The organism is Streptosporangium sp. NBC_01810, from assembly GCF_035917355.1.
Classification (GTDB): Bacteria; Actinomycetota; Actinomycetes; order Streptosporangiales; family Streptosporangiaceae; genus Streptosporangium.
On the sequence record NZ_CP109070.1, the window covers coordinates 6,000,277 to 6,057,094 of the forward strand.

A 56,818-nucleotide genomic window follows, 5' to 3' on the forward strand; every position below is an offset into this window, starting at 1 on the left:
TGACCTTGGCCGAGTTGAGAGGAACACCGCAGTCGAGCAGTTCGGCCTCGTTTCCGGTTCCCGTGCCGGGGTCCAGGTACAGGGTGAACGGGCCCGGCTGGAAGGCCACCACGCCGGTCGCGCTGGGGGTCACCGTGACGAGCAGGGGAGGCGCGGTGATCGGCTGCCCGGCGGCCGGGGGAGCGGCGGTGGCCGCGACCGAGCGGAGTTCGGAGGGAAGCGCCAGGACCGGCGAGGGAGTGGCGCCGATCTGCACCTCCGCGTCGATGACGACACGCGCACCCGCCGGGGCGGGCGCGGTCGGGGTGACGGTGGGCCCCGTGGCGGGCTGGGCGATCTTCCAGGTCGCCACCAGGGGTGAGTTCGTCGCCGCCGCCGTCGGGCCGGTGAGGTCCATCTGGAAGGTGTACGTCGCCGACGGTGACGACACGCCGGCGAGCGTGCAGGCGTAGCTGACCGGGTTGGGGTCGGCGTACATGGAGGCGACCGCAGGGACCGCGCCGAAAAAAACGCCCGCGCCCGCTGCGGCGATCGCGGCTGTCTTGACCGCGACGCGCCGCCGCGTCTTGGACTTCAGCACAGTCTCTCCCCATTCCAGATCTATCGACCGGCTCGCACCGGCTGTTAAGGCTTACACGCCTTGGTCAAGGTTCGGCATAGATCCTACGAAGAGAGACCGGGACGCGCGAGCAAGTCGGCGAAACGGACACAAATTCCCATCTATCCCACAGCAAACGACACCGTACATCGGTGAAGTTTCGAACAACAGACGGGATGCGGCACGCGGTGCTCACGGTGAGTAGCCGGGCCTCGTCGGGATCGGCACGGCGCCCGCACGCCCGCGGGACAGTACCCGCGAAGGCTTCCGGCAGCTCGACCGGTTCCCGTTCGAGGAGGAGCAGCTCGACCGGTTCCCGTTCGGGGAGGAGCCGATGGAAGCCGCGCGAGCGGGTATACGGCTCTTGACACCCTCCCACGCTGGAGGTTTGTGATGAACACGCCGGTTACGACGCACACGCACGGCGGGCAGCTGCCCCGCCGGCGGATCCCGGTGAGATGGGTGGCCGTCGCCCTGGCGGCGGTCCTTCTGGCCGCCATCGGGTTCAGCACCCACTACCGCTCCGTGGAGTCGGTCGCGGCGTCGGGCAACCGGTTCGACCCGGCCGCGTTCGGGGCGCGGGCGTACCAGAGCGAGGTGGTGCCCGCGATCAAGAGGAAGGCCGTCGAACTGCCCGTGCTGGTGAAGGCCATGACCGCCGACAAGAGGGCGGCCGACAGACGCTACGGCATCCGGCACGGCAACGGCCCTTACGGCTTCGCGGTCAAGGGCACCGGCAGGGCCGGAATGGCGAAGTCCGGGCTGATGCCCGTGACCGTGCCGGGCCTGCCACCGGGCACCCGGGTCTCGTTGCAGGTAGGCCCGGCCGTCAACGGCACGGCGCTGCGGGACGTGGCCGGTATCGGATTCAGACGGTTCCGCAACCAGGCGGAGTACGCCGCCGCCGCCACCGCGCTGAACAACCAGCTGTGGGAGAAACTGCTCAGGAACCTGTACCCGGCGCGCCTGAACGGCAGGAGGATCTCCTTCATCGGGGCCTTCAACTTCCTCACCCCCTCCGTCGTGACCATCACCCCGGTCTCGATCAAGGAGGTGTCGTGAAGGCCGCGGCGGCCAAGGTCCTGAGCGCCCACGACGTCACCAAGGTGTACGGGGGCACGCACGCGCTCAGGGGTGTCGACTTCGATATCACCGCCGGTCGGGTGACCGCGCTGTTCGGCAAGAACGGGGCCGGCACGTCGACCCTGCTGAAGATCCTCTCCGGGGTCGAGCAACCCACCACCGGCCATGTCGAGCTCGACGGGGAACCCGTCAAGCTCCTGTCGCCGCGCGACGCCGCCGACCGGGGCATCTCGATCATTCCCCAGGAGCTCCTCCTCTGTCCCAACCTGAGCATCCAGGACAACCTGTTCCTGGCCCGCGAGAACTGCGGGGGCCTCTGGATGATCGACCGCTCCTCCCAGCGGGCCACCAGCGCGGCGATCCTGCACAGCCTGGGAGAAGATCTTGATCCCGATCGGCTGGTCGGTGACCTGAGCCCGGCCCGGCAGCAGATCGTCGAGATCGCGCGGGCGCTCGTCCAGGAGGCCCGGGTGCTGATCATGGACGAGCCCACCTCGGCGCTCACCCCCCCGGAGTTCGAGGTCCTGTTCCGGGTCATCGGAGGGCTGGCCGCGAGCGGGGTCGCGGTGGTCTACGCCTCCCACCACCCGGACAGGACGCTGAAGATCGCCGATGACGTCGCCGTCCTGCGCGACGGGCGGCTGGTCACCACGGCGGACGCCAGGACCGTCGACATCCGGCGGATCGCGGAGCAGATGACCGGCCGCGACCGGGACTCCCTGTTCCCGCGCCGCGTTCCTCTCATCGAGGGAGAGCCGCCGCCGCGTGAGGAGAACTCGCTGGCCCTGCGCGGCCTCTCGGTGGCCGACCCGGCCAACCCCGGCCGCCTCGCGATCGACGACCTCTCCCTGACCGTCGGGGAGTGCGAGATCGTGGGGATCTACGGCCTGATGGGCTCGGGCCTGACCGAACTGCTGGAGGCGCTCGCCGGCCGGATCCCCTCGCAGTCGGGTGACGTCCTGCTCTCGGGCACCCCGTTGGAGAGTGCGAGCATCCGCGAACGCATCGACCGGGGCCTGGTCCTGGTCCCCCGGGACCGTCGGCGCGACGGCCTCGTCCAGACGATGTCGGTCGGGGAGAACCTCTCCCTGGCCGGACTGGGCAGGTTCGTCCGGCGACTGTTCGTCTCCCGGGAGCTCGAACTGGACGCCGTCGACCGGATGATCTCCGACATCTCCATCGGGACCAACGATGCCGGAGCGCCCATCGAGTCGTTGAGCGGCGGCGACCAGCAGAAGGTGGTCATCGGCAGGGCACTGCTGACCGACCCTCGGGTACTGCTGCTGGACGAGCCCTCGCGCGGCGTCGACATCGGCGCCCAGGCCGACATCTTCGAGCTCATGGCGGCACGGGCACGACGCGGCCTGGCCATTCTCTTCACCACGTCGGACGCCGAGGAAGCGCTGCACATCCCCGACCGGCTGCTGGTGCTCGCCCGCGGGGTCGTCACCGGCGACTTCCGGCGTGGCGCGATAACCCGGGAGGAACTGATGAGCGTGCTGGACGGCACCACCATCGGCCACGCCGAGGACGGTGCGAATTGACACCTCGGGGAACAACCTCCGCACCGGCGCCGCCGGACCGCCCCCCGCCGGAGAGGACGGTGGCCCAGGCGCGCCGCCTGTCCCTGCTGGCCGGCCTGTTCGAGCTGCGGGCGCTCATCGCGCTCGCGGCCCTGATCGCGGTTCTCGGCCTGCTGTCGGATTCGTTCCTCACGGTGCCGAACCTCATCACGATGGCCGGGCACATCGCGGTCAACGGGGTGATCGCGCTCGGCATGCTGCTGGTCATCCTCAAGGGAGGCATCGACCTGTCGGTCGGCTCGGTCGCCGGGCTCTCCGGGGTCGTCGCCGGCGAGTTGCTCGAAGGTCTCGACCTCCGGTTCGTCGACGTGATCGCCTACCCGCCGGTGTGGGGCGTGATCGTGCTCTGCGTCGCCGTCGGCATGCTCGTCGGCCTGGTGAACGGCGTCCTCGTCACCCGCTTCGAGGTGGCGCCGTTCATCGCGACACTCGGCATGCTGTACGTGGCGCGAGGGCTCGCATTGCTGATCTCCGGCGGCTCGACCTACACCGATCTGGACGGCAGCCCCGAACTCGGCAACACCGGCTTCGGCCTCCTCGGCGACGAACGCCCGCTCGGCCTCCCGACGTCGATCTGGATCATGATCGCTCTGGCCGTCGTCGTCATGCTGGTGCTCACCAGGACACCGTTCGGGCGGTGGTTGTACGCCGCGGGCGGCAACGAGCGGGCCGCGGAACTCTCGGGTGTCCCGATCAGGCGGGTCAAGACGGTCGTCTACGTGATCTCCGGTGCCTGCGCCGCGCTCGCGGGTCTCATCATCGCCTCGGGACTGACCGTGGCGGTACCGCAGGCCGGTGAGACGTACGAGCTCAACGCGATCGCCGCGGTGATCCTCGGCGGCGCCGCGCTGAGCGGGGGGCGCGGCACCGTACCGGGTACCCTCGTCGGGGCCGTCGTCATCGGTCTCCTCGCCTACGGCCTGACGATCCTGTACGTGTCGGTGTTCTGGCAGATCCTCATCAAAGGGGCCGTGGTCATCCTCGTGGTGATGCTGGACCAGGGCCGGCAACGGCTCCGGCGGCACAGGGCCGCCGTCTCGGCGATGGTCGCCGACGTGCGAGCGGGCTGAGGGGCTCCGGCGGCCGCCTCTCGCCCCCGTCCGCGACAGGCCGCTTTTCGGGCCTGATCGTTTCCGATCTTGGCGCCTCTCCGACCCGCCCGTGATTTTCACGGCAGTACGGTTGCCGCTTCTTTTAGATTTTCAGATTAATAGGTGATCCAACCCTAATTAGGGAATTGGCAGGATAAACGGCATGGCAGTCGAAGCGTTCAGCAGCGATATCACGCTGCGCATCAACGGTGCCGACCACTCCGTCTCCCTGGACAACCGGGTGACCCTGCTGGACGCGCTGCGAGAGCATCTCGGCCTGACCGGGGCTAAGAAAGGGTGCGACCACGGGCAGTGCGGGACATGCACGGTCCTGCTGGACGGCCGGCGGGTGAACAGCTGCCTGACGCTCGCGGTCACCGCCACCGGACAGGAGATCGTCACCATCGAGGGGATCGCCGGCCTGGCTCACCCGAACGACCTGCACCCCGTTCAGCAGGCGTTCCTCGACCACGAGGGCCTCCAGTGCGGCTACTGCACGCCGGGCCAGATCTGCTCGGCGATCGGCGCGCTCGCCGAGGCGGAGGCGGGCTGGCCCAGCCATGTCACCGAGGACGTCGCGGCCGGTGTCGCCTCCTGTCGCGCCCTGGACGCCGAAGAGGTCCGCGAACGGATGAGCGGCAACCTCTGCCGCTGCGGAGCGTACGCCGGAATCGTCGAAGCGGTCCTCGAAGTCGCCGGGGCGAGTCCCGGGGGCACGCGATGAGGCCCTTCGCCTACGAGCGCGCCACCGACCCCGACGCGGCCGCCACCGCCGTCCTGGACGGCACCGACGTGATGTTCCTGGCCGGCGGGACCAACCTGGTGGACCTGATGAAACTCGGCGTGGCCCGGCCGGCGGCGCTGGTGGACGTCACCCGGCTGCCGTACGACCGGATCGAGCACCGGGCCGACGGAAGCGCGCTCATCGGCGCGACGGTGCGCAACAGCGACCTGGCCGGCGACCGGGGCATCCGGGAACGCTTCCCGATGCTCGCCCAGGCCGTGCTGGCCGGAGCCTCCGGGCAGCTCAGGTCGATGGCCACCACCGGCGGCAACCTGCTGCAGCGCACGCGCTGCCCGTACTTCCAGGACGTCACCAAACCGTGCAACAAGCGCACCCCGGGCACAGGCTGTTCCGCGATCGGCGGCAGTCACCGCGACCTGGGTGTGATCGGCACCTCCGACAGCTGCGTGGCCACCCACCCGTCCGACATGGCGGTGGCGATGGCCGCCCTCGACGCCGTGGTGCACATCAGGCTCGCGGGCGGCGAGGAGCGGGCGGTGCCGCTCCGCGACCTCTACCTGCTGCCCGGCGACACCCCCGATCGCGAGACGGTGCTGGGGCCCGGCGACCTGATCACCGGTGTCGAGCTGCCGCCGCCCCCGGACGGTGCGGCCATGCGGTACCGCAAGGTCCGCGACCGCTGGTCCTACGCGTTCGCGGTGGTCTCGGTCGCGGCCCTGGTCACGACCGAGGGCGGCGGGTCACTGCGGGAGATCCGGCTGGCGCTGGGCGGAGTGGCCCCGCTGCCGTGGCGGGCACACCAGGCCGAGCGGATGCTGGCCGGTCACCGGCCGAACAGGGAACTGCTGCTGGCGGCGGCGGAGGCGGAGTTCGTGTCGGCACGCCCTCTGCCGGAGAACGAGTTCAAGATCGGGCTCGCCGCCGACCTGATCGCGGCGAGCGTACGCGATCTCACGGGGGATCTCGCGGGAGAGGGACGGCGATGACCACGCTCGACAAAGTGGTGGGCGGGGCACCGGCCAGGGTCGAGGGACGCGAGAAGGTCACCGGCGCGGCCCATTACGCGTACGAGTACCCCGTGCCGAACGCCGTCTACGTCTGGCCGGTGCAGTCCACGATCGCCCGCGGCCGGGTGCGCGCCGTCCACGGCGGGGCCGCGCTGGCCCTGCCGGGGGTGATCGCCGTGCTGGACAGCGGCAACGTCTCCCGGCTGCACCCCGTCGACGACGCCGAACTGGCCGTCCTGCAGTCGGCCGACGTCGCCTACCGCGGGCAGATCGTCGCGGCCGTGGTCGCGAGCACCCTGGAAGGTGCCCGAGAGGCGGCGTCGGCGGTGCGAGTGGACTACGACGAGCAGGAACACGACGTCGTGCTGAGTCCGGGCAGCCCGCGGATCTTCTCACCCCGGAAGGCCAACGCGGGCTTCACCGGGACCGTCGACTGGGGTGACGCCGAGAGCGCCCTGGCGGCGGCGCCGGTCGGCGTCGACGCCGCCTACACGACCCCGGCCGAGCACGCCAGCCCGATGGAGCCGCACGCCACGATCGCGTTCTGGGAGGGTGAGACCCTGACCCTTTACAACGCCGACCAGGCGCCCTGGATGTCGGCGACCGCGATCGCCGCACTGTTCGGCCTCGCCGACGGCGCGGTGAGCATCGTCGCCGACCACGTCGGCGGCGGTTTCGGGTCGAAGGCGGTACCGCGCCCGCCGACCGTGCTGGCGGCGCTGGCCGCCCGCGCCGTCGGGCGGCCGGTCAAGGTTGCGATGACCAGGCAGCAGATGTTCCCGCTCGTCAGCTACCGGACGCCCACCGTGCAACGTGTACGTCTGGGGGCCGATCGGGACGGCCGGCTGACCGCGGTGTGGCACGACGCGCTCCAGCAGAGCTCGAAGCGCGTCGAATACACCGAGCAGACGGTCGCGGCCAGCCGCATGATGTACGCGACGCCCAACAGCCACACCGCCCACCGGTTGCTACAGCTGGACGTGCCGACCCCGTCGTGGATGCGCGCGCCCGGCGAGGCTCCGGGGATGTTCGCGCTCGAATCGGCGATGGACGAGCTGGCGTACGCCCTCGGAATGGACCCCGTCGAGCTGCGGATCGTCAACGAGCCCGCGGTGGATCCCGAATCCGGCCTCCCGTTCAGCAGCCGCAACCTGCTCGCCTGCCTGCGGGAGGGGGCGGCGCGCTTCGGCTGGGCCGGACGCGACCCCACGCCGGGCGTCCGCAGAGACGGCCGGTGGCTCGTCGGGACCGGCGTCGCGTCCTCGACCTACCCGGTCTTCATCATGGCGTCCACCGCGACCGCCCGCGCCGAGCCCATGGGCAGGTTCGTGGTCGAGATCGCCGCGGCCGACATCGGCACCGGGGCTCGCACCGCGCTGGCCCAGGTGGCGGCCGACGAGCTCGGCGTGCCGATGGACCAGGTCACGATCCTGGTGGGCCGCAGCGTCTTCGGACCCGCGCCGTTCGCCGGCGGGTCCATGGGCACCGCCTCGTGGAGCTGGGCGGTGAGCAAGGTGTGCCGGGCACTGGCCAGGGAACTCGACGAGCGGTCCGGGGTGGTCCCCGCGGAAGGGCTGCAGGCGCGGGCGGACACCACCGCGGACCTCGCCGCCCGTGGGCGCTTCTCCCGCCACTCGTTCGGAGCGCAGTTCGCCGAGGTCAAGGTCGACGTCGACAGCGGGCAGGTCCGTATCGAACGGCTGCTGGGGGTCTTCGCGGCCGGCCGGATCGTCAATGCCAGGACGGCACGCTCGCAGTTCCTCGGCGGCATGACGATGGGGATCTCCATGGCCCTGCACGAGGCCCTGCGGATGGACCCCCGCTTCGGTGACTTCGCCAACCACGACCTGGCCACCTACCACATCGCATCGAACGCCGACGTCCGCGGGATCGAGGCCCACTGGATCGACGAGCACGACGACGAGCTCAACCCCGTCGGCGTCAAGGGCATCGGCGAGGTGGGGATCGTCGGCACCGCCGCCGCGATCGCCAATGCCGTCTTCCACGCGACCGGCTCCCGGCAGCGTGACCTGCCGATCACCCTCGACCGGGTACGGGCCGCCATGCACACCGGTTGACGGCGCCTTCCCGGTCGATCCCGGTCGATCCCGGTCGATTCCAGGAAGGTCGGTGCGCCAGGTGCCACCGCTCGGGACTTACGGTGAGCATGGGGCACAGCGGTCGAGCACGCCGGGGCTGACCCGGCCCCGGAGTACCCGTCCAGGAACGCTCGGCCGCAGAAGGGGTGACCATGAGGAAGAACGCGGGCCGGATCGCGGTGGCCGCCGGACTGATGGCCGTGCTGGCCGCCTGCGCCAACGACCCGGCCGCCGAGGGGTCGGCTCCCCCGAGGGCGGCGTCGGCGACCCCCGGGAGCGGAGCCGTCGGCGAGACCCCGAGCCCGGTTTCGAGCGAGGTGCCAGGCGGGGTGCCGGACGGGGTGCCGGACCTCCAGGCGGGCAGGGAAGTGGCCGGCGGGATCGAGGTGCCCTGGGGGCTGGCGTTTCTTCCGGATGGCGACGCGCTCGTCGCCGAGCGCGACAGCGGCCGGGTGCTCCAGGTCCCCGGACGCGGCGGGCGGCCGCGCGAGGTCTACCGGGTGCCCGGCGTGGCCGCGAGCGGCGAGGGCGGTCTGCTGGGGCTCGCCGTGTCACCCGGCTATGCCAGGAACCGTTACGTGTACGCCTACCTCACCACCTCCTCCGACAACCGGATCGTGCGCTTCCGCCTTGGCGACGCCACGCCCCAGGTGCTGTTCGACGGCATCGCCAGGGCCTCCTTCCACGACGGCGGCCGCATCGCGTTCGGACCGGACGGCATGCTGTACGCCGGCACCGGAGACGCGGGGCAGCGGGACTCGTCGCAGGATCCGCGCCTGCCGAACGGGAAGATCCTCCGGCTGACGCCGGATGGCAGGCCCGCCCCCGGCAACCCGGTGCCGGGCTCGCCGGTCTACAGCCTCGGCCATCGCAACGTCCAGGGGCTGGCGTGGGACGAACGAGGGCGGCTGTTCGCCACCGAGTTCGGACAGAACGCGCTGGACGAGGTCAACCTGATCGAGCCCGGCCACAACTACGGCTGGCCGGAGGTGGAGGGCAAGGGCGACACGCACGGCGGTAAGTTCACCAACCCGCTGGTCACGTGGCCCACGAGCGAGGCCTCCCCCTCCGGTGCCGCCATCGCCGGGAACACACTGTATGTGGCGGCGCTACGCGGGGAACGTCTGTGGACGGTGCCCCTGCGGGACGGGAGGACCGGCGAACCTCGGGCCGAACTACTCGGCCGGTACGGCCGCCTGCGCACGGTCGCCGTGGCACCGGACGGGGCGCTCTGGCTGACCACGTCCAACACCGACGGACGCGGTGACGTGCGCGAGGGCGACGACCGGATCCTGCGCTATCCGGCCAGGGCCGAGACGGAGTGACGTTCCCCCTGGCCGCGACCGCCGCGGAGCCGGGTGGCCTCGACGGGCACGGTCAGCCCCCGGCCTGCAGCCGGCCCCGTATGGACGGGCACGGTCAGCCCCCGGCCTGCAGCCGGCCCCGTACGGTACGCGCCATACCGGGGTCGTCGGCGATCACCCCGTCCAGGTTGAGCCGGTACAGGCGCCTCAGCCACTTCCGTACCTCCTCGTCGGCGCGCCCGCCGGAGCTGTCGCCCCTGAGGTCCGCCCGGAGCCGTACGGCGAGTTTGCGAACCGTCGTGGCGTGGACCAGGAGCCCTTCTCCCTGGGCGTTCCTGACGAGCGTGGCGGGTGACACCGGCCTGCTCTCGAAACCGCCGGGATCGCGGGGACCGATCCGCTTCGTGACCAGGCCGATGCCGTCGGCGTACCCGGCGATCTTCCGCAGGCCCTCCGTGGTGACCATGTCGTCGTAGGTATCCGGATCACCGGCCCGCACATGATCGTACGGGGCGCCGTTCGCTCCGATGAACTGGATGAGCCGGAGCCGCGTGAGGGGATGCAACCGCTTGAGGTTCCCGGTCTCGAAGGACTGAATGAAGGCCGGGTCCCGCTCGTCGTCCCAGCCGTACTTCTGCAAGGTCTCCAGCAGCGGCTCCTCCAGCGGCAGCCCGATCGAGGCGAAGTAGGTGGGGAACTTGGTCTCGGCGTAGACGCCCACACCGTGCTTCTGCGCGAGCTGGACCACCTCGTCGAATGTCGGGATTCTCTCCATTCCGTCGTAGGCGGTGTTGCCCCGCCGCTGCACGGGGAAGCGCTCCCTGGCACGGAGGGTGTGCAGTTCCGCAAGGGTGAAGTCCTCGGTGAACCAGCCCGTGTGCCGGATGCCGTTTATGACTTTGGAAGTCCTGCGGTCGGCGAACTCGGGATGCCTCGCGACGTCGGTGGTCGCCGAGAGCTCGTTTTCGTGCCGGGCGACCAGCACATGGTCCTTGGTCGAGACGAGGTCGGGCTCGATGTAGTCGGCGCCCATCGAGATGGCGACCGTGTAGGAGAGAAGCGTGTGCTCGGGCCGGAAGGCGCTGGCCCCGCGATGCGCGATGATGATCGGCTCGCCCTCGCGACGCGCGGACGGCTTGACCGCCGGGCTCGCCTGACGCTCGGCCACAGAGTCCACAGACCGTTCGGCCGTGGAATCCGTGAGCCGTTTGGGCACCGAGTCGCCGGACCGTTCAGCCGTGGGGCTCGCGGATCGCGTACCCGTCGAATCCTCGTGATGGAGGGTGCCGATCACGGCCATTCCTATGAGTACGGCCAGCACACCGGCCCGCGCCTTGCTCACCTGCGTACACCCCTCGCTCTAGGTCAGAGGGGGGACACATTCACATAAACGCCTATACCCGGACCGGACAGGTGATTAACGATCAGAAGCGATTCCCCATTGGGATCGCGTTGCGCGAATTTCTCCGGAAATAATCTGAAATTTCCCCCAGCGGCGTCGGCATCACGCCCCCTCGGCGCAGCCGACATCACCGCGACCGGCGTGACGACGGCCCCAGTGGGACGTGCTCAAGTGCGGTGCCCGCTGTGACGCGACCCAGCGCGTGCCGTATTCCACGGAGAAGGCGTGCGGTATTCCACGGAGAAAGAATGAGTGGCTGATCACTCGGTTCACGTCTCGACATCTCCCGGGACGTCATCACCGGCGCGTCGATTCAGCTCGCGGCCGCCCACCGCGTCGACCTCAGATCTCATGCAGGCCTCAGATCCAGCCTCGGACCCCATACGGGCCTCAGATCCAGCCTCGGACCCCATACGGGCCTCAGATCCAGCTCGGACCCCATACGGGCCTCAGATCCAGCTCGGACCCCATACGGGCCTCAGTCCGACCTCAGACCTCATGCAGGTCTCAGATCCGACTTCAGGCCCCATGCAAGCCTCAGGCTCCGGCACCTGCCTCAGGTCCCCTTGCCGATCTCATACGGCTCTCATACGGCCGACCGGCGTCACACCGAGCGCGATCGACGATCGGTATCACGCCGACTTCAAATGACAGGCCAGGCCGTTACCAGCCCGCCCGGCCCGGCGGCCCGTGCCTGTGTCTGTGTCTGTGTCTGTGGTGCCCACCGTGCCTCGCCCGCGCCTGCCGCTCGAACCACCGATCCCCGTGTCGCCGAGCCTCCTGACCCCGCCGCCCGAATCCACGCCCCCCGTGCCGCCCGGCTTCGGAACCCCGCCGCCCGAACCCACGGTCGCCATACCCTCCACCCTCTACACCCCGCCGCCCGAACCCACGGTCCTCATACCGCCCGGACCTCAGATCATCTGACCGTCCGAACCCACGGTCGCCATACCCTCCACCCTCAACACCCCGCCGCCCGAACCCACGCTCCTCATACCGCCCGGACCTCAGATCATCTGACCGTCCGAACCCCCAACCCTCACCGCGCTCCGCGTCTGAACCCGGCCGACTGAATCTGTAGTCCTCATATCGCCCGGGATCGGGGTCATCTGACCGCCCGAACCCCCGCCCCCCATCGCGTTCGCCGCCCCGCCCCCGCCACCCGGACCAGCGAGCCCCGTGACGCCCCGCCGCGTGACCCCGCCGCCCGAACTCCCGCGCCTTGTGGCGCCCGGTATCCCAACGCCTCGGTCGCCCGAACCCCCAGTTCCCCCCGCGTTCGATTCTCGACTCAGAGCGCGTGGCCGTTCGTCCGTTCCCCGAACGCAGCCGTTTGATCGTCCAACCTCCGGCGTGCTTCGCCCCCGAGTTCGCGGACCGGTGGGCACCCCAACTCGTGGACCGCTCGTGCGCCGGCTTCGAATGCTGGACGGCGCCGAGGGCGGCCACCCCTATGAGTACGGCCACGACACCGGCCCGCACGATGCTCATCTGGGCACACCCCCGCCTTCTGATCATTCGGGGGGGCCACTTCGTACAAACAACTCCCTACCCGGATTGCCGGGGAGGCTAACGATCGGAGGCGGGTACCGGAGAGGCCGCGATATGCCGGTTCAGCGAGTACGGCGGCCGGACACCGCATTCAGGCGCGACGGGTCTTCGACAGGGTCGCGTAGACGATGATGTTGTCGGTGTAGTGGCCGGTCTTCCTGTTGTAGACACCGCCGCAGGTGATCAGGCGCAGGGTCGCCTCGCCGGTGTTGCCGTAGACCCGCTTCGACGGGAAGGCCGCCTTGCTGACCTGTTCCACACCGTCGACCGTGAACTCCACGAGGGTCCCGTCCGTCCGGGAGACCTTGATCTTGTCCCCGCGCTTGATCTCCTTCAGCCGGCTGAAGACGGCTGCCCCGCTCCGGGTGTTCACGTGCCCGAGAACCACCGAAGGTCCCTGCTGCCCGGGGATCGGACCGTGCTTGTACCAGCCCGCCTGGTTGGGCTTGCTCAGCGGGGGCGTCTGGATCTCCCGCTTGGAGTCGACACCGAGCGCCATCAGCGGGGCCAGCACGCCGATCTTCGGGATGGCCAGCCGCCGGGGCTTCACACCGTTGCTCTTCAACGGCGCCGGAGGCTGGACCACCGGCAGCGGCGGCGGCGCCGTGGGCGCGGCGGCCGTCAGCGGGACGTCCAGTCCGCCCGGCCCCACCGATGACGGCAGCACTCCCGCGGGCTGCTGGTCGGCGACCTGCTCCCCGGTACCCGGCTGCGCGCCCGGCTGTGCCTGAAAGCTGCTGACCGCCGCCTGCGGCTCGGACAGCCCATAGCCCGGATCCTCCGGCGCCGGTGAGAGGTACGCGAGCAGCCCCGCCATGATCGCGGCCACTCCGCCGAGCGACCCGGCCACGAGAAGCCCGGCCATCAGCATGTTTCCCTTGGGCTTGGCCGCTGAGCCGCCGCCGTGGTAGGGGTCGGGACCGCCCTGCGCAGGTCCTTGGTACATCCGGCGTCTCCTTCAGCTATCCCTCTGGCCACGCGCGTGTGCCGCCCGCCGCCTCATCAAGGCCACACCGCCCAGCGCGCTACCGGTCACCATCACCGTTCCCGCGCCGAGAAGCCCCAGCCCGAAGCCTCCTGCCGGCGCCTCACCGGTCTGAGCCCCACCGCTGGGCGTGATGATCACCTGTGGCGCGACGGGCGTGGGCCGGGTGGGGGTGACGGTGGCGGTCACGGTCAGGGTCGGCTTCGGCGTCGAGGTGGTCGTGCTGTTGACCCCGTTCGCCGGAGGAGACGTCGTGCCGGTGTGGGTGGGGGTCGACGTACCGGTGTGGGTGGGGGTCGACGTGCCGGTGTGGGTGTTGGTGGGAGTGGCGGTCGGCGTCGTCGGCGTGACCGTGGGGTTCGGCGACCCGGTCCCCGTGCCCGTCGGGTTGGGCGACTGGGACCCGCCCACCGCGGAGATCGTGACGTCCACCGAGACCGGCGCGCTGACGAGCGAGCAGGTGGCCCGGTACTCGTTCGGCGGGTTCTGCAGCTCCCTGGTGATCACCCGGAAGGCGTCGAGCTGCGCCCACTTGCCGTTCTCCAGGTTCTTGACCTCGATGGTGTGCTCGCCGTACTTGAGGCCGTTGAACCTCCACAGCGTGAGCCCACCCTCGTGGGCGGCGTTCGTCTGCGTGCCGTCGGGATTCTTCGAGGCGTCGACGAAGGACGGTGTGGCGTCCTGGCCGTCGATCCTGAACCCGACCTTCCCCGCTTCATTGCTGCGCCGGGCGACGTACTCGATCCCGGTGCCGGTGAACGTGAAGGAGGCCCAGGAGTTCACCTTGTCTGTACGGTGGAGGTCGCGGCCGTAGTCGCCGATGCTCAGAAGCTCGCTGCCCAGGTACGTCCAGTCGGCCGCCGCATGGTAGCTCACCCGCGGGTCGTCGTCGTTGACCATGACCTCGCCGGCCGGCGGTATGAAGTCCACGAACAACTTCCTGGGGCTGACCTTGAGCGTCCCGACCCGGTCGATGTGGGCGGAATCAGAGATCCCCTCGGGAAGCCTCAGGATGCTGCCCGGCTGGAGCTGATTGGCCTGGTCCAGGCTGCCCTTCGGCTGCAGGACACCGACCCAGCTGCCGGAGAGCTGGGCGTTCCCGGTGACCAGGACCTTGCTCCCGGGGGCGAAGAAGTCGGGTGAACCGAACCGGGTCGGATCCTGCTTGTAGCCGAGCTTCCAGCCGATGTTGAGCGGCTCGCCGACCTTGATCGTGGTGGGGATCGACACCTTCGTCCGGAGGTTGACCGTGCTGTTGTTCAGCGCGACCCCTCCGGTGCACGCGTAGTCGACCACGAGTTCGGCGATGCCGGCATCGGCCGCTTCGGAGGGCAGCGCGACCAGCGCGCCGCCGACAAGGCACAGGGCCGAAACCGCGAGAGATCTACGGAGCCCAGATCGCCACCGAACCACCACACACTCCGATCACAAAGGCTGCCGTCAACGGGCATAGCCATAGCACACCAAGGGTAGATCGTACGGTTTCAACCATCTTCGGCGCAGCGAGATATCGGGTACGTACGGAGACCGTGGCGCACTTGTGATCTGGATGTACATCCACAAACCACCGCAAGCCGTACCGGCGGCGCCCAATCAGGTGTACCCCAAAGTAACAGAATTGTATTCTGTGTCACGGACCCCTAGGAGGCACACAATGCAGCGAGACCTCTTCGAAGAGGAGCACCGGCTCTTCCGCGAGACAGTACGCGAGTTCCTGGCCCGTGAGGTGGCGCCCCATCACGCCCAGTGGGAGAAGGACGGCATCGTCCCCCGCGAGGTGTGGAAGAAGGCCGGAGAGATCGGCATGTTCGGTTTCGGAGTGCCCGAGGAGTTCAGCGGGGCGGGGATCACCGACTTCCGCTACAACGCCGTGATCGTCGAGGAGATCATCGCGATAGGCGCGACCGGCCTGGGGTACTCGCTGCACAACGACGTCATGGCGCCGTACTTCGTGGACCTCACCAACGACGAGCAGAAGGCCCGCTGGCTGCCCGGGTTCACCAGTGGCGAGCTCATCACCGCGATCGCGATGAGCGAGCCCGGCGCAGGTAGCGACCTGCAGGGCATCCGGACGACCGCCGTCCGCGAGGACGACCACTACGTGGTCAACGGCCAGAAGACCTTCATCACCAACGGCATCAACTCCGACCTGGTCGTCGCGGTCACGAAGACCGACCCGGGGGCGGGCGCCCGCGGGATCTCGCTGCTGGTCGTCGAACGGGGCATGGAGGGCTTCAGCCGGGGCCGCAACCTGGAGAAGATCGGCATGCACGCCCAGGACACGGCGGAGCTGTTCTTCGACAACGTCCGGGTTCCCGCGGCCAACCTGCTGGGGCCACAGGAGGGACAGGGCTTCTTCCAGCTCATGGCCAACCTGCCGCAGGAGCGCCTGTCGATCGCGGTAATGGCGGTGGCGGCGGCGGAGACGGTCCTGCGGGCGACCATCGAGTACTGCAAGAGCCGCACGGCCTTCGGCCGCAACATCGGTGGTTTCCAGAACACCAGGTTCGTCCTGGCGGAGCTGGACACCGAGGTGGAGATCGCCCGTCACTACGTGGACAAGTGCATCCGAGCCCTCAACGCCGGGGAACTCACCGCTGTGGACGCCGCCAAGGCGAAGTGGTGGACCACGGAGCTGCAGACCAAGGCCATCGACCGCTGCCTGCAACTGCACGGCGGCTACGGCTACATGATGGAGTACCCCGTGGCCAAGGCCTGGGTCGACAGCCGTGTCCAGACCATCTACGGCGGCACCACCGAGATCATGAAAGAGATCATCGGCCGCTCATTCGGCTTCTGACGCGACATGGCCTGACCGCCAAACGGGAGAACCGCCAAACGGGAGAACCGCCGTCCTCGCGACGACGAGACAGCGGTCTCCCGTGATCGGCCGGCCGGTGCCGTCACCCCTGGGTGATCTCCTGGATCTGGACGGCCACCCCGTCCTTGATCGTCACTTTGGCAAGGAGGACGTCGCCCTTGCCGAGAGCCTTCCGTAGCTGCTCCACGGAGCAGGTGTGCGGAGCCTTCCCCTCCCTGCAGATCAGACCCTGTGCGTCGAGCACGACCGTGTAGGGCACGAGGAGGGCTTTCACCCCCTGGTCACTGCCGGAGGTCACCGTGATCGTGTCCGCTTCCCGCAGGGCGATCCGCCCCCGCGTCGTGTCATCGATGCCCCTGCCCCCCGGCACGTTCACTGACGGCGCCGCTGTGGGAGGTTCCTCCAGGGGCGCGGAAGCGGACGGAGAGGGGGAAGACGACGCAGGCGGGGGCGGGGAAACCTCAGCGGAAGGGGTCGCGGTAACGGTAACGGTCGCGGTCGCCGATGCGTCCGACCCGCCCCCTCCACTCGAACATGCGGAGAGGCCTACGGCCAGGGCTGCCATCAGCAGGGCACGCGTTACCTTCGATGTCCTTTTCACAAAACGTAACGATCTCACGGGTTCCGGATCGCGTTTACCCACCGCGAAAACGGCTCCGCCGCCGCATACTGGTCAGCGGAGACTTCTCCGAGGGGGTGACGATGGACAGCGGGCTGATTCTGCTGATCTTCCTGGCGTTCCTGTTCGCCTGGGGCCTGAATCGGGTACGGCGCGCCTTCCGGCTCGGCCCTGTCGCGTACGCCGGTGTCATGGTGGTGTTCGTCATCGCGATGCTGGCCATCTGGGGGCAGAGCTTCCGTTAGAGCGCGTGCCCCGGCGGGACACCGGGAAACCCCGCCCTACGCGGATGCCTCCAGCAGCACACGCGCGACCAACTCGGGATCGTCGGTCATCGGCACGTGCCCGCACCCCTTGAGCAGTTTCACCCGCTGCCCCGACCATCTGGCGGCCCTTACCGCCTGCCTGCGCGGGAGCAGCCGGTCGTGCTCGCCCCAGGCGATCGTGACCGGCACCTTCGGCGGCGCGGGAGGCATCAGTCCCGCGAACGAGGCGAGGGTCTCGTCGAACCCCGAGGCGTCCTTGAGCGCCTGGAGAGCGGCGAGCAGCGCCTCCGGGGAGAGCCGGGTGGGATGGGCGACCAGGAGGCCCGCGGAGAGAACGCGGCCCAGCGGGTCCTCCGCGAGAGCGAGCGCCCGTTCAGGGGAAAGTCCGCGGGCGAAGGTCCCGATGGCCCGTAGGACGACTCGCAGGTATGCGAGCTCACTGCGGTTCCAGAACCCGGCGGGAGAGAGCGCGGTGGCCGAGCGGACCACGGAACGCGCGGCCAGTTCGAGGGCGACGTAACCGCCCAGTGAGTTTCCCGCCACATGCGGGTCGCGCAGGCCGAGCACCCCGCAGAAGGACTCGATCGCGTCCGCCAGGCTTTCGGCCGTGTACGGCGTGCCGGACGGCAACGGTGGTGAGACGCCGAAGCCGGGAAAGTCAACGGCGATCACGTCTCGCTCGGCGGCGAGCCGGTCGAGCACCGGCAACCATGCCTGCCAGTGATGCCCGATGCCGTGCAGCAGGACCAGGGGCGAGCCCGTCCCACGCCGTTCGAACGCCAGCTCCATGCTCCGAGTCAACCACCGATCGGGCACCTGTTCCAGCTCTGCCGCGTGTCGCTCAGCGCGATCTGGTGGGGATCTCGAACCAGACGGCCTTGCCCTCCTTCGTAGGTCGGGAACCCCAGCGCTTGGCGAGCTGGTCGACGAGATAGAGGCCCCGTCCGCCCTCGTCGTTCTCCCCCGCGCTACGGATGCGCGGCAGCCGGAGGTCCTGGTCGAAGACCTCGACCCAGACGGACTCCCCGCCCCGGCGCAACCGGAGCGTGAACTCCTTCTCGTTGATGATCTCGTCCTCGAAGCCGGGGATGTCCCAGGACTCGTCGAACGACAGCGGAGGACCGTCCATCGTCAGCTCCCTGCGCGGGATGCTGGCGCTGGCGGCGTGCAGCACGACGTTGGTGACGACCTCGGAGACCAGCAGGCAGGCGAGCTCGGCGCGCTCCTCGGGGACGTTCCAGCCGACGAACGCCTCCGAGGCCATCCGGCGTGCCTCACCCACCATGATCGGCTGGGCCGGGAAGGTGCGCTCCTCGACGGCCAGGTCCTCGGGGGCGGACCTGAGCACGAGGATGGCCATGTCATCGTCGATCTCGCCGGGCACCGCGACGGTGGCGGCGTCGGCGATGCGCTCGACGGAGCTGTCACTGATCTCGATGAGTCTCTCGCAGAGCTTCCCCAGCGTCTCCTCGACGTTGGGCGGCCTGCCGTCGGCGTCGCGGATGGGGCGGCGGTCGACGAGCCCGTCGGTGTAGAGGAGCAGCGCCGCCCCCGGGGGCAGCTTCCGCGTCTCCTCCTTGTAGACCAGGTCCGCGTGCATGCCCTTGGCACGGACCCCCAGCGGCTGGCCGACCTCACGGATGTCGAGTTCGGTGCAGGTGTCGCCGATGAGCAGAAGTGGGGGGGCGTGACCGGCGTTGGCGAACGACAGCTGCCGCGACCAGGCGTCGTACACCAGGTACTGGCAGGTGACGATGGGCGGGACGCTGATGTCGGTGCCGCTCTCGTCCTGCTCCGGGGTGGCGATGATGCGCGTCCACTCGTCGAGCCTGGCGAGGATCTCCGCGGGCGGCTTGTCGTCCTGGGCGAAGGCCCGCAGGGCCGCCCGCAGCTGCCCCATGACCGCCGCGGCCTTGGCGCCCCGGCCCTCGACGTCGCCGATGACGATGCCGACCCGGCCCGCCGAGAGCGGGATGACGTCGTACCAGTCGCCGCCGACCTGGGTCTGGATGCCCTGCCCGTGGCTGGCCAGGGGGGCGGCGGGAAAGTAGCGGACCGCGATCTCCAGTCCGTCGAGCTGCGGCAGCGCGCGGGGAAGCAGGTGCTTCTGGAAGGACTCCGCGGTGTGCCGTTCCTCCTCGAACAGCAGCGCGTTGTCGACGGCGAGCGCGACCCTGGTGGCGATCGCCCCCACGAAGTCACGGTCGAAGGCGTCGTAGTGCGGGCTACGCCGGTCGGTCAGATTGGACAGCCCCAGGTACATCAGCCCGAGGATCTCACCTCGCACGCAGAGCGGCGCCACGATGGCCGAGGTCATGCCGATCTCGGCGGCCAGGCGGGTGTTGGCCTCACCGGGGCTGGGATAGTTGGTCTGGGAGAAGTCCTCGACGAGGATCGTCTCCTGGCGGCGCAGCGCGATGTCGGCGTAATGTCCCGCCGGGTAGCGGATCTCCGCCCCGATCGGCGCCCAGGTGTTGGGCGGCGGGCTCCAGCCCTGGACGTGTGTGGAGACCCTGCGGGTCAGCCGCCCCTCCTCCATCAGCTCGATGAAGCAGTGATCGGCGAACTGCGGGACGAGCATCTCGGCGACGCGCTTGAGCGTCTCCTCGACGTAGAGCGATCCGGCGAGGCGCTCGCCGATCCGCTCCAGCAGGCCGAAGCGGTCCTTCTCCCGCTCGTTGCTGCGCATCGCCTCGCGAGCGGTGATGACGATGCCCGTCACCGCTCCCGAGGGGTGCCGCAGCGGCACGGCCTGGGCCCGCACGTAGATGATCGTCCCGTCACCGCGCCTGACGTCGAACGTGCCCTCCCAGACGCCGCCCTTGAGGACGTGTTTGGAGAGCTCGACGGCCAGCGGATGATCCTTCTCCATGATGCCCAGGGAGAGGGACCGGTCACGGGGCCCCGATGTGCCCGGGCGCCCGAAAAGCCTTTCCGCGAAAGGGTTCCAGTAGAGCAGGTTGCTGAACCTGTCGGTGACCACCACCGCCATCTCAGCATGATCTAGGACGGAGCCAGCCGTAAGGTGATCAGCGGCATCCTGGGAAACATCCCCCCACCGCTTCATCCGGTGACCGCCCCTCGGGGGCGGGTGTGTGCAAAGCGAACCACGGTTGCTCCTGCAGTCTCGGCCTGGGAGCGGAGGGACTCCCGAACGGGATCCAACCGAGCTAAGGGGCCCCGGTCAGCGTATGGAGACGAAAACGTGCGCGGCAATCTCTCGCGGGAGATCCGCAAGAAAACTGCCCGCCTCGTCGTCACCTGTCACCCGCACACCGTCGTCACTCACCGCGAGCGTTACCTCGCGTCCGGGTTGTATCCCAACTTGCTTGAGTTTAAGCATCACAGCCGGATCGCTTTGCACTTGTTCGCTAATTCGCCGCACGACAACGGGTATATCTCTGGGTCCGGCCATCGCGGCCATCGACGGTAGCGACTCCAGCCGCCCGTCGGGAAGGCCCGCGACGCCGAGTTCCTCGAGGCCGGGGATCGGATTGCCGTGCGGATCCTCCGTGGGATTGTTGAGCAGGCGGACCAGCCGCGCCTCCACCGACTCGGACATGACGTGTTCCCAGCGGCACGCCTCGACGTGCACCTCTTCCCAGGGCAGGCCGATGACCTGGGTGAGCAGACACTCGGCGAGACGGTGCTTGCGCATGACACGGGTCGCGAGAGTGCGTCCCAGGTCGGTCATGGTCAGGTGCCGGTCGCCCTCGACGCGGACCAGGCCGTCGCGCTCCATCCTGGCGACCGTCTGGCTGACTGTGGGACCGCTCTGCTGGAGCCGCTCCGCGATTCGCGCGCGCAGGGGGACGATGCCCTCCTCCTCCAGCTCGAAGATCGTACGAAGGTACATCTCAGTTGTGTCGATCAGGCCGTGTGCGGTCAAGGTTCCTCCCGTCCTCTCTCGATGCTACGTCCATCGCGCGGTGTTCCCGGGAGGGCGGCGCGGGACCTTCGGAGTTCGAAGACACGACCCTATTGGGAGAACGGCTCTCGATGGCAAAGGACGGCAACACCGGGGGCCACCAAATCCTTCCCTAACTACTCAAACACTGCTCGCGAGCGGGCGATAATTTCTGAAGGCCGGGACGGCCAGCCCCACCGCGACCACGGCCACCGCGCAGACGATCCCGCCGCCCACCCAGGCCCCCGTGGCCCCGAACCACGAGGCGGTGGCCCCGGCCCGGAGGTCCCCCAGCCTGGGACCCCCGGCGACCACCACCATGAAGACGCCCTGCATCCTCCCTCGCATGTCGTCCGGCGCGTGGGTCTGCAGGATCGTCTGCCGCCACACCGCGGAGACCAGATCGGCGGCCCCGCCGAACGCGAGCAGCGCGACCATCAGCCACAACTGGTCGGCGAGTCCGGCCGCGGCGACGGTGAGTCCCCAGGCGGCGATCACGTACGTGAGCGCCACCCCCTGACGCCGGACCCGCCCCACCCAGCCCGACAGCACCCCGCCGAGCACCGAGCCGATGGCGATGCTGGCCGACAGCCAGCCGAACGCGACCAGTGATCCGCCGAACCTCTCGGCCACGACCTCGGGGAACAGTGCCCTGGGCAGCGCGAACGCCATGGCGATGAGATCGACGACGAACGACATCAGCACGACCGGGTGTCCGCAGACGTAGCGCAGGCCGTCCACGACCGACCGCAGGCCTGGGCGTGTCACCTCGCCGATCGGTTCGAGTCTCGGCAGTCTCACCGCGGCGTAGAAGCCCGCGCCGAACAGCAGCGCGTCGATCAGGTAGGCGGCGGCGAAGCCGCTCTGGGCGAGCACGACCCCGCCGATCAACGGCCCGACGACGGTGCCGAGGCCGCCCACCAGGAAGTTGAGGGTGTTGGCCGCCGGAACCAGATCGGCCGGGACCAGCCTGGGGATGATGGCGCCCCTGGTCGGGCCCGTGATGGCGAACCCTGTGGCGTGCAGGGCCACGGTGGCCAGCAACAGGCCGATGCTCGTCGACCCGAGGGCTGCCTGGACCAGGAGTGCGAGCGTCCCCGACCAGGCGATCAGCGCACCGATGATGAGGAGCCTGCGCCGGTCGACGGCATCGGCGATCGCGCCGCCCCAGAGCCCGAAGACGATCAGGGGGATCAGGTTGGCGGGGCCGAGCATGCCGACCCAGAAGGACGACTCCGTGATGTCGTAGATCTGGGCGCTGACGGCCACCGAGGTGAGCTGGAAGCCGATGAACGACACACCCTGACCGGCCCAGAGTCGCCGGTAGGCGGGGATGCCGAGCGGGCGTGTGTCGGCCGCGTGCCTACGGACGAAATTTCCGAACCTCACACCGCTCCCTCGCTACCGGACATACGTGGATATATCAGCAAAGAGCGGGCAGGGTGTCATGGAGCCAGGCGTTCGACGATCCAGCCGGCGCCGGAGCGCCGGTAACGGAGGCGGTCATGCATGCGGTCGGTACGGCCCTGCCAGAACTCCACCTCGGCCGGCACCACGCGCAGCCCACCCCAGAAGTCCGGAACCGGCGGATCCTCCGGCCAGCGCTCCGACAGCTCCTCGTAGCGGGCGTCCAACTCGTCCCTGGAGTGCACGACCGCGGACTGCCGCGATGCCCAGGCGCCGATCCTCGACCCGTAGGGCCGGGATCTGAAGTAGACGGCCGACTCCTCGCGCGGCAGCCGTACCACCGCCCCCTCCACCCGCACCTGGCGGCGGATGGAGTGCCAGGGGAACAGCAGGGCGGCCCTCGGGTTCTCCGCCATGTCACGGCCCTTGCGCGACTCGTAGTTGGTGTAGAAGACGAACCCGTTCTCGTCGTAGCCCTTGAGCAGCACGGTTCTGGCAGTCGGCCGGCCACCCGCCGAGGCGGTCGCCAGCACTGTCGCGTTCGGCTCTGGAAGCCCGGCGTCCACGGCGTCGCCGAACCAGGCGGCGAACTGCGACACGGGGTCGGGGGCGAGGTCCGCCTCAAGGAGAGGCAGCCCCTGGTACGTGCGGCGAAGTCCCTCCATCGAGGGCGGTCGCGATGCGGCATCCACGGGAAGGTATTCTCGCGTGCCGAGCTGGAAGCCCGCGCAGCGCCCCCCACCTGCGGCGATCGCGCTTTGGCGGGTCCGGCGGCACACCGCCTCAGCTCAGGGGGTTGAATATGACCCGCCGGTATCTCGACATCAAGGCTTTGACTTCAAGAAAGGGAGGCAGCCGAAAATGTCCGACTTCAAACCCGGGCTCGAAGGCGTAGTAGCTTTCGAGACGGAGATCGCGGAACCGGACAAAGAAGGGGGCGCCCTCCGCTACCGGGGCGTTGACATCGAAGAGCTGGTCGGCCGTGTCTCCTTCGGACACGTGTGGGGCCTGCTTGTCGACAACAAGTTCCAGCCGGGTCTGTCCCCGGCCGAGCCTTTCCCCATTCCTGTCCACTCAGGTGACATCCGCGTCGACGTGCAGAGTGCGCTGGCCATGCTGGCCCCCGCGTACGGTTTCAAGCCGCTGCTCGACATCGACGACGATGAGGCCCGCGCCAACCTGGCGCAGGCCAGCGTCACGGCCCTGAGCTTCGTCGCCCAGTCCTCGCGCGGCCTGGGAAGGCCGATGGTCCCCCAGAGCGAGGTCGACAAGGGCGAGAGCATCGTCGAGCGGTTCATGATCCGCTGGCAGGGCGAACCCGACCCCAGGCACGTCAAGGCCATCGACGCCTACTGGACGTCCGCCGCCGAGCACGGCATGAACGCCTCCACCTTCACCGCCCGGGTCATCGCCTCCACCGGAGCCGATGTCGCCGCGGCGCTGAGCGGTGCGGTCGGCGCCATGTCCGGGCCGCTTCACGGCGGTGCGCCCGCGCGCGTGCTGCACATGATCGAGGGCGTCGAGCAGGTCGGCGACGCAAAGAAGTACGTGCAGTCGGAACTCGACAAGGGCCAGCGCCTCATGGGCTTCGGTCATCGCGTCTACCGTGCCGAGGACCCCAGGGCACGGGTGCTCCGCCGCACCGCCAAGGAACTCGACGCACCGCGTTACGAGGTCGCCGCGGCGCTGGAGAAGGCCGCGCTGGAGGAGCTGCACGCCCGCAAGCCCGACCGGGTGCTCGCCACCAACGTCGAGTACTGGGCCGCGGTCATCCTGGACTTCGCCCAGGTTCCCTCATCCATGTTCACCTCGATGTTCACCTGCGCCCGCACCGCGGGCTGGGCCGCCCACATCCTGGAGCAGAAGCGCACGGGCAGGCTTGTCCGCCCCAGCGCCGACTATGTAGGTCCCCCTCAGCGCTCGGTCCACGACGTCCCAGGCGCCACCGAGGCCGTCCACTCCTTCTGACCCTTCCGAGTTCCCGTCTCATACGGCTGTCGCGTGGGTGTCTCGCGCGACAGCCGTTCCCGGCCCTTCGAGGCCCTCTGCCCCGCTCTCCTTCCGGGTTCCCGCCCCGTGATCACCCCACTAGGCCCAAAACCATCCCACGTCTCGTCTCAAAATCCGGACCTCGTCCTGGATCGATCTGCGGGCTCAGTAGGCTGGTCATGTGGCTGACATCGTGATTCCCTCTGACATCAAGCCCGCCGACGGCCGTTTCGGCTGCGGGCCCTCGAAGGTGCGCCCCGAGCAGCTCTCGGCTCTCGCGGCCTCCGGTTCCAGCCTCCTGGGCACCTCGCACCGCCAGAAGCCGGTCAAGTCGCTCGTCGGGCGCGTCCGCGCGGGGCTGTCCGAGCTGTTCTCCCTCCCTGAGGGGTACGAGGTCGTCCTGGGCAACGGCGGCACCACCGCGTTCTGGGACATCGCCGCCTTCGGGCTGATCCGTGACAGGTCGCAGCACCTGAACTTCGGCGAGTTCTCCTCCAAGTTCGCCTCCGTGGCGGCCAAGGCCCCGTGGCTGGGCGACCCGACCGTGATCAAGTCGGAGGTCGGCAGCCACCCCGAGGCCAGGCTGGAGGAGGGCGTCGACGTCTACGCGCTCACCCACAACGAGACCTCGACCGGCGTCGCGATGCCGATCAGGCGCGTGGGCGAGGAGGGCTCGCTCGTGCTCGTCGACGCCACCTCCGGCGCCGGCGGCCTGCCGGTCGAGGCGAGCGAGTTCGACGTCTACTACTTCGCCCCGCAGAAGAGCTTCGCCTCCGACGGCGGCCTCTGGATCGCCCTGATGTCCCCGGCCGCGCTGGCCAGGGTCGATGAGGTCGCCTCAAGCGGGCGCTACGTCCCCGATTTCTTCAGCCTGCCGGTGGCCGTCGACAACTCCTCCAAGGACCAGACGTACAACACCCCGTCGGTCGCCACGCTCTTCCTGCTCGCCGAGCAGATCGAGTGGATGAACGGCAACGGCGGCCTGGCCTGGACGACCGCCCGCACCGCCGAGTCGGCCCGGCGCCTCTACACCTGGGCGGAGAAGACCTCCTACACCACCCCGTTCGCAGGTCCGGAGTTCCGCTCCAACGTGGTCGGCACGATCGACTTCTCCGATGACGTCGACGCCGCCGCGATCGCCAAGATCCTGCGCGCCAACGGCATCGTCGACACCGAGCCCTACCGCAAGCTCGGCCGCAACCAGCTGCGCGTGGCGATGTTCCCGGCCGTCGACCCCGACGACGTCGAGGCCCTGACCACCTGCGTCGACTACGTGGTCGAGCGTCTGTAGTCCCGCTCCTGCGGCGGTTCCGGGCTTGGTACCCGGCACCGCCGGGCCTCATCCGGTGAGATCCCCACTCCCGCGCGGGAGCGGGGATCCAGGTCAGGGAACTCGGGGCCGGAGATCCAGGGCAGAGATCCAGGTCAGGGAACTCGGGGTCGGAGATCTAGGTCAGGGAACTCGGGGGCACGTCCGCGCCCGGGGTGTGCGCCTGCTCCCCCGCGCGCCGGGCCAGTTCGTGCAGCAGGCGCAGGGCGTCGTCCGGATCCACTCCCTCCGCGAACCGCGAGAGCACGGGAGCCCGGTCGGGGCTACCCGCCAGGGCCGCGAGCATCAGCCCCGCCACATGCTCGTCCCGGGAACGGCTGGCGGTGTAGCGGAAGGCGTTACGCACGGGTGCCCTCTCCAGCAGGCCCTTCCTGACGAGACGCTCGGCGACGGTCTGCACCGTGGTGTAGGCCAGGCTCCGTTCCGCGTCCTGGTTCAGCATGTCCTGCACCTGGCGGACCAGCAGTGGTTGCTTGCAGCCCCACAGCACGTCCATGATCGCGCGTTCCAGGGATCCCAGGTTCACCCGCGGCCACCTTTCGAGGGTCGCGCCCGGCTACGAATGGCCCTGGAGAACATGTACGGGCACGCGGCCAGGCAGGGTCACACATGAAATTTGGTCATATTGTTACTTAAATCCATCGATGCGGCCATAGCTGGTAAATATCGACCCTCTTAATAGATCGTGCTCCAGTTAATAGATCGTGCTCCAGATCGCCCCCATTCGATCCTGAAGGTCGCACACGACCCAATCCAGCCTCGGACATTCCAGTAGCACCACAAAGCCTTACAGAGCCCTTACAGCCCCGCACAGCAACCATCTCGGGGCGAACCACCTAAGAGCCGGCCTGGAAGGCCGCCGCGAGAGCGGTGAGCCCACGTGGCGCGGAGGGCGAAGCCCGGTCGGCGGGCAGGACGGCGGCGAAAAGGCGCGGAGCCTCAGTAGGCAGAGAAGAGGCCCGGAGCCTCAGTAGGCGGGGGAGAGGCCCCGGTGACGCCTACGGCGCACCACCCAGGCCGCGATGACGCCGCCGATCAGGCCGAACAGGTGCCCCTGCCAGGAGATGCCCGCCTCGCCGGGGAGCACTCCCCAGATGATCGAGTAGTAGGTGATCGCCACTCCGACGCCGATCACGATGTCGAGGACGCGGCGGTCGAACAGGCCCCGGGCGACGACGAAGCCGAAGTAACCGAAGACCAGGCCGCTGGCACCGACCGTGAGGACCCTCGGCTCGTTGACGAACCAGATGCCCAGGCCGCTGACCAGGACGATGATCAGGCTGGCGGCCAGGAAGCGGCCGATCCCGCGCAGCGCGGCGAGGAAGCCGAGGATCAGCAGGGGCAGCGAGTTGGCCATCAGGTGGCCGAAGCCGCCGTGCAGGAAGGGGGCGAGCAGGATGCCGCCCAGACTTTCCGGGACCCAGGACCAGATGCCGTAGGCGTCGAGCGTTCCCTCTCCCGGCAGCACGTAGTCGACGATCTCGACCACCCACATGACGCCGACCAGGAGGACGTTGACGATCGCGGCGCCCAGCGCGCCCGCCGCCAGGTTTCCCGCCCTGCGCTTCAGGAGGTCGCCGGAGGATCGGCCGGTGGGGGTCATCCCGGTCGCGTGGTCGTTCATTCACTCTCCTGGCCTTGGAGCGGTGTCGTGGGCGTCAAGTGCCCCCGCCGCACCTGCCCACACCTTTACCGTACGCACTCCCGGCCATGAACGCGCCGGGTGTGATCCATCGATCACACCCGGCCGGCGAATCCCCTCCGGAATCCGAAGGGGGTCTACTCACCCTTCCACTGGGGGGCGCGCTTCTCGGCGAAGGCCGCCGCGCCCTCCATGGCGTCCTTGGAACCGAACACCGGGCTGATGATCTCGCCCTGCTTCTCGAACATCTCGTCGAGGCTCCAGTCCGCGGACTCGACGATCACACGCTTGGTCGCGGCGAGCGCCATCGGGGCGTTGGCGGCGATCTTCCTCGCGAGCTCGACGGCCTTGGCCAGCGCCTCACCCACGGGCGTGATGTGGTTGACCAGGCCGACCTCGTACAGCCGGGAGGCCGGGAAGTGGTCGCCGGTCAGGGCGATCTCCATGGCGATGTGGTACGGGATACGCCGCGGCAGCCGCATCACGCCGCCGGCCCCCGCGATCAGGCCTCGCTTTGGCTCGGGCAGCCCGAACTTGGCCCCCTCAGAGGCGATGATGATGTCGCAGGCCAGCGCCAGCTCGCAGCCTCCGGCCAGGGCGTAGCCCTCGACGGCGGCGATGAGCGGCTTCTTCGGCGGCACCTCGGCCATGCCGCCGAATCCCCTGCCCTCCACGACCGGGATGTCCCCGGCCAGGAAGCCCTTCAGATCCATGCCCGAGCAGAACGTGCCACCGGCGCCGGTGAGGACGTAGGCGGCCACGTCCTTGCGCTCCTCCAACTCGTCCAGCGCGGCGGCGACGCCCCGGGCGACCGCGCCGTTGATGGCGTTCCTGGCCTTGGGCCGGTTGATCGTGATGACGGCCACGCCGCCGTCCACTTCGACCAGAACCTCGTCAGACACCGGATGACTCCTACTTGGGCTGGAAGCGGATACCGCCGTCGAAACGGATCGTCTCGGCGTTCATGTAGTCGTTCTCGATCAGCGAGCGGACCAGCTGCGCGAACTCCGAGGCCAGTCCCATCCGCTTGGGGAAGACCACCGGGGCCACGAGCTTGGCCTTGAACTCCTCGGCGTTGGCCGCGAAGCCGTAGATCGGGGTGTCGATGATGCCCGGGCAGACGGTGTTGACCCGGATGCCGACGGCGGCGAGGTCGCGCGCGGCCGGGACGGTCATGCCGACGATGCCACCCTTGGACGCCGAGTAGGCGACCTGGCCGGTCTGCCCCTCCAGCGCCGCCACCGAGGCGGTGTTGATCACAACTCCGCGCTGGCCGTCCGCGTCGACCGGCTCCGTCTTCGCGACCGCCGCGGCACCGATGCGCATGAGGTTGAAGGTGCCGATCAGGTTGACCTCGATGACCTTGCGGTAGGAGGCCAGGTCATGGGGAGAGCCGTCGCGACCCACGGTCCGGCTGGCCCAGCCGATGCCCGCGCTGTTCACCACGACGCGCAGCGGCTTGCCGGTCGCCACGGCCGCGTCCACGGCCGCCTGTACCTGCGTCTCGTCCGACACGTCGGTCTTGACGAAGACGCCGCCGAGTTCGTCGGCAAGGGACTTGCCGCGCTCCTCGTTGAGGTCGGCGATGACGACGGTGGCGCCGTGCGCGGCGAGGTCGCGAGCCGTGGCCTCGCCAAGGCCGCTGGCACCGCCCGAGATGATTGCTGCTGCTCCGTTCAGGTCCATGAGCGGACTTTAACCTGCGACCGAATGAAGTTCTACTTGGGGTGGGTTAAATCTCTCCGATGCCAGGTCCCGCCCCTTGGACCCTTCGCCCACCGCGGCCGGTCAGACGACGCCTCGCCACGGCAAGATCCACGGAACGGAGCCTAGAACCCTCCGACGGCACTGCTCACGTCGGGATAGACCTTGATCCGCCGGTCGAGCCCCGTCGTGCGGAGGATCCGGGCCACCGGCGCCTGGGGAGCGGCCAGGCAGACCCCACCGCCACCGCTCGTGGCCAGCCGCCACGCCTCGATCAGCACCGACAACCCGCTGGAGTCCATGAAGGACAGGTCGGTGAGGTCGAGAACCAGCCGCGCACCGTCCAGCTTGATCGCGTCACGGACCTCGTCTCGCAGGAAGGGAGCGGTGAACAGGTCGAGTTCGCCCTCGACAGCCACCACCACGGCGTCGCCGACCGCGCGGCGAGCCAGCCGTAGCTTCATCAGTCCTCCTCGCGCCCAAAGGGCAAACCCACTTTACTTCGCCACCACCGCACGCGAGGTCGTGCGCGATCCTTCACAGGAAGTCGCAGCCGAGACGCCCCGGGGTCAGGGGGCCGCGAAACCGTAGGGCAGTTCGAGCCGGTGGGCGGCGAGCAGGTCGGCATCGGCGAGGATCTTGCGGGTCGGCCCGTCCGCGGCGATGACTCCCCCGGAGAGGATGAGCGAGCGCTCGCACAGCTCCAGCGCGTAGGGCAGGTCGTGGGTGACCATCAGGACCGTCACGTCGAGCCCTCTGAGGATCTCGGCGAGCTCTCGGCGGGAGGCCGGGTCCAGGTTGGACGACGGCTCGTCGAGCACCAGGATCTCCGGCTCCATGGCCAGCACCGTCGCCACCGCGACCCGGCGGCGCTGGCCGAAGGACAGGTGGTGCGGCGGCCGGTCGATCGTCTCCAGCATGCCCACGCGCTCCAGCGCGTCCTTGACCCGGCGCTCCAGCTCCTCGCCCGTGATCCCCAGGTTGGCCGGGCCGAAGGCCACGTCCTCGCGGACGCTCGGCATGAAGAGCTGGTCGTCGGGGTCCTGGAAGACCAGTCCGACCCGCCTGCGGATCTCTTTGAGTGATCCCTTCCCTACCGGTAGCCCCGCTACGGCCACCGTGCCGTGGCCGGCGGTCAGGATGCCGTTGAGGTGCATCACCAGCGTGGTCTTGCCCGCGCCGTTCGGCCCGAGCAGCGCGACCCGCTCACCGCGCTCCACCCGGAAGTCCACACCGAACAGCGCCTGCGTACCGTCCGGGTACGCGTACGCCAGACGGCTCACCTCCAACGAGGGCGGCGGCGCGGTCATGCGACCCCCCAGCTCCCGAGCAGCACGGCGAGCGCCGCACCCGGCAACATACCGGCGACGAGCCACTGCCGCGACGCGACGGACAGATCCTGGATGACCGGCATCGAGCCGGTGTAGCCCCGGCTGAGCATGGCCAGGTGTACCCGCTCGCCCCGCTCGTACGAGCGGATGAACAGCGCACCCGCCGATCTGGCGATCACCTGGATGTGCCGCACGTCCCTGGCCACGAACCCGCGCGACTCCCGGGCCACCCGCATCCGGCGCATCTCCTCCAGGATCACGTCCATGTAGCGGAGCATGAACATGGCGATCTGCACCAGCATCGGCGGCAGCCTCAGGCGCTGGGCACCCAGCAGTATCAGCCGTGGCTCGGTGGTGGCCGCGAGCAGCACGCTCGCGACCACGCCCAGGGTCGCCTTGGCCAGGATGTTCCAGGCGGCCCACAGACCGGCGACACTGAGCGAGAGCCCCATGAACGTCACCCGCTCGCCGAACCCGATGAACGGGATGGCCAGCGCGAACACCACGAACGGCACCTCGACCACCATCCGCCGCAGCAGGAATCCCGCCGGGACACGCGCGGCCACCGCGACCGCGGCCAGGAGCACGGCGTACAGGCCGAAGGCCCAGAACCACTCACGTGGGGTGGCGACCACAACCAGGGCGAACCCGGCCACCGCCGCCAGCTTGCACTGGGGTGGCAGCCGGTGCACGAGCGTGTCGCCCGGCCGGTGGAGCCGATGGTGGTGGCCCGCCCCCACTAGACGGAGACCTTCCTGTCGCTGTCCTCGCCGCCCTCGGCGCTCTCGCCACGGCGGCGCACCGTGAAGAACAACCCGCCGCCGACGGCGAGGGTCACCCCGACGCCGATCAGACCGGCCACACCCACCGGAATGCCACCCACGTCCCCGTAGTCGGCGAGCGGCTGCTCACCCAGCGAGTGGTCGACCGCCTGTCCGCTGAAGCCCTTGTCCTCGGCGACGCGCTCCAGACCGTCGGGCGAGGAGGAGGCGTAGAAGCTGACCAGGCCCGCCAGCAGCGCCGCCACCGCGATACCGGCGGGCAGGAACCAGCCGGGACGGCGCGCGGCGACCGGTGCCGGGGACGCCGGAGACTCCGAGGTGACGGTCACGTCGCCGCCCGCGCCGCGCAGGATCAGCGGCGCGACGAGTTCCCTGGCGCCGTACACCAGGTCGGGCCGGATCGCCAGGACGGTGCTGACGGTGACCGCGGTGATCAGGCCCTCCCCGATGCCGATGAGCAGGTGCACGCCGCCCATGGCCGCGGCGACCGTGCCGATCTCGATGGGCGCGGTGCCGCCGATCCAGAACAGCAGGGTGAAAGTCAGCGCCGTGGCGGGCACCGAGAGCAGCGCCGCGACGAACGAGGCCGCCACCACTGCTCCCCTGCCCCGCACATTCAGGGTGATCAGGCGGAAGACGCCCCACCCGACCAGTACGGCGACGACGCCCATCAGCGTGATGTTGACGCCCAGCGCGGTCAGGCCGCCGTCGGCGAAGAAGAACGCCTGTACGAGGAGGACCACCGCCACGCACAACACCGCCGTATACGGACCGACGAGTATCGCTGCGAGAGCACCGCCAAGGAGGTGGCCGCTCGTGCCCGCGGCGACCGGGAAGTTGAGCATCTGGACGGCGAACACGAAGGCGGCGACCAGGCCTGCCATGGGGGCGGTGCGGTCGTCGAGTTCACGGCGGGCGCCGCGCAGGCAGACGGCCACGCCCGCAGCGGCGACCACTCCCGTCGACAACGACACCACCGCGTTGAAAAAGCCATCGGGTACGTGCACGACAAGCCTCCGAAGCGCGGATTTGACTCCACTTTAGGCCATGGGCTTGTACTTGCAAGCTAGTGGCATTAACGCCCGGAGAAGGTCTGGCGACTTCCGCATTGCACCGGGACTCGCGGCGGTCCCAGACGCCGTCAACACACGATGCGTCTGACGAAGGTCCGGGGGCCGAGGGTGCGGACCACGGTGCTGAGCCGCCCCTTGCCCGCCGTGGCGTAGGGCCTGACACTCCACCGGGTCGCGCCGCGCCACCAGGTGCGCGGCTGCTCGATCATCTCGGGCACCGCCTCGATCCTGAAGCGGGCGGGTGGTCCGCCCAGGTCCATCTCCAGGTAGGCGTCCCAGGTACCGGGACCCAGCCGGCCCATCGCCTGCCAGGCCGTGAACGTGCCGTCCTCGCCGACCGTGACCGGCTCACGCCGCTCCCGGCTCGACTCGCGCTCCCGCCAGACCAGATACCGCACCGCGTCCGCCGCCGGAGCGGCGGCACCCACGGTGACCTCACCGTGGAGCACCAGCCGGTGCCCCGCCGCCCAGTGGGCACGCACCAGCCTCGCGCTGCCCGGCACCGCGACCACATGACCGCCGATGTCAAGGCTGAGGTTGCCGTAGGGGCGGGTGAAGTACGGCAGGGCGACGACGTCGCCGACCACTCGTGGCGCGGGCGGCACCGGAAGCGCGGTCGACCCATCCCTGTCGGAGCCCAGGCGTGCGAGCCGGGGAACGCCCTCGAAGGCGACACCCACGTGAACATCCCAGATGCCGGAGGACAGACCGGTGACGTCGACGACCCCGGTGAACTCCGCACAGTCGCCCGTCACCGGGACCACGACCTCGTCCGAGGGACCGGTGCCCGCGTGCCGGCGCCGCAGCACCAGGGCGAGATCTCCGCCGACGATCTCCGGGCGGTCGTACCGCTCCAGCGTGCTCAGCGCCACCTTGCCGGAGATCGCCAGCCTTCCCTCCCGCTCCCAGCGGAGCGCGGTGAGCTCTCTGCGGACCGAGGCCGACTCGATGTGCGCCAGCCGCACCAGGCGGTCGATGTCCTCCAGCGCGGCGATCCTGCTCCGATCGATCGCGGGGAGCCGGTCGCGGACCCCGTCGGTCAGCCACCGCTCGCACATGTCGGCCACCTCGGCGGCGATCTCCTTACGCTCGGCCTCCCCTGCCTCCAGGAAGGGCCCGCCGAGGTGGCCGAAGGCATCCATCCGGAAGTGGCGCCGCAGGAGGTGGTCGCGGAGGTCTCCCGGCCGCACGTGAGCGAGCATCAACTCGATCGGCCGCCTGATCATCCGCAGCCAGGAGACCGGGTCGCGACTCCCCTGCCGCTGCATGATGCTGGTGCCGTCGGGCCGGGCGACCAGGTGGTAGCAGTCGTAGTCGGCGACCACCGAGATCACGTTCGCGTGGCAGTAGGCGTGGGTGGTGAAGACGACGTCCTCGCCCACCAGCAGCGTCTCGTCGAAACGGATGGCGTGCCGCTCCAGCATCTCCCTGCGGAACAGCTTGAAGCAGCTCAGGCTGTTGTAGACCGCGCTGTCACCGAGCGGCACCCGCTCGGCGTTCTCCCTGAACATCGAGATCGGCACCTTGCGATCATGACCGACGATCTTCCCGAGCACGATGTCCGAACCGTTGCGGTCGGCCATCGCGAGCATCCGCTCCAGCGCCTGAGGGCCGAGGTAGTCGTCCGCATCGCAGAAGAAGACGTACCTGCCGCGAGCGCGGGAGAGACCGACGTTGCGCGGGCGCCCCGCGCCGCCGGACGCCTCCTGCCGGACGACGCGGATCACACCGCGATGGCAGGAGGCGTACAGGTCGAGCAGCGCGGCACCGCCGTCGGTGGAACCGTCGTCGACCACCACCACCTCCAGGGCGACGCGCTGGATCAGCAGCGAGGTCAGACACCTGTCGAGATAGGGCCCGCAGTTGTGCAGGGGGACGATCACGGTGACGTCGACGTCGGACCGGATCGCCTCCTCTCGCGTGATATCGCAGCCGCCCCGCCCCGTGCGGACTCGCTGAAGAGTCGTTACCGCCACCGCCGCGCCCCTCGTCGGTCACTTTCCGCTTATCTAGCGTCTCAGTATGTGACGAAGGAGTGCCCGTACGGAGCAAATCCACAGGGTTGCCTCCCCGATCTGCCGGCACAGAAAGCCGAATCAGGGAGAAACCAGCCGGTTCACACCTCTTGCGGCCCCGTCGCACCGGAAGCCCTCGCCTCCCAGGAACACGCCCTCCCGGACGGCCGAACGCCTCAGGCACCCGGCAGACCTCCGTTGCCCTGCAACCGGACGATCCGCGCCCTAGACATCGCTGTCGGCCCGGTCGAGGTCGTCGCGATCACGGTCGGCGCGCTCACGCGGGGCCTGATCCGCCCCGGGCACCTGAGCCCGACGGCGGCGGTACAACAGCCAGGCGATGGCGTACAGCGCCAGCGCCACCGCGATCAGCGCCCCGAAGAGGTGAAGCGGGAGGATGAGGAAAGTGATGCTCTGCCGGGATGTCCCACCGATCCCGGAGACCGACACCGTCGCGTGACAGACGCACATGAACGGCGGATCCGCCCACCTGACGACGACGTCCCTGCCCTCTCCCCTGAGCACCGTGAAGTCGGGAAACGGCACCTCGTACCCGTTCACGTCGACCTTCAGCGCCCGGGGGCCGAAGAAGTCACGGTGAACGGTCCCGCGGTTCTCCACGGTGGCGGTGAAGTCGACGGGACCGCCCGTCGGGAAGGCGACGGAGGCACGGAACCCGTCGATACGCACGGACGTGTCGATCGGCCCCGGCACCGTGATGTAAATCGGTGTTCCGATCGCCCGGTTCAGCGAGATGTTGCCCCCACCGGCTCCGGCCGGGGTGACGAAGAGCAGGGCCACCTGGTGCTCACCGTGCTCGGGCTCCGGAGGGGGATCGATCAGTACGCTGACGCTCCGCTCCCCACCGGGGGCGAGATGGAATCTCGCCGGCCTGGCCTTGAGCCACGCGACGGCCGAGTGGGGAGCGTCATGCTCGAAGAGCATCTTGCCGGACCCGTCCATGGTGAAGTTCGTCCTGTCGACGACGATGTCGACAGGCAACCGACCCCCGTTGATCACATGGAACGACTGGTGCTCGTCGATCTCCTCCGGTGGGACGACCAACCGTGCCGGACTCACCGTCAGCGAGAAGTCCGGATCCCCAGCCGCGCCGGACACCCCGGAAGCCTCCGGCCCCACCGCCAACGCCACGCCCCCGGCCAGCAAGGACGCCGCGATCACACGCCGAAGCCTCCCGGCCACCGCGCAGCCTCCTCATTCTCATGATCGAAATTCTCACGGTCGAACCGAGCGGCCCCGCGCGACCAACGGGTGGGTCTACAAGGTGGCGGCGATCGGCACAGAGACCCTCCAAGATCCTTTTTGCGCATAGTAGTCATCGTGTAACAGAAAGTGCAAGCTCCCGGGAAGACGTGTCGCCACTATCGGACTCTCCGGATTCCCGGTCACGCATCAGGTCGAAAGCACGCCGCAGTCCGGCGGCCACGCGACCGGCACGGAGAAGCGCGAAGACCCGCGGAACGATGAAAGGCCGGGTCAACCCGGAAACGGGTTGACCCGGCCTTTCATATACGAGCCGACGAACTGGGTGAGGAGTGCGCGGCCCTGGTCGTCGATGATCACGCCTGCCACGCTGACGGAGTGCTGCGTGTTGTGGTGATCCATCGGATGTCCTCAAAAGGACGCGACCGCCAGGGCGGCGTCGTGATACCCGGAGATCCCGTCATCGGCTGCCGTACGCCACCTCCGTGGACGCGACCCGGTGAGCGCCACCCCCGGACGGGGGCGTATAACGCGCGCCGCGTCCGCCGGTCAGAGCGGCCGGGCTTCACCGCGAGGAGCGCGCCCTGCGAGGCCAGGTGAAGTCAGCCGATCTGGAAGTAGGGGTTGCGGGCCTTGAAGGTGCACTCGCCCACGAACTTGACCGTCTTGCCGGGTGCGACCTTCTTCCACCCGGTGTTGTACAGCTTCGAGCCGTTGCCGATCGCGTTGACACACCAGTACATCAGACGCGCCTTACCGGTCGCGTTGCCCCTGTTCTTGCATTTTCCCCAAACAGTGGTGTTTCCGGTTCCGGGGGCGTTGCACGTCACCTTCGCGGCCATGATCGTGGACGCGCCCGTCTCTGCGGCCTGGGCGACTCCGCCGAACGGCACCAGCACGGCAAACGCATCTGCGACGACGGCCAGCGAACCAATTACCTTGATCATATTTGATTTCCCCTCGTGAACGGATTACGGCGCTTCGCGTGGGCGAATTGCAGCGCTTCGCGATCCAGAAAGCGCTCCGTGTAGCGCCGGTCGATATCCCGCTGATACGAAATGCCGGGATGTCGACCATGGTGGCATGCAGGCCGCCAGCCAACCAAGAAATCTTTGTCCGCAGTCCGTCCAAGGCTGCCACTTAGATTTTTGGACAAATGAATCCGCAGGTCAGGACTGTCCTACCTGGACACTCAGGAGGACTGGACGCTTGAGTGTTAACGGTGTCCGCCCCCGCGCGCCGATCACCTTGCAGTAAACGTGGTGCTTTCCAGGTTCGCTCGGAGCCCGCACCCACACCGCGATGGCCGCTTTCCGGCCGGGCGCTGACAGCGGTATTTTCATCGCTTCGGATGATCGGCACGGCCAGGCGTTCACACGATTCGTACATCCATCCTCCCAGGGCACCGTCCCGATATCGAGAATTCTCCATGCCTTCTTGGGAGAAGAGCCCTGCCATACCTTTGAACCGTCCTGGTACGCGATACAACCACGAACTCAGAATCATCGCCGGCGCGGACCCGGGCATACGAGGCCTCGGAGCGCAGTCAGCCGATCTTGGCGCCGTACACGTGGCCGATCGTCATTACCAATCGTCGCGAGGACACCGAGTCGACGCCAAGAACGAGGTCCTGCTGGAGGCCAAGGCGTCGGAGGACCCCGCGGTGCGTGCCTCGGTGCGCGGCCAGCGGGTCACCGGGCCGACGACCAAGCAGCGCATCCGGGCAACGCCGCGCTCGGCGCTGAGCGACGCCGTCGTTGAGGGTCTGATCACCGAGAACGTGGCCAAGCTGGTCAAGCTGGAGACCACCAAGAGGCCGAAGGGCCTGGTCTGGACGAAGGAACGCGTGGCCGCCTGGACGGTGCCTAACGAGCGTGCACTGAAGAAAGCGACGGAGGAGGCCACAGGGCGCCGCGTGGACGCTTTTGAGGTCTGGGCGTCGGCGCCCCGGCCGAGCAAGGTCATGGTGTGGACGCCCGCCCAACTCGGGGCGTTCCTCGGCGCCGTGATGAGTCACCGGCTGTATGCCCGGTTTCGCCTGATCGTGTTCGCGGGCCTGCGCCGGGGCGAGTCGTGCGGCTGCCGCTGGACAGACCTCCGCGTCGATCATGCCCGAGGTGGCACGCGAGGCGGCTGAGATGATCGCCGCGCTGGTCCCCCGGAAGGCCGGGGTTGGGGAGGCGTCCCCGACCGTTGGCCCCCCTTTGGCCCCCCTGAAGAGGCGGATCGGACCAACAGTTCTGGGGAAAAGGAAGGACCCCCAGGTCACTGGGGGTCCTATGCGAGCCGACGAGGGGAATCGAACCCCTGACCTACAGTTTACAAGACTGTCGCTCTGCCGATTGAGCTACGTCGGCATGGCCGCCAGACGAGTGTAGTCGGATTACCTGCCGCACGTCACCGAGGTACGCCACGACAATTGCGAACCGTCAGGAACGGCGGTGGCGGGCCACCTCGTAGAGGGCGATGCCGGCGGCGACGCCCGCGTTGAGGGATTCGGCCGCGGCGTTCATCGGGATGCGGACGACCAGGTCGCATGACTCTCGGACCAGGCGGGACAGGCCTTTGCCCTCTGAGCCCACGACGACGACCAGCGGGCCGTCGAGGAGATTCGCCTCGCCGATGTCGACCTTGCCCTCGCCGTCCAGGCCGATCACGAACAGACCCGCCTCGCGGTACTCCCGCAGGGTGGCGGTGAGGTTGGCGGCGCGGGCGACCGGCAGGGTGGCCAGCGTGCCCGCCGAGGTCTTCCAGGCACCACCGGTGACCCCGGCCGAGCGGCGGGAGGGGATGACCAGGCCGTGGGCGCCGAAGGCGGTGGCCGAGCGGGCGATGGCGCCCAGGTTACGGGGGTCGGTGACACTGTCGAGGGCGACGATCAACGGGACCTCCGCGGCCTCCTGTGCGCCGCGGACCAGATCGTTGGGGTGGGCGTAGTCGTACGCCGGGATCTGCAGGGCGATGCCCTGGTGGATCCCCCCCTCGGTGAGTCGGTCCAGCTTCTCCCGCCCGACCTCCAGCATCGCGATGCCGCGGTCGGCGGCGATACGGACCGACTCCCTGACGCGGTCGTCGTTGTCGATGCGCAGGGCCACGTAGAGCGTGCTGGCCGGAACCCCGGCCCGCAGCGCCTCGACCACGGGGTTGCGCCCGCCGATGTGCTCGGGCGCGTCATCGCTCCGCCTCGCGCGAACCGGGGTGCGCGGGGAGGAAGTCCTGCCGGTCTTCTCCTCGCGCTCGATCCGCTCGGTGCGCGACTTGTCCTTGTGCCAGTGCCGCATGTGCGCCGGCGGGGTGGCCCCCCTGCCCTCCAGGCCTCGGCGGACGTTGCCGCCCGTGCCCTTGGTCGGACTCTTCTTCTTCGCGGGTCGCCCGGACCCTTTACCCCCACCAGCCATGGTCTATAGCGTACGGCCTGGTTTTAGCGCGAGAGTTCCCAGCGGGTGCCCTGGGGGGTGTCCTCGACGTGAATCCCGGCACGGGAAAGCTGGTCACGGATGCTGTCGGCCGCCGCGAAGTCCTTGCGCGCCCGCGCCGCCTGCCGCTGTTCCAGGGCGACGGCGACCAGCGCGTCGACGGTCGCCCGCATGCCGGTCTCGCCGCCCGTGGAACGCCACTGCTCCGAACGCGGGTCGAGGCCGAGGACGTCGAGCATGTTCTGCGTCTCGGCGAGCAGCCTGGCGACCTGCTCCTTGTTTCCCTGGGCGAGCGCGACGTTGCCCTCGCGGACCACCTCGTGCACCACGGCGAGCGCCTGGGGGGTGCCCAGGTCGTCGTCGAGGGCCTCGGAGAAGGCCACCGGGAGCGGCGCGTGCGCGTCGACGTCGTGGATGACCTCGGCCGCGCGGGTGACGAAGCCCTCGATGCGCTGGTAGGCCGTGGCGGCCTCGAACAGGGCCTCCTCGGAGTATTCGATCGGGGAGCGGTAGTGCGGGGCCGCCAGGTAGTAGCGGAGCTCGACCGGGCGGACCTTCTTGGTGACCTCGGGGACCAGCAGGGAGTTACCGAGCGACTTGCTCATCTTCTCCGCGCCGATCTTGAGCATGCCGTTGTGCATCCAGTAGCGGGCGAAGCCGTCGCCGGCCGCCTGGGACTGGGTCAGCTCGTTCTCGTGATGCGGGAAGATCAGGTCGACGCCGCCGCCGTGGATGTCGAAGGTCGAGCCGAGATACTTCGTCGCCATGGCCGAGCACTCCAGGTGCCAGCCGGGGCGGCCTCGGCCCCACGGGGTCGGCCAGGTCGGCTCACCGGGCTTCTCGCCCTTCCAGAGCGCGAAGTCACGCGGGTCGCGCTTGCAGGAGTCGGTCTCGGTGTCGCCCGCGGCCCGCATGTTCTGAAGCTTCTGGTTGGAGAGCGAGCCGTACCGGTCGGCGTAGGACATGACGTCGAAGTAGACGTCGCCGCCGGAGGCATAGGCGTGGCCGGCGGCGATCAGCCGGTCCATCAGCTCGATCATCTCGGGCACGTGGCCGGTGGCCCGCGGCTCCACCGTCGGGGGCAGGCAGCCCAGCACCTCGTAGGCCCAGGTGAAGGCCCTCTGGTTGCGCTCGGCGACGGCGAACCACGGCACGTTCTCCGCCGCCGCAACCCTGATGATCTTGTCATCGATGTCGGTGACGTTGCGGCAGAAGGTCACCTCGTAGCCCGACCTGATCATCCAGCGGCGGAGCACGTCGAAGTTGACGCCTGAGCGGATGTGCCCGATGTGCGGGGGAGCCTGCACGGTGGCACCACACAGGTAGATCGAGGCCCGGCCGGGTTCGACCGGGACAAATTCGCGGACGGTGCGTACGCTGGTGTCGTATAGCTGCAGGCTCACGAGGGCAAGGCTAATGCCTCACCTCCCCTCACAAGCCAGGTTGCGGGACGTTGAAGACACCCGCTAGAGGATTTTCTGACCATTGGCGGCGAATGTCGCCCGGTCGGCTCACCTGAAGAGCACCTCGGCAGAAGACATATTCGAGGGTGATCAAGACGATCATGCCGGGTGTCGATTCTGTAGGCTCGAAGAGCCATGGACGCCAAATCCCCCGCGGCGGCAGCCTCGCTCTCCCGCCCGTCACCGCCCCTGACCACCGCCGCCGAACCGAGCAGGACGGCCGTCGCCCTGCGCCGCACCGGGATCGCCATCGCCGGAGTCGGCGTGACCGCCCTCACCGCCGCGGCCTGCGTGCTCTCCTTCGAGGACCTGCGAGCCCTCGCCCTGGCGGGCAGGGCACCCGCCGGCCTCGCGTATCTCTACCCCGCCGCCTTCGACGCGCTGCTCGTCGTCGCGATGATCGGCGTGTTGCTGCTGAGAGGCGGGTGGTGGCCGGTACGGCTGCAGGCGGGTGTGATCCTGACGCTGCTGTTCGCCGGCGCGACCACCGCCGAGGTGGCCACCGCCATGCGGATGGCGGTGGACGAGCAGCGAGCGGCCGTCGTGGTCGCCGTCGCCCCCTGGGTGATGCTGATCCTGGCTCTCTGGCTCTGGCTCCTGCTGATCAAGCACGCCGCCGCCAGGCGTGCCGCGACCGACGCGGCCCTGGTCGGCCGGCCCGCCTCAGGGCATGACATCGTGCCGTTCCCCGAGGCGGGCCGACCGTCCTCGGAGCATCCGGGCGTGCCCGCCCCCGAGGAGCGGCGGCAGGGGCCGGGCCACCCCGGGCAGTTGGTGCACCACCCCGCGGCCGAGATCATGCTCGACCCGCATGCCGCCCCTCCCCTGGAGACGGCCCCACACCATGATCTCCCGACGGGAGAACCGGTGGTCGGTCCTACCGCGGCGCCGGAGACCCCCGAGATCACCGATGTCCCGCAGAGCCCTCCGCTCCCGCGAAGGCCCACGGCTCCCCGGCCGGGAAAGCCGATGCGCTGGGGTGACCTGATCCGCCCCCGCCAGGGCGATCTGCTCGTTCATCCGCCTCGTTCCGACGTACGAGTGACCGAGGAGGAGCCCGGGAGCGGAGGCAGGATCAGCGAGCGGGTGGAGACCTGGGACACCGACGCCGGTGTCCCGCGGGAGCGGGGGTCCCGGGCGAGCGAACCCGGTACGGCCGAGGCCGGCCCACCCGACACGACCCGACACGGCACGACCCCACGCGACACGACACGACGCGACACGACCCCACGCGACGCAGACGAGGTGAGCGAGCGCGACGCCGACACCCAGCCGATCCTCGCCGTGAAGGACCGGGCGGCGAACGTAACGCCCGGCAGGAGGACCGCCGGGACGGCGGCGAAAGCGTCCACGGCGGCAGGAAAGGCGGATGTCACGGACGGCGAAGCGGGTGACTCGCCCGCACACGGCGCCGAGGCCGCGGAGACCGGGGAGACCGGGGAGGAGGCCCAGGCGCGCGAGGAGGACGGCATCGCGGCCCCGCCCTCCGGGCGGATGCGCAGCACGCCCGTCCCGCCCGGTGAGTGAGGGAAGAGAGCTTAACCGGGCCCGCATACCCCCTTGACCGGATCCGGGGAACGAAGCGGGCCGTGACGAAGTGCTGACGCACCTGCCGCTCCATGTGGCGGACCTGATCCGCCGCCAGCCGTCCGTCGAGCACGAGACGAGCCTGGGCCGGATGTTCAGGCCGCCCGGCGATCCACCTGTCAGACCCTGGAGCGCTTGAGACCGGCGACCAGGCCGACACCGACGACGGCCGGACCCACCTGCATGATGAGTTCGATCCGGTCGATCCCATCCGTGGTGGCAGCGCCGAGAACCTGGGCGATGGCGGTGCCGATGAGCGCCGCGACAATGCCGACGACGACGGTGAGGATCCATCCGATCGCCTGCCTACCGGGAAGTCAAGGGACGACCGATGGCACCGATGACAGCGCCGATGACGATTGCTCCAAGAATGGACTCAATAGTCATCACAACCTCCCCGTGAGGGTGAGACCTTCACTCTCAACAGGGAGGTGGCCACCCCCTATGTCATGGATATTCCAGCGACCGGTAAAAATTCCGTCAGTGCGACTTCCTCGCCTGCATCTGAACGACGAGGAGCACTCCGATTACGGCGAGCGCGAGTTGGATGAGGTGCTCCCACCAATTGATCCCCCGCGTGTTGGTCAGGCCGACCGAGGCGGCGATGGCGGTGCCGATAAGCGCCGCGATGATGCCGACGATGAGCGTCAGGCCGATGCTCAGGTTCTGGCGCCCCGGAAGGATGAGGCGTGCCAGCGCGCCGATGACGGCGCCAATGATGATTGCGGAGACAATCGATCCGATCATGTCCGGCTCCCCCTGTCACGAGACACAGTCATCAGGGAGTTACCCAGCGCACTCATAGATCATCCCAAAAAGGGGTGGCCCGTACCGCGCCAGGAAACGGGCCACCACCTCGATATGGATTGACGGGCATTCCGCGCCGCCCGCCGGAACGTTTCCACGTTCCGCATGAGAAGACGTCTGACAACCGCTACAGGTTCACCACGATCGCGGTCGCAATGGCCGCGACGCCCTCGCCTCGGCCGGTGAGGCCCAGCCCGTCGGTCGTGGTGGCGCTGACGCTCACCGGGGCGCCCACGGCCGCGCTGAGAGCCTTCTCGGCCTCGATGCGGCGGGGGGCCATCTTGGGCCGGTTGCCGATCACCTGGACGGCCACGTTGCCGATCTCGAAGCCCGCGGCCCTCACCTTGCGTGCGGTCTCCTCCAGCAGGGCGGCACCCGAGGCACCTGCCCAGCGAGGATCGGACGTGCCGAACAGGCCCCCGAGGTCACCGAGACCGGCCGCGGACAGCAGCGCGTCACAGGCCGCATGGGCCGCGGCATCACCGTCGGAGTGCCCGGCCAGGCCGGTCTCGCCGGGCCAGTGCAGGCCGGCGAGATGAAGATCGCGGCCAGAAGCGAACGGGTGAACGTCGACCCCGACGCCCACCCGTGGAAATGTCTTGCTCAGGAGTTGAGAACCTCGTCCAGCAGGGCCTCGGCCTTATCCTCATTGGTCTTTTCCGCGAGTGCGAGCTCGCTGACGAGGATCTGCCTGGCCTTGGCCAGCATTCGCTTCTCTCCCGCGGAAAGTCCGCGCTCCCTGTCTCGTCGCCACAGGTCGCGAACAACCTCCGCGACCTTGTTGACATCACCGGACGCCAACTTCTCAAGGTTCGCCTTGTAGCGGCGGGACCAGTTCGTGGGCTCTTCGGTGTGAGGCATTCGAAGCACGTCGAAAACGCGCTCAAGGCCCTCTTGTCCGACTACGTCGCGAACACCCACGAGTTCGGCGTTGTCAGCCGGCACCTGGACGGTAAGGTCGCCCTTGTCGACCTTGAGAACCAGGTAGGTCCTTTCCTCACCTTTGATGGTTCGGGTCGTGATCGCCTCGATCCGAGCAGCCCCATGGTGGGGGTAGACGACAGTGTCGCCGACCTGGAAAGTCATGTGACAAGTACCCCTTCCGCTGTACTCAAGAGTACCACGTATCCACAGCCTCCCGGAACAGTGAAATCACCATAACTGCAGGTCAAAGCCGCGTCTTATGACTTGACAAGTGCTCAAGTGTGTGAATCAAGGGGGCAAAAAGCACTTATGACCTGCGTTCCCCACCTCCGGATGATCAGGCGGGGCGCGGGGAAACCCGGTAAACGTCGCCGATAGGGTTGGCCCTGCCCTACCTCATGCGTGACAAGGAGAACTCGCACCGTGACCCGCAACAGCCGTCACCGGGCGATCGCCGCCGCCGCGTTCCTCGCAGCCGCCCTGACTCTGACCGGCTGTGGCGCCGGATCCGACGCGATCACCAACATGCCCTACTCGCCGACCGAGGCCCTGTCGGTCAAGACAAAGGAGGGCATCGACATCTCCCAGGCCTTCTTCCTTGGCCCCGACTCCGGCGGGACGCTACCGGCGGGTGCGGCCACGCCGCTCTACCTGTCCCTGGTCAACACCAACGGCCCCGACGAGCTCGTCGGTCTCGGCGTCGACCCGGCCCTCGGCACGGCGAAGGTGAGCGCGCCCGTACCGCTCCCCCAGAACCAGCTGGTGAGCGTCGGCAAGCCGACTCCCACGATCCTGATCGAGGGGCTGAAGAAGCCGCTCAGGGGCGGCGAGGCCATCCCGGTGCAGCTACAGTTCGCCAACGCGGGAGTCGTGCAGCTCACGATCCCGGTCATCACCCGCAGCCGCGAGTTCACCGCCTACCCGCAGGTTCCCGGCGCCTCCGCGGCTCCCACGCCGACCCCCACCCCCTCCGCCTCCGCCGAGGAGGGGCACGGCCACTGACCCGCTCCCCGCTGATCTCACCGTGGCGGGACGGCGGCGGGCGACCGCGACGAACGGCCGCGGTGAGCCGGGGAAACCGGATTCCCGGGAGCCGGTCACCGGACACGGACCGGCCCCGGTGGCCGCCTCCGGACACGCCGAGGGGTCGTACGGCGCGGGCACGCCGTACGACCCCTCGGACCGTCCGGAGGCGAGCGTGGAGGCTCAGGCCTCCACGGGGTCGAACTTGTAGCCCAGACCCCGGACCGTGAGAATGCAGCGCGGGTTGGACGGATCGGACTCGACCTTGGCCCGCAGCCGCTTGACGTGCACGTCCAGGGTCTTGGTGTCGCCCACGTAGTCGGCGCCCCAGACCCGGTCGATGAGCTGGCCCCGGGTGAGCACCCGCCCGGCGTTGCGCAGCAGTACCTCCAGCAGCTCGAACTCCTTCAGGGGCAGCTGCACCGGCTCGCCCCGCACGGCGACGATGTGGCGGTCGACGTCCATGCGGACCGGCCCGGCGGCCAGCACCGCCGACTCCAGTTCCTCCACGTCGCCCTGGCGGCGCAGCACCGCGCGGATGCGGGCCACCAGTTCCCTGGAGGAGAAGGGCTTGGTGACGTAGTCGTCGGCGCCGAGCTCCAGCCCGACGACCTTGTCGATCTCGCTGTCCTTGGCGGTCAGCATGATGACGGGCACATTGGAGCGCTGGCGGAGCGAGCGGCAGACCTCCGTCCCGGGCAGGCCGGGAAGCATCAGGTCGAGTAGCACCAGGTCGGCGCCGTTGCGGTCGAAGGTCTCCAGGGCTTCCGGCCCTGTGGTGGCCACGGCCACCTCGAAGCCCTCCTTGCGCAGCATGTATGACAGAGCGTCGGAGAACGACTCCTCGTCCTCGACGACAAGCACGCGAGTCACTGCGCGGCCTCCAGGGGAATTGTGGTGGTAGCTGGTACTGCCACCGCCGTGCCGCCGAAGGCGGGCAGGCGGAGGGTGAAGGTGGAGCCTGAGCCTTCCTTGCTCCACACCGTGACCGCCCCGTTGTGGACGGCGGCCACGTGCTTGACGATGGCCAGGCCGAGTCCCGTACCACCGGTCGCGCGCGAGCGTGCCGCGTCGACACGGAAGAACCGCTCGAAGATCCGTTCCTGGGCGCTCTCGGGGATGCCGATGCCCTGGTCGCTCACGCTGATCTCGACGTATTCGGTGTTGGGGCCCGCCCCTCGGGCACTGACCACGACCCGGGTGTGCTCGGGGCTGTAGGCGACCGCGTTGTCGATGAGGTTGCGCAGGGCGGTGACGAGAAGTTCGTCGTCGCCCCAGATCCGCAGGCCCTCGACGCCGCCGGCGACGAGGGTGATGTCCTTGGCCGCCGCGGTGGTGTTGCAGCGGTCGATGGCCTCGTGCACCGCCTCGTCGATCAGGACCGGGCACGGGGTGGGGATGGGCTCGGCTCCCTGGATGCGGGAGAGGGTGATCAGGTCCTGGACGAGGTAGGTGAGCCGGGCCGCCTCATGCTGCATACGCCCGGCGAAGCGGGTGACCGCCTCGGGATCGTCGGCGGCGTCCTGGATGGTCTCGGCCAGCAACGACATCGCGCCCACCGGCGTCTTGAGCTCGTGGCTCACGTTGGCCACGAAGTCGCGGCGGACCGCCTCGACGCGGCGGTACTCGGTCTGGTCCTCGGCGAGGACGAGCACCTGGCCGTAGGAACCGAGCGGGGCGACCCGCACCGCGAAGTTGGTCGACTCCTGGCCGAACTTGTGACCGGCCACCTCGATCTCGCTCTCGCGGATCTCGCCGTCCCTGCGTACCTTCCTGGCCAGCGCGAGCAACTCGGCCGCCATCAGGTGCTCTCCCTTGACCAGGCCGAACGCGCGCGCCGCCGAACTGGCGCGCAGCACGCGGTCCTCGGCGTCGAGCACGACCGCCGAGGACGGCAGCACGGCCAGTACCGAGGCGACGCCGTGCGGAAGGGCGCCGGGCTCGACGCCGTTCATCGGTGCCGCCTGGCCGTGCTGCCCCTGGCTTTGGCGGACGACCATCACGGCCAGCGCTCCCACGACGAAACCGGCCAGCGCGGCCAGGCTCGCCATCAGCTCACTCACGTGGTCCTCCCGTAGACTTCACATTTTCGATGGTAGGTCGGGGTTTCCCTGTTAGGGACGACAGGGGGGACGTGACAGCGGCCTTTCCCGCAAAGTTCACTTTGCGGTCGAAGTTCGTTCACCGATCCCCTCATACGGTGAGTCTCATGCGAGACGCCTATCACGAAGACCTCGACGCCCTCACCGAACGGCTGGTCGAGATGACCCGGCTCGTGAGGTCGGCGATATCGCGGGCCACCACAGCCCTCCTGGACTCCGATCTCCACCTCGCCGAGAGCGTCATCTCCCAGGACGAGGAGGTCGACCGGATCTTCGCGGAGATCGAGGCCACGATCTTCGACCTGATGGCCAGGCAGCAGCCCGTGGCCGTGGATCTCAGAATGATCATCGCGGCGCTGCGGATGGGCACCGACCTGGAGCGGATGGGTGACCTCGCCGAGCATGTGGCCAAGGTCGCCAGGCTGCGTCACCCCGACTCCGCGATCCCGCCGGAGATCCGTGCCACCATCCTGGAGATGGGCCAGATCGCCGAACGCCTCATCACCAAGACCGGCAGCTGCATCGCCTCGCGCGACGTGGAGTCCGCCCTGGAGCTGGAGGCCGACGACGACGCGATGGACAAGCTGCACCGCAGGCTGTTCAAGGTCCTGATGGCCCCCGACTGGAAGTACGGTGTCGAGCCGGCCATCGACGTGACACTGATCGGCCGCTACTACGAGCGCTATGCCGACCACGCGGTCCGCGTCGCGCACGACGTGGTCTATCTGGTGACGGGCTCCCGGCCGCAGGACACCGGCGCTCCCTGACTCCCCTGCCGAGATCTCCTACCGATCTTCTCAGTCCTCCGAAACACCAGGGGTCAGTCCCCTGAAACGTCAGGAGGGCCCGCCGGATCCGGCGGCCCCTCCTGACGTTTCCTGTAGATGGGGCCGAGACTACTTGCCCTGGTTGGCCACGGCCTCGATGGCGGCCTCGGCGGCGGCGGGGTCGAGATACCGGCCGCCCTTGACGACGGGGCGGAAGTCCGCGTCCAGCTCGTACCGGAGCGGAATGCCGGTGGGGATGTTGAGCCCGGCGATCTCGTCGTCGCCGATCCCGTCCAGGTGCTTGACCAGCGCCCGGAGCGAGTTTCCGTGCGCGACGACCAGCACGCTCCTACCGGCCGCGAGGTCTGGCACGATCTGGTCGTACCAGTAGGGCAGCATGCGCTCGACGACGTCCTTGAGGCACTCGGTCCTGGGCAGCAGCTCGCTCGGCAGCAGCGCGTAGCGGGGGTCGCCGACCTGGGAGAACTCGTCGTCGGCAGCGATCACGGGCGGCGGGACGTCGTAGGAGCGACGCCAGAGCGTGAACTGCTCGTCTCCGAACTCGGCCCGGGTCTGTGCCTTGTCCTTGCCCTGCAGGGCACCGTAGTGGCGCTCGTTGAGTCGCCAGGACCTGGAGACCGGCAGCCAGAGCAGGTCGGCGGCGCCCAGCGCGAGGTTGGCCGTCTGGATCGCCCTGGTCAGCAGCGAGGTGTGCACCACGTCGGGCCGCACCCCGGCGTCGAGCAGCAGCCTTCCGCCGCGTTGTGCCTCCTCCTCGCCCTTGGCCGAGAGTCCCGCGTCCACCCATCCGGTGAACAGGCCCTTGGCATTCCATTCACTTTCACCGTGCCGGAGCAGTACCAAAGTCGACATGCCGACAAGCTTAGTGGGCGCCCCGCGGTGCCCTTCAGCGCTCTGGATCGGCGAAGCGGGCGAATGCCTGGAGGTTGGCGAGCGACTCCCCGCGCTTGGCGCGCCACTCCCACTCGCGCCGGATCGAGGAGGCGAAGCCCAGCTCCAGAGCGCGGTCGAACCCCTCGTCCGAGTAGGTGAGCACGCACCCGAGGAGGCGGTCGATCTCCTCTTCGGTGATCGCCTCCAGCGGGACCCGGCCCACGAGGTAGACGTCACCGATCGGGTCGAGGGCGAAGTGCACCCCGTACATGGAACCGTTCTTGGTGAGCAGCCAGCGGTAGAACTCGGCGTGGTTCTCGTCCGGCCGACGGCAGAAGAACGCCTCCACGTGCAGAGCCTGGTCGCCGACGATCAGCCAGGTCATGGTGGCGAGCTTGTGCTGGCCGGGGAGCCTCGCCAGGAAGGCCCCCGGCCTGGGCTGCTCGTAGGAGACGTCCGCGCTCTTCAGCGCCGCCTCGATCACTTCGCGCATGGGCCCAGCTTACGAGCGGGTCTCATGAATTGACCGCGATCGGAACCCGGTGCAGGTTCGCCATCGCCCCGGCGTAGACATCCGCCAGCCTGGCCGCGGTGGCCGACCAGCCGAAGGCCGCCGCGTGGGCCACCGCGGCCGCGGACAGCGCCTCCCGACAGGCGGGGGCGTACACGAACCGGCCGAGCACCCGCGCCCAGTCGTGGGGGTCGTGCCCCTCGACGAGCACCCCGGAGACGCCGTCGCGCACGGCGGTGCGCAGCCCGCCCACGGACGCGGCGGCGACGGGGGTGCCGCATGCCTGGGACTCCAGGGCCACCAGGCCGAACGACTCGTTGTGCGAGGGGACGACCGTCACATCGGCCGCGCGGTACCAGTCGGCCAGTTCGTGCTGGGGCGCCGGTGGCACGATCCTGACCACGTCGGAGATCCCCAGTGAGACGGCCATGTCGGTGAGATACGAGGGCCTGGCCAGGCCGTTGCCGCTGGGGCCGCCGACGCAGACGACGACCAGTCTCGATCTGAGAGAGGGATCTTCGAGGAGCATCCTGGCCGCGGCGCGCAGCAGCACGTCCGGGGCCTTCAGCGGCTGCACGCGGCCCACGAAGAGCAGCACGTGGGCATCCTGCGGCAGCCCGAGCCTGTGCCGGGCCGCGCCTTTGGAGGCGGGCTGGAAGACCCTGAGGTTCACGCCGGGGTTGACCACCTCGACCCGGGCGGGGGCCGCCCCGTACAGCTCGACGAGATCACTGGCCTCGGCGGGGGTGTTGGCCACCAGGCGGTCGGCGACGTCCACGACCTGCTGCTCGCCCAGTACCCGGGCTGTCGGCTCGGGCCTGTCGTCCTCGGCCAGCAGGAGGTTCTTCACCTTGGCCATGGTGTGCATGGTGTGCACCAGCGGCAGGCCCCAGCGCTCCTTGGCCAGCCACCCCACCTGGCCGGAGAGCCAGTAGTGGGAGTGGATGACGTCGTAGCGACCCGGCTCGTACATGGCCTCGGCGCGCAGCACACCCGACAGGAAGGCGCAGAGCTGACCTGGCAGGTCGCCCTTGTCGAGTTCCTCGTACGGCCCGGCGGTGACGTGGCGGACCGAGACACCCGGGACGATCTCCGCGACCGGCGGCAGGTCGCGGGATGTCTGCCGGGTGAAGATCTCCACTTCAATCCCGAGTTCGGCCAGGCGTTTGGCCACCTCGACGATATAGACGTTCATACCGCCCGCGTCCCCGGTTCCCGGCTGGTCCAGGGGGGACGTGTGCATGCTGATCGTCGCGACTCGGTTGACCCGCCGTCGCCTCACCGACACCACCTCCGAGTGGGCTCAACCATCTGAGAATCCGCAACATTCCCGGCACATCACCGCAGAAGGGTCCGCGCGAGGTGGCCCTGGCAGGATGGAGGGTCATGAAGAGGACAGCTGTGGTGACAGGGGCCAGCAGTGGGATCGGCGCGGCGACGGCCCGCCGTCTGGCCGCGGAGGGCTTCGACGTGGTGGCCGCGGCACGGCGCACGGAGCGGCTGGAGGCGCTGGCCGCCGAGGTGCCCGGCATTCGCACGGTCACCCTGGATGTGACGTCGCAGGAGTCGGTGGACGAACTGGCCTCCACACTCGACCGCTGTGACGTGCTGATCAACAACGCCGGGGGCGCGATCGGCCTGGAGCCCGTGGCGAGCGGGAAGGTCGCGGACTGGCAGCGGATGTACGACGTCAACGTGCTCGGCACGCTCCGCGTCACCCAGGCGCTGCTGCCCCGGCTGATCGAGTCCGGCGACGGCGTGCTGCTGATGCTGACCTCGGTGGCAGGTCTCGTCTCCTACGAGGGCGGCGGCGGCTACAACGCGGCCAAGCACGCGCAGACCTCGATGACCGAGGTGCTCAGGCTGGAACTGGTCGGCCTGCCGGTCAGGATCGTCGAGATCGCCCCCGGGCTGGTTCACACCGAGGAGTTCTCGCTGAACCGCTTCCGCGGCGACTCAGCCGCCGCCGACGAGGTCTACCGGGGCGTGCCCGACCCACTCACCGCCGACGACGTGGCCGACGCCATCGCCTGGTGCGTGACCCGCCCGGCCCATGTGAACATCGACCGCCTCGTCATACGCCCCCGGGCCCAGGCCGCCCAGCACAAGGTCCACCGCGTCTGACCATGCCCAAGCCGATAGGGGAGATCACCAGGGGGACCACCGGTCACAACCGTCTGCGACGGGCCGACCGGTGGGTCGTCGCCGCGTACGGCCACCTGCTGCGCGCCGCCGACCGCCCGCTGGTGGTCGACCTCGGCTACGGGGCCTCGCACACCACGACCCTGGAGATGTTCCTGCGGCTGCGCCGGGTCTGTCCCTCGGTCGAGGTCGTCGGCATCGAGATCGACCCGGCCAGGGTCGCGGCGGCCAGACCCCACGAGCGCCCGGGGCTGTCCTTCGCGCTGGGCGGCTTCGAGTTGCCGGTGGACCGGCCGCCCCTGCTGGTCAGGGCGTTCAACGTGCTACGACAGTACGGCGAGGCACAGGCGTGGGACTACTGGGCGATGCTCCGCGAGCGGCTCGCGCCGGACGGGGTGATCGTCGAGGGCACCTGCTCGGAGGTGGGTCACCGCGCGGTCTGGGTCGGGCTCGACCGCTCGGGTCCCCGGACACTCACCCTCTCGGCACGCTTCGACTCCTTCGAGCGCCCCTCCGATCTGGCCGACCGGCTGCCCAAGACGCTCATTCACCGCAACGTCCCCGGCGAGCCCGTCCACGCCTTCCTGCGCGACTTCGACCACGCCTGGGCGGTCAACGCGCCCTTCGGCTCCTACGGTTCCCGCCAGCGCTGGATCGCCGCCGCCGAGACGCTCGCCGGAACCTGGCCGCTGGCCGAGCACCCCCCGCTCGGCGGCCGGTCGCGCTGGCGGCTCGGCGAGATCACCCTGCCCTGGGCCGCGGTCGCCCCTCAGCCGACCGGGTAGTCCCGGCCTCGCCCCGGGCGAGCCCGAGACAAGGCCGGGGCGAAGGCCGGGGCGAGCGGGTACGTCGTGAGACACGTCACTCGACAACCCGTAGTACTACCCCTCGTGGTGCGGGGGTTAGTCTTAATGGTGTGAAGGGTCTCGGCGAGCTTGAACGCAGCATCATGGACATCATCTGGGCACAGTCATCCCCCGTGACGGCGCGGGAGGTCGGGCGCCTGATATCCGACCGCGACCTGGCGCCGACCACCGTGATGACCGTGCTCGACCGGCTCACCCGCAAGGGCTTCCTGCTCCGCACCCGCGACGGGCGCGCGTGGCGGTACGCACCCGCGGAGAGCCGCGACGCCTACGTCGCGGAGCTTATGCTGGAAGCGCTGGATCTGACCGGTGACCGGTCGGCGGCCCTCACCCGGTTCGCCCAGGCCGTCACCGGCGCCGAAGCCGACATCCTGCGCAGGGCCCTGACCGGCCTTGAGGAGGAGCTGGAGGACGAGTAGATGACCGCGGCAGCCCTGGCGACGCTCGCCCTGGCCTGCGCGGTCGGTGCCTGGCGGTTCACCGGGGCACGGTGGACCTACCGCGCTCCACACGTGGCCATCGTGCTGTGGCAGGCGCTGGGGGTCACCTGGGGACTGGCCGGGACGGGCGCTCTGCTCGGCTACGCGCTGGAGCCCTACGGTCAGGGCGTGCTGCACGGCCTGGCCGAATTCACCGCCTCCGCGTTCGGCGGCGGCAGGGGGCTGCCTCGGCCGTACGACCTGCCGAGGATCCTCGCGCTCATCGCCGGGCTGACCGCCCTCGCCGTGCTGATCATGGTGCTACTCGCCGCGGGCGTGCAGACGTTCCGCGCCCGGCACCGCCACCGCACCCTGCTCGCCCTGATCGCCCGGGAGGACCCGGTGGTCCCCGGCGTACGGGTGCTCGACCACCCGTGCGCCACCGCCTACTGCGTGCCCGGCCTCCGCTCCCAGGTGGTGGTCAGCGAGGGTGCGCTGAAACTGCTCTCCGCCGACGAGCTGACCGCGGTGCTCGCCCACGAGACCGCCCACGTGCGCGAGCGGCACGACCTGGTGCTGCTGCCTTTCGCCGCGCTGCGCAGGGCCCTGCCCTGGTCGCGCGTGGTCAAGGACGCGCAGAGCGAGGTCGGTCTGCTGGTGGAGATGGCCGCCGACGACGTCGCCCGCCGCTACTGCTCCCCACGCCGCCTGGCGACCGCCCTGCTGCGCTTCGGCACGGCCGGCGCCGTCCCCGCGCCGCACGGCGCGCTGGGCGCCACGACCTCGTCGTCCGCCGCCGTGATGGCCAGGGTGGAGCGCCTGGTGACACCGGGCCCGATCCTGCCGCTTGGGGTCCGCTACGCCATCGTCGCCTTCTCCGTCACCCTGACGTCCTCGGCCCCGCTGCTCTGGCTGATCCCGCACTGACCTCACCTCGGCATGGCTGATCCCGCACCGACCTCACCTCGGCATGGCTGATCCCGCACCGACCTCACCTCGGCATGCCGGCCGGTCCAGTACAACTTCACCCCAAAATGCTTGCAAGTGTTAGCCAATACGTTTGCAATTGCAAGCACGGTGCGGCAGACTCAAGACATGGCACTACCCAAGGTTGGCTCGATCGGTGAGTACATCCGCGAGCAGCGCACGCACGCGAAGATCTCCCTGCGTCAGCTCGCCGCGGCGGCGGGGGTCTCCAACCCCTACCTGAGCCAGATCGAGCGCGGGCTGCGCAAGCCCAGCGCCGAGATCCTGAACCAGATCGCCAAGGGCCTGCACATCTCGTCGCAGGCGCTCTACGTCCAGGCCGGCCTCATTGAGGAGCGCGAGCCGGACAGCGACGTGCTGACCGCGATCAGGGCCGACCATCTCATCACCGAGCGCCAGCGCCAGGTGTTGATCGACATCTACGAGTCGTTTCGCAAGGAGAGCCGGGCCGAGGCTCCGGACGAGGATGCGCAGACCTCCCAGAAAACGCATCCCGCACCGGAGCCCCGGCAGGGTGACGCGGACTCCTCGCCTGACGACGAGGTACCGCTGCCCGGGGAATATCTCACCGCGTTGAAACCCTACGCGGCGTCCCAGAGCAACGGCCACATCACAAAGGAAACCAAGGAAGGTTAACCCATGCCCATCGCCACCGAAGTCAAGAAGCTGGCCGACTCCAAGCCGTTCTACGCCGTCGCCGGGGCCGGCGACTTCGCCGTCGAGAAGCTCCTGGAGCTTCCCGAGCGGATCCAGAGGCTGCAGAGCCGCCGCGAGGAGATCCGCGAGGCCGCCAAGGACCTCCCGGAGAAGGCCAGGGAGCTCGCCGGCAAGGCCGAGGGCTACGCCAAGGACTTCCCCGTGAAGGCGCGCGACTACGCCGACCAGTTCGCGGGCAAGGCCACCGAGCTCTACGAGGAGTTCGCCAACCGCGGCCGCAAGGTCGTCTCCAAGACGAGCAGCGAGGCCGCCCTGGAGCTGGAGGAGCTCTCCCAGGCCGCCCGGCCCAGGGCCGTCACGACCCCGAAGAAGAGCACCCGTACCTCGAAGTCCGGCACCTCCAAGGCCTGAGCCCGTCGCGGGCTCGGCGATGCCTCCACCAGGTCGCGGCCGGGCAGGACACCGGCTCCAGGACCCGTTCCGGCACCGCCGGGGCGGGTCCCGCGGCGTTCGAGGGCCGTTCCCCGGCCGGCGAGGCCCGCTCACGCGTCCAACCGGGGCGGGCCTGTGGCGGCCGAGGACCCCGCGAAGAGGACTTTCGGCATTAGGCTGAGGGAAACCGGTGAGGCGAGCGTTCTGGAGAGACGATGATCCAAATCCACGGTGCCCTGGACCTGGTCTTCTGGATCCTGGCCGTCGGGGTGTTCGCGCTGTCGGGCTGGGCGCTCATCCACGCGGTGAGGACCCCCGCACGGGCGTTCGCGGTCACCGGCAAGCAGAGCAAGAACCTGTGGCTGGTCATCCTGGGACTGGCGGCGCTGTTCGGCTTCGCCGCCGCGGTGGGGTATCTCAGCACGCTGAGCATCTTCACGATCGCGTCCGTCGTCGTCTCGGGCATCTACCTCGCCGACGTGCGCCCCGCCGTGCGGGAGATCGGCAAGGGCGGCAACCAGGGGCCGTACGGACCCTGGTGAGGTCTTCTCCCCTCGGCTGAGGGACGGAGCCTTCGGCGATCCGGTTGCTCTGCGGGGTTTCCGGCCGATAGACACACCGGATGATGTTCACGCACAAACCCACTCTCTCCGGAGAGCACGTGACGCTCCGGCCGGTCGGCCCCGAGCATGTGGACGGCCTCTGGGAGCTGGTCAACGACCCCGAGACCGTCCGGCTGACCGGTTCGCACGGCAAGCCGGAGTTCGAATCGATCAAGATCTGGTACGGATCGCGGGGTGACCACGACGACCGGCTGGACCTGGCGATCTGCACCGCCACCGACGACGCCTACGTGGGCGAGATCGTGCTCAACCAGTTCGATGCCGACAATCTCTCCTGCAACCTGCGCATCGCGCTGATCGGCCCGCGCGCCTACGGCCGGGGTTACGGCACCGAGGCGATCCGGCTGACCCTCGACCACGTCTTCACCTCCACGCCGCTGCACCGGGTGAGTCTGGAGGTCTACGCCTTCAACGAGCGGGCCGCGCACGTCTATCGCAAGATCGGCTTCGCCCAGGAGGGGGTGTGCCGTGACGCATTGCGCATGAACGGTGAGTGGCACGACTCCGTAATCATGGCGATACTTGCCCCTGATTGGACTGTCAGGGAAATTTGACATACAGATGGTGATTTTTCGGAGACGTCTTTTGACACTTCCGACCGCGACCGGCTCGATGAGTTCCTGCAGACTCTCGCCCTGGCCGGGATGACCGGCGTGCCGGTCGCGTACGGCGACTTCAGCCACGCGTCGGGCGTGCACGGCGTCCTGCGGCACCGTCGGCCTCGCATCGACCTCACAGGCCCCGTGGCCGGTTCACACCGCGCCACGGGGCCTCCCCATTTCAAGATCATTGGTAACGCGGCAGAAGCCGGACATCACCGGGCGACGCCCCCGCGGTTCGATTCGAGACGCACGGGGCCGCCGCCCATAATTCCCGATGAATGAGAACTCGCACTGCATCAAGAGTCAGAATCCCGAAGAGGTTCCCCTCCGGTTTCCAACTTCACCGCTCTGGACGGCGTTTCCTCGTGGAAAGCGCGGCCCCGGTGAATGCGGGATCCTTGCCTCTTCGCCGTGCTTCCGGGGCCACTCGACGCTTCCGCGGCCACTCGAAATCACGAATCCGGCCGCAAACGGCCTCATATCCTGCCGTTGCCGGTGAGTGTGCTCCGGTAAACACGCTCCCAGAACAGTTCCTCCTCACAACCGGACGGTTACCGGCCCCCGCACCGTGCCCGAATCGGGGCACGACCGCGGTTCGGCGAGCAGGAGACCTAGTCGTCGTCGCCGAAGCCCGCGAAGCGGCCGCCGCCGCTCCTGTTGCTCAGGTGGTTGTTGTTGTGGTTGTGGTTGTTGATGGTCACCCTGACGCGGCTGTGGCCGCGGTGACCGCGTCCCCAACCGCCGCAGCCACCGCCGCCGCCGCAGCCGCAGCCGCGCCCGCAGCCACCACCCCAGGTCGGGAAGGCCGCGGCGGTGACCGCGGTGGTGGTCGCGCCGGCGCTCGTGGCGGTGGTCGCCGCCCCCATACCGACGACCCCGCCGGTCAGCGCCGTACTGATCGCGAGCCCTGCGATAACACTCTTGGACTTGGGCATTTTGTTTCCCCTCGAAAGGTTCAGTTACCCTAATTTCCGACATTTCCTAGATCGGCCGGAAATCATCTGAGATGACCATCTATGCGCCATCTCTAATTGTCAT

At 69.0% G+C, this 56,818-nt stretch carries 57 protein-coding genes and 1 tRNA gene (1 of these 58 cut by a window edge); 23 read left to right on the forward strand and 35 right to left on the reverse strand.

Translation table 11 applies throughout. The annotated features are described in order from the left end of the window. Positions 1-580 carry the 5' portion of a hypothetical protein gene (locus tag OIE13_RS26545; RefSeq protein WP_326828871.1) on the reverse strand. 335 nt of this gene lie to the left of the window's left edge, so 580 of the gene's 915 nt are visible here — the first part of the coding sequence; it begins with the start codon at positions 578-580; its stop codon lies off the left edge, out of view. 411 nt (positions 581-991) lie between these two features. Between OIE13_RS26545 and OIE13_RS26550 the strand changes: the two genes are divergently transcribed. The 7 genes from OIE13_RS26550 to OIE13_RS26580 all read left to right on the forward strand — a co-directional run bounded on the left by OIE13_RS26550 (position 992) and on the right by OIE13_RS26580 (position 9,531). Next, positions 992-1,660 carry a DUF2291 family protein gene (locus OIE13_RS26550; RefSeq protein ID WP_326635473.1) on the forward strand — a complete coding sequence of 223 codons (669 nt, stop codon included), beginning with the start codon at positions 992-994 and terminating at the stop codon, positions 1,658-1,660. Beyond that, on the forward strand, positions 1,657-3,225 hold the full coding sequence (locus OIE13_RS26555; RefSeq protein WP_326635472.1) for a sugar ABC transporter ATP-binding protein: 1,569 nt from the start codon (positions 1,657-1,659) through the stop codon (positions 3,223-3,225). Before OIE13_RS26550 ends, OIE13_RS26555 begins: the two co-directional genes overlap by 4 nt. A gap of 59 nt (positions 3,226-3,284) precedes the next feature. After that, a complete protein-coding gene (locus tag OIE13_RS26560) occupies positions 3,285-4,334 on the forward strand; it encodes an ABC transporter permease (RefSeq protein WP_326635471.1) in 1,050 nt (349 codons plus the stop codon). Positions 4,335-4,518: 184 nt separating this feature from the next. After that, on the forward strand, positions 4,519-5,079 hold the full coding sequence (locus tag OIE13_RS26565; protein ID WP_326635470.1) for a 2Fe-2S iron-sulfur cluster-binding protein: 561 nt from the start codon (positions 4,519-4,521) through the stop codon (positions 5,077-5,079). Further along, positions 5,076-6,086 (forward strand): FAD binding domain-containing protein, encoded by a 1,011-nt coding sequence (locus OIE13_RS26570; protein WP_326828872.1) that lies wholly within the window; start codon positions 5,076-5,078, stop codon positions 6,084-6,086. Before OIE13_RS26565 ends, OIE13_RS26570 begins: the two co-directional genes overlap by 4 nt. Then, a complete protein-coding gene (locus OIE13_RS26575) occupies positions 6,083-8,185 on the forward strand; it encodes a xanthine dehydrogenase family protein molybdopterin-binding subunit (RefSeq protein WP_326635466.1) in 2,103 nt (700 codons plus the stop codon). Before OIE13_RS26570 ends, OIE13_RS26575 begins: the two co-directional genes overlap by 4 nt. Before the next feature lie 173 nt (positions 8,186-8,358). Next, positions 8,359-9,531, forward strand: a complete 1,173-nt coding sequence (locus OIE13_RS26580; protein WP_326828873.1) for a PQQ-dependent sugar dehydrogenase — start codon at positions 8,359-8,361, stop codon at positions 9,529-9,531. A 94-nt stretch (positions 9,532-9,625) separates the two neighbouring features. On the opposite strand, the gene OIE13_RS26585 is transcribed toward OIE13_RS26580, so the two are convergent. The 3 genes from OIE13_RS26585 to OIE13_RS26595 all read right to left on the reverse strand — a co-directional run bounded on the left by OIE13_RS26585 (position 9,626) and on the right by OIE13_RS26595 (position 14,861). Beyond that, the gene (locus tag OIE13_RS26585) at positions 9,626-10,852 is read right to left on the reverse strand and encodes a glycerophosphodiester phosphodiesterase family protein (protein ID WP_326635462.1); all 1,227 of its coding nucleotides are present in this window, start codon (positions 10,850-10,852) and stop codon (positions 9,626-9,628) included. 1,702 nt (positions 10,853-12,554) lie between these two features. Next, positions 12,555-13,409 carry a class F sortase gene (locus OIE13_RS26590; RefSeq protein WP_326635460.1) on the reverse strand — a complete coding sequence of 285 codons (855 nt, stop codon included), beginning with the start codon at positions 13,407-13,409 and terminating at the stop codon, positions 12,555-12,557. 12 nt (positions 13,410-13,421) lie between these two features. Beyond that, positions 13,422-14,861 carry a hypothetical protein gene (locus OIE13_RS26595; protein WP_326828874.1) on the reverse strand — a complete coding sequence of 480 codons (1,440 nt, stop codon included), beginning with the start codon at positions 14,859-14,861 and terminating at the stop codon, positions 13,422-13,424. A 241-nt stretch (positions 14,862-15,102) separates the two neighbouring features. Here OIE13_RS26595 and OIE13_RS26600 point away from each other — a divergent pair, with 241 nt between their 5' ends. Then, a complete protein-coding gene (locus OIE13_RS26600; RefSeq protein ID WP_326828875.1) occupies positions 15,103-16,248 on the forward strand; it encodes an acyl-CoA dehydrogenase family protein in 1,146 nt (381 codons plus the stop codon). A gap of 103 nt (positions 16,249-16,351) precedes the next feature. On the opposite strand, the gene OIE13_RS26605 is transcribed toward OIE13_RS26600, so the two are convergent. Beyond that, complete coding sequence (locus OIE13_RS26605; RefSeq protein WP_326635455.1) at positions 16,352-16,645, reverse strand: hypothetical protein; 294 nt, start codon at positions 16,643-16,645, stop codon at positions 16,352-16,354. A 326-nt stretch (positions 16,646-16,971) separates the two neighbouring features. Between OIE13_RS26605 and OIE13_RS26610 the strand changes: the two genes are divergently transcribed. After that, on the forward strand, positions 16,972-17,133 hold the full coding sequence (locus OIE13_RS26610; protein WP_169750261.1) for a hypothetical protein: 162 nt from the start codon (positions 16,972-16,974) through the stop codon (positions 17,131-17,133). 36 nt (positions 17,134-17,169) lie between these two features. On the opposite strand, the gene OIE13_RS26615 is transcribed toward OIE13_RS26610, so the two are convergent. From OIE13_RS26615 to pdxH, 5 genes are all read right to left on the reverse strand, one after another. Beyond that, a complete protein-coding gene (locus OIE13_RS26615) occupies positions 17,170-17,943 on the reverse strand; it encodes an alpha/beta fold hydrolase (protein WP_326635451.1) in 774 nt (257 codons plus the stop codon). A gap of 52 nt (positions 17,944-17,995) precedes the next feature. After that, positions 17,996-20,221: an ATP-binding SpoIIE family protein phosphatase gene (locus OIE13_RS26620; protein WP_326635449.1), complete on the reverse strand. Its 2,226-nt coding sequence runs from the start codon at positions 20,219-20,221 to the stop codon at positions 17,996-17,998. Positions 20,222-20,338: 117 nt separating this feature from the next. Continuing rightward, positions 20,339-21,043 (reverse strand): metal-dependent transcriptional regulator, encoded by a 705-nt coding sequence (locus tag OIE13_RS26625; RefSeq protein WP_326635448.1) that lies wholly within the window; start codon positions 21,041-21,043, stop codon positions 20,339-20,341. 159 nt (positions 21,044-21,202) lie between these two features. Continuing rightward, a complete protein-coding gene (locus OIE13_RS26630) occupies positions 21,203-22,450 on the reverse strand; it encodes an MFS transporter (protein WP_326635447.1) in 1,248 nt (415 codons plus the stop codon). A 56-nt stretch (positions 22,451-22,506) separates the two neighbouring features. After that, a complete protein-coding gene (gene pdxH, locus OIE13_RS26635) occupies positions 22,507-23,160 on the reverse strand; it encodes a pyridoxamine 5'-phosphate oxidase (protein WP_326635446.1) in 654 nt (217 codons plus the stop codon). A gap of 169 nt (positions 23,161-23,329) precedes the next feature. Here pdxH and OIE13_RS26640 point away from each other — a divergent pair, with 169 nt between their 5' ends. Together OIE13_RS26640 and serC are read left to right on the forward strand one after the other, a co-directional pair. Then, positions 23,330-24,436: a citrate synthase 2 gene (locus tag OIE13_RS26640; RefSeq protein ID WP_326635445.1), complete on the forward strand. Its 1,107-nt coding sequence runs from the start codon at positions 23,330-23,332 to the stop codon at positions 24,434-24,436. Between the two features lie 202 nt (positions 24,437-24,638). Beyond that, on the forward strand, positions 24,639-25,748 hold the full coding sequence (serC, locus tag OIE13_RS26645; RefSeq protein ID WP_326635443.1) for a phosphoserine transaminase: 1,110 nt from the start codon (positions 24,639-24,641) through the stop codon (positions 25,746-25,748). 157 nt (positions 25,749-25,905) lie between these two features. On the opposite strand, the gene OIE13_RS26650 is transcribed toward serC, so the two are convergent. The 13 genes from OIE13_RS26650 to OIE13_RS36830 form a co-directional block, all read right to left on the reverse strand. After that, the gene (locus OIE13_RS26650) at positions 25,906-26,313 is read right to left on the reverse strand and encodes a BlaI/MecI/CopY family transcriptional regulator (RefSeq protein ID WP_326635442.1); all 408 of its coding nucleotides are present in this window, start codon (positions 26,311-26,313) and stop codon (positions 25,906-25,908) included. A gap of 441 nt (positions 26,314-26,754) precedes the next feature. Continuing rightward, positions 26,755-27,411: a rhomboid family intramembrane serine protease gene (locus tag OIE13_RS26655; protein WP_326635441.1), complete on the reverse strand. Its 657-nt coding sequence runs from the start codon at positions 27,409-27,411 to the stop codon at positions 26,755-26,757. 155 nt (positions 27,412-27,566) lie between these two features. After that, complete coding sequence (locus OIE13_RS26660) at positions 27,567-28,331, reverse strand: crotonase/enoyl-CoA hydratase family protein (protein WP_326635438.1); 765 nt, start codon at positions 28,329-28,331, stop codon at positions 27,567-27,569. A 10-nt stretch (positions 28,332-28,341) separates the two neighbouring features. Further along, positions 28,342-29,115, reverse strand: coding sequence for an SDR family NAD(P)-dependent oxidoreductase (locus OIE13_RS26665; protein WP_326635436.1), 774 nt, complete (start codon positions 29,113-29,115; stop codon positions 28,342-28,344). Between the two features lie 143 nt (positions 29,116-29,258). Continuing rightward, positions 29,259-29,597 carry an STAS domain-containing protein gene (locus OIE13_RS26670; RefSeq protein ID WP_326635434.1) on the reverse strand — a complete coding sequence of 113 codons (339 nt, stop codon included), beginning with the start codon at positions 29,595-29,597 and terminating at the stop codon, positions 29,259-29,261. A gap of 105 nt (positions 29,598-29,702) precedes the next feature. Beyond that, entirely contained in the window at positions 29,703-30,443 is a 741-nt protein-coding gene (locus tag OIE13_RS26675) for an energy-coupling factor ABC transporter ATP-binding protein (protein ID WP_326635432.1), read from the reverse strand. Continuing rightward, positions 30,440-31,204 carry a cobalt ECF transporter T component CbiQ gene (cbiQ, locus tag OIE13_RS26680; RefSeq protein WP_326635430.1) on the reverse strand — a complete coding sequence of 255 codons (765 nt, stop codon included), beginning with the start codon at positions 31,202-31,204 and terminating at the stop codon, positions 30,440-30,442. Before cbiQ ends, OIE13_RS26675 begins: the two co-directional genes overlap by 4 nt. After that, positions 31,204-32,253 carry an energy-coupling factor ABC transporter permease gene (locus OIE13_RS26685; RefSeq protein ID WP_326635428.1) on the reverse strand — a complete coding sequence of 350 codons (1,050 nt, stop codon included), beginning with the start codon at positions 32,251-32,253 and terminating at the stop codon, positions 31,204-31,206. The genes cbiQ and OIE13_RS26685 overlap by 1 nt, the downstream gene beginning before the upstream one ends. A gap of 134 nt (positions 32,254-32,387) precedes the next feature. Beyond that, a complete protein-coding gene (locus OIE13_RS26690) occupies positions 32,388-34,295 on the reverse strand; it encodes a glycosyltransferase family 2 protein (RefSeq protein ID WP_326828876.1) in 1,908 nt (635 codons plus the stop codon). Positions 34,296-34,559: 264 nt separating this feature from the next. After that, positions 34,560-35,516 (reverse strand): hypothetical protein, encoded by a 957-nt coding sequence (locus tag OIE13_RS26695; RefSeq protein ID WP_326635424.1) that lies wholly within the window; start codon positions 35,514-35,516, stop codon positions 34,560-34,562. 315 nt (positions 35,517-35,831) lie between these two features. Then, complete coding sequence (locus tag OIE13_RS26700) at positions 35,832-35,960, reverse strand: hypothetical protein (protein ID WP_326635422.1); 129 nt, start codon at positions 35,958-35,960, stop codon at positions 35,832-35,834. Between the two features lie 200 nt (positions 35,961-36,160). Then, positions 36,161-36,505 carry a hypothetical protein gene (locus tag OIE13_RS26705; protein WP_326635421.1) on the reverse strand — a complete coding sequence of 115 codons (345 nt, stop codon included), beginning with the start codon at positions 36,503-36,505 and terminating at the stop codon, positions 36,161-36,163. 222 nt (positions 36,506-36,727) lie between these two features. Beyond that, positions 36,728-37,042 (reverse strand): NBR1-Ig-like domain-containing protein, encoded by a 315-nt coding sequence (locus tag OIE13_RS36830; RefSeq protein ID WP_442811732.1) that lies wholly within the window; start codon positions 37,040-37,042, stop codon positions 36,728-36,730. An 86-nt stretch (positions 37,043-37,128) separates the two neighbouring features. Here OIE13_RS36830 and OIE13_RS26710 point away from each other — a divergent pair, with 86 nt between their 5' ends. Further along, positions 37,129-37,695: a hypothetical protein gene (locus OIE13_RS26710; RefSeq protein WP_326635419.1), complete on the forward strand. Its 567-nt coding sequence runs from the start codon at positions 37,129-37,131 to the stop codon at positions 37,693-37,695. Positions 37,696-37,842: 147 nt separating this feature from the next. On the opposite strand, the gene OIE13_RS26715 is transcribed toward OIE13_RS26710, so the two are convergent. The 3 genes from OIE13_RS26715 to cysS all read right to left on the reverse strand — a co-directional run bounded on the left by OIE13_RS26715 (position 37,843) and on the right by cysS (position 40,377). Further along, positions 37,843-37,915: transfer RNA gene (locus tag OIE13_RS26715), tRNA-Thr, on the reverse strand. Positions 37,916-37,987: 72 nt separating this feature from the next. Further along, positions 37,988-38,956 carry a 23S rRNA (guanosine(2251)-2'-O)-methyltransferase RlmB gene (gene rlmB, locus OIE13_RS26720; RefSeq protein ID WP_326635417.1) on the reverse strand — a complete coding sequence of 323 codons (969 nt, stop codon included), beginning with the start codon at positions 38,954-38,956 and terminating at the stop codon, positions 37,988-37,990. Positions 38,957-38,979: 23 nt separating this feature from the next. Beyond that, positions 38,980-40,377: a cysteine--tRNA ligase gene (cysS, locus tag OIE13_RS26725; RefSeq protein WP_326635415.1), complete on the reverse strand. Its 1,398-nt coding sequence runs from the start codon at positions 40,375-40,377 to the stop codon at positions 38,980-38,982. Positions 40,378-40,572: 195 nt separating this feature from the next. Here cysS and OIE13_RS26730 point away from each other — a divergent pair, with 195 nt between their 5' ends. Then, on the forward strand, positions 40,573-41,964 hold the full coding sequence (locus OIE13_RS26730) for a hypothetical protein (RefSeq protein ID WP_326635413.1): 1,392 nt from the start codon (positions 40,573-40,575) through the stop codon (positions 41,962-41,964). A gap of 540 nt (positions 41,965-42,504) precedes the next feature. Here the strand turns inward: OIE13_RS26730 and OIE13_RS26735 are convergent. From OIE13_RS26735 to OIE13_RS26745, 3 genes are all read right to left on the reverse strand, one after another. Then, positions 42,505-42,771: a GlsB/YeaQ/YmgE family stress response membrane protein gene (locus OIE13_RS26735; protein ID WP_326635411.1), complete on the reverse strand. Its 267-nt coding sequence runs from the start codon at positions 42,769-42,771 to the stop codon at positions 42,505-42,507. Positions 42,772-42,958: 187 nt separating this feature from the next. After that, on the reverse strand, positions 42,959-43,417 hold the full coding sequence (gene ispF / locus OIE13_RS26740) for a 2-C-methyl-D-erythritol 2,4-cyclodiphosphate synthase (RefSeq protein ID WP_326635410.1): 459 nt from the start codon (positions 43,415-43,417) through the stop codon (positions 42,959-42,961). 17 nt (positions 43,418-43,434) lie between these two features. Beyond that, positions 43,435-43,917 (reverse strand): CarD family transcriptional regulator, encoded by a 483-nt coding sequence (locus tag OIE13_RS26745; RefSeq protein ID WP_030924410.1) that lies wholly within the window; start codon positions 43,915-43,917, stop codon positions 43,435-43,437. A gap of 261 nt (positions 43,918-44,178) precedes the next feature. Here OIE13_RS26745 and OIE13_RS26750 point away from each other — a divergent pair, with 261 nt between their 5' ends. Continuing rightward, positions 44,179-44,757: a copper chaperone PCu(A)C gene (locus OIE13_RS26750; protein WP_326635409.1), complete on the forward strand. Its 579-nt coding sequence runs from the start codon at positions 44,179-44,181 to the stop codon at positions 44,755-44,757. Positions 44,758-44,961: 204 nt separating this feature from the next. Here the strand turns inward: OIE13_RS26750 and OIE13_RS26755 are convergent, their stop codons facing one another. Together OIE13_RS26755 and OIE13_RS26760 are read right to left on the reverse strand one after the other, a co-directional pair. Beyond that, positions 44,962-45,651 carry a response regulator transcription factor gene (locus OIE13_RS26755; protein WP_326635407.1) on the reverse strand — a complete coding sequence of 230 codons (690 nt, stop codon included), beginning with the start codon at positions 45,649-45,651 and terminating at the stop codon, positions 44,962-44,964. After that, positions 45,648-46,829, reverse strand: coding sequence for a sensor histidine kinase (locus OIE13_RS26760; protein ID WP_326646964.1), 1,182 nt, complete (start codon positions 46,827-46,829; stop codon positions 45,648-45,650). The genes OIE13_RS26755 and OIE13_RS26760 overlap by 4 nt, the downstream gene beginning before the upstream one ends. 158 nt (positions 46,830-46,987) lie before the next feature. Between OIE13_RS26760 and phoU the strand changes: the two genes are divergently transcribed. Further along, positions 46,988-47,647: a phosphate signaling complex protein PhoU gene (phoU, locus tag OIE13_RS26765; RefSeq protein ID WP_326635405.1), complete on the forward strand. Its 660-nt coding sequence runs from the start codon at positions 46,988-46,990 to the stop codon at positions 47,645-47,647. 129 nt (positions 47,648-47,776) lie between these two features. Here phoU and OIE13_RS26770 read toward each other — a convergent pair whose 3' ends face one another. Genes OIE13_RS26770 through mshA form a run of 3 tightly spaced genes read right to left on the reverse strand, consistent with a single transcriptional unit; the run spans position 47,777 to position 50,340 of the window. Then, complete coding sequence (locus OIE13_RS26770; RefSeq protein WP_326635400.1) at positions 47,777-48,520, reverse strand: phosphoglyceromutase; 744 nt, start codon at positions 48,518-48,520, stop codon at positions 47,777-47,779. 34 nt (positions 48,521-48,554) lie between these two features. Next, the gene (locus OIE13_RS26775; RefSeq protein ID WP_326635399.1) at positions 48,555-49,034 is read right to left on the reverse strand and encodes a YbjN domain-containing protein; all 480 of its coding nucleotides are present in this window, start codon (positions 49,032-49,034) and stop codon (positions 48,555-48,557) included. A 22-nt stretch (positions 49,035-49,056) separates the two neighbouring features. After that, positions 49,057-50,340, reverse strand: coding sequence for a D-inositol-3-phosphate glycosyltransferase (mshA, locus tag OIE13_RS26780; protein WP_326635397.1), 1,284 nt, complete (start codon positions 50,338-50,340; stop codon positions 49,057-49,059). Between the two features lie 98 nt (positions 50,341-50,438). On the opposite strand from mshA, the gene OIE13_RS26785 reads away from it, so the two are divergent. The 8 genes from OIE13_RS26785 (at position 50,439) to OIE13_RS26820 (ending at position 55,732) form a co-directional block, all read left to right on the forward strand. Further along, positions 50,439-51,176 carry an SDR family oxidoreductase gene (locus tag OIE13_RS26785; RefSeq protein ID WP_326635395.1) on the forward strand — a complete coding sequence of 246 codons (738 nt, stop codon included), beginning with the start codon at positions 50,439-50,441 and terminating at the stop codon, positions 51,174-51,176. A gap of 2 nt (positions 51,177-51,178) precedes the next feature. Next, entirely contained in the window at positions 51,179-51,979 is an 801-nt protein-coding gene (locus OIE13_RS26790) for a class I SAM-dependent methyltransferase (protein ID WP_326635393.1), read from the forward strand. Between the two features lie 131 nt (positions 51,980-52,110). After that, positions 52,111-52,479, forward strand: a complete 369-nt coding sequence (locus tag OIE13_RS26795; RefSeq protein ID WP_326828877.1) for a BlaI/MecI/CopY family transcriptional regulator — start codon at positions 52,111-52,113, stop codon at positions 52,477-52,479. Then, positions 52,480-53,406, forward strand: a complete 927-nt coding sequence (locus OIE13_RS26800; RefSeq protein WP_326635391.1) for a M56 family metallopeptidase — start codon at positions 52,480-52,482, stop codon at positions 53,404-53,406. Positions 53,407-53,574: 168 nt separating this feature from the next. Continuing rightward, positions 53,575-54,102 carry a helix-turn-helix domain-containing protein gene (locus tag OIE13_RS26805; RefSeq protein ID WP_326635390.1) on the forward strand — a complete coding sequence of 176 codons (528 nt, stop codon included), beginning with the start codon at positions 53,575-53,577 and terminating at the stop codon, positions 54,100-54,102. 3 nt (positions 54,103-54,105) lie between these two features. Continuing rightward, entirely contained in the window at positions 54,106-54,534 is a 429-nt protein-coding gene (locus OIE13_RS26810) for a hypothetical protein (protein WP_326635389.1), read from the forward strand. A gap of 236 nt (positions 54,535-54,770) precedes the next feature. Beyond that, positions 54,771-55,097, forward strand: coding sequence for a DUF2516 family protein (locus OIE13_RS26815; RefSeq protein WP_326635388.1), 327 nt, complete (start codon positions 54,771-54,773; stop codon positions 55,095-55,097). Positions 55,098-55,177: 80 nt separating this feature from the next. Continuing rightward, positions 55,178-55,732: a GNAT family N-acetyltransferase gene (locus OIE13_RS26820; protein WP_326635386.1), complete on the forward strand. Its 555-nt coding sequence runs from the start codon at positions 55,178-55,180 to the stop codon at positions 55,730-55,732. A gap of 659 nt (positions 55,733-56,391) precedes the next feature. Here OIE13_RS26820 and OIE13_RS26825 read toward each other — a convergent pair. Continuing rightward, positions 56,392-56,715, reverse strand: coding sequence for a hypothetical protein (locus OIE13_RS26825; RefSeq protein ID WP_326635384.1), 324 nt, complete (start codon positions 56,713-56,715; stop codon positions 56,392-56,394). Positions 56,716-56,818: the final 103 nt, after the last annotated feature.

Coding starts and splice junctions, on each gene's coding strand:
- OIE13_RS26550 (WP_326635473.1), top strand. CDS start 992: ATGAACACGCCGGTTACGACGCACACGCACGGCGGGCAGCTGCCCCGC.
- OIE13_RS26565 (WP_326635470.1), top strand. CDS start 4,519: ATGGCAGTCGAAGCGTTCAGCAGCGATATCACGCTGCGCATCAACGGT.
- OIE13_RS26570 (WP_326828872.1), top strand. CDS start 5,076: ATGAGGCCCTTCGCCTACGAGCGCGCCACCGACCCCGACGCGGCCGCC.
- OIE13_RS26575 (WP_326635466.1), top strand. CDS start 6,083: ATGACCACGCTCGACAAAGTGGTGGGCGGGGCACCGGCCAGGGTCGAG.
- OIE13_RS26580 (WP_326828873.1), top strand. CDS start 8,359: ATGAGGAAGAACGCGGGCCGGATCGCGGTGGCCGCCGGACTGATGGCC.
- OIE13_RS26590 (WP_326635460.1), bottom strand. CDS start 13,409: ATGTACCAAGGACCTGCGCAGGGCGGTCCCGACCCCTACCACGGCGGC.
- OIE13_RS26600 (WP_326828875.1), top strand. CDS start 15,103: ATGCAGCGAGACCTCTTCGAAGAGGAGCACCGGCTCTTCCGCGAGACA.
- OIE13_RS26610 (WP_169750261.1), top strand. CDS start 16,972: ATGGACAGCGGGCTGATTCTGCTGATCTTCCTGGCGTTCCTGTTCGCC.
- OIE13_RS26615 (WP_326635451.1), bottom strand. CDS start 17,943: ATGGAGCTGGCGTTCGAACGGCGTGGGACGGGCTCGCCCCTGGTCCTG.
- OIE13_RS26620 (WP_326635449.1), bottom strand. CDS start 20,221: ATGAAGCGGTGGGGGGATGTTTCCCAGGATGCCGCTGATCACCTTACG.
- OIE13_RS26640 (WP_326635445.1), top strand. CDS start 23,330: ATGTCCGACTTCAAACCCGGGCTCGAAGGCGTAGTAGCTTTCGAGACG.
- OIE13_RS26655 (WP_326635441.1), bottom strand. CDS start 27,411: ATGAACGACCACGCGACCGGGATGACCCCCACCGGCCGATCCTCCGGC.
- OIE13_RS26665 (WP_326635436.1), bottom strand. CDS start 29,115: ATGGACCTGAACGGAGCAGCAGCAATCATCTCGGGCGGTGCCAGCGGC.
- OIE13_RS26670 (WP_326635434.1), bottom strand. CDS start 29,597: ATGAAGCTACGGCTGGCTCGCCGCGCGGTCGGCGACGCCGTGGTGGTG.
- OIE13_RS26675 (WP_326635432.1), bottom strand. CDS start 30,443: ATGACCGCGCCGCCGCCCTCGTTGGAGGTGAGCCGTCTGGCGTACGCG.
- OIE13_RS26700 (WP_326635422.1), bottom strand. CDS start 35,960: ATGGATCACCACAACACGCAGCACTCCGTCAGCGTGGCAGGCGTGATC.
- OIE13_RS26705 (WP_326635421.1), bottom strand. CDS start 36,505: ATGATCAAGGTAATTGGTTCGCTGGCCGTCGTCGCAGATGCGTTTGCC.
- rlmB (WP_326635417.1), bottom strand. CDS start 38,956: ATGGCTGGTGGGGGTAAAGGGTCCGGGCGACCCGCGAAGAAGAAGAGT.
- OIE13_RS26730 (WP_326635413.1), top strand. CDS start 40,573: ATGGACGCCAAATCCCCCGCGGCGGCAGCCTCGCTCTCCCGCCCGTCA.
- OIE13_RS26735 (WP_326635411.1), bottom strand. CDS start 42,771: ATGATCGGATCGATTGTCTCCGCAATCATCATTGGCGCCGTCATCGGC.
- OIE13_RS26745 (WP_030924410.1), bottom strand. CDS start 43,917: ATGACTTTCCAGGTCGGCGACACTGTCGTCTACCCCCACCATGGGGCT.
- OIE13_RS26760 (WP_326646964.1), bottom strand. CDS start 46,829: ATGGCGAGCCTGGCCGCGCTGGCCGGTTTCGTCGTGGGAGCGCTGGCC.
- phoU (WP_326635405.1), top strand. CDS start 46,988: ATGCGAGACGCCTATCACGAAGACCTCGACGCCCTCACCGAACGGCTG.
- OIE13_RS26770 (WP_326635400.1), bottom strand. CDS start 48,520: ATGTCGACTTTGGTACTGCTCCGGCACGGTGAAAGTGAATGGAATGCC.
- OIE13_RS26775 (WP_326635399.1), bottom strand. CDS start 49,034: ATGCGCGAAGTGATCGAGGCGGCGCTGAAGAGCGCGGACGTCTCCTAC.
- OIE13_RS26785 (WP_326635395.1), top strand. CDS start 50,439: ATGAAGAGGACAGCTGTGGTGACAGGGGCCAGCAGTGGGATCGGCGCG.
- OIE13_RS26790 (WP_326635393.1), top strand. CDS start 51,179: ATGCCCAAGCCGATAGGGGAGATCACCAGGGGGACCACCGGTCACAAC.
- OIE13_RS26800 (WP_326635391.1), top strand. CDS start 52,480: ATGACCGCGGCAGCCCTGGCGACGCTCGCCCTGGCCTGCGCGGTCGGT.
- OIE13_RS26805 (WP_326635390.1), top strand. CDS start 53,575: ATGGCACTACCCAAGGTTGGCTCGATCGGTGAGTACATCCGCGAGCAG.
- OIE13_RS26810 (WP_326635389.1), top strand. CDS start 54,106: ATGCCCATCGCCACCGAAGTCAAGAAGCTGGCCGACTCCAAGCCGTTC.
- OIE13_RS26815 (WP_326635388.1), top strand. CDS start 54,771: ATGATCCAAATCCACGGTGCCCTGGACCTGGTCTTCTGGATCCTGGCC.
- OIE13_RS26820 (WP_326635386.1), top strand. CDS start 55,178: ATGATGTTCACGCACAAACCCACTCTCTCCGGAGAGCACGTGACGCTC.
- OIE13_RS26825 (WP_326635384.1), bottom strand. CDS start 56,715: ATGCCCAAGTCCAAGAGTGTTATCGCAGGGCTCGCGATCAGTACGGCG.